Source organism: Anaerospora sp., from assembly GCF_032013335.1.
GTDB lineage: Bacteria > Bacillota > Negativicutes > Sporomusales > DSM-15969 > Anaerospora.
Map to the genome: position 1 here is coordinate 1 of NZ_DALZUO010000019.1, position 57,671 is coordinate 57,671.

Sequence of the window (57,671 nt, forward strand, 5' to 3'; positions counted from 1 at the left end):
AAAGCGCTTCTTAGCCGCACGCTCAAATATAAGCTGCGGTTCTTTTGTTGCCAACCTGTTGCCGGAAGCTGTTTTCCGGCAATAAAAAAGCTTCTAGCAAAATTGCTAGAAGCTTTTTTTATATGGCGGAGAGGGTGGGATTCGAACCCACGGTCCCTTTGACAGGACACTTGATTTCGAGTCAAGCACCATCGACCACTCGGACACCTCTCCATATTCTAATCGACCATCGATAAGGCTCCATCTGCGTTGTACCCGTAAAGGGTAACCCGAAGTTCCTAAGGTACTAAAGCTTTATCTCAGTCAACAATTGTCGTTTTTTTCTTTCGCCGTTCGCGAAAAAAGGCTTTCATGATGGCAGAGCATTCATCACCCCGGACTCCGGCAGTAACCGCCATACGGTGATTGAGTGCTTCATTCTGCACTACATTAAAAAGAGACTCTACAGCTCCCGCCTTATAGTCGGCACTTCCGTAAACCAATCGGTCAACCCGGCTGTTTACAAGGGCACCGGCACACATAGGACACGGCTCTATCGTAACATAAAGTGTTGCTCCGGTCAACCGCCAGCGACTAAGCTTTCGGCAAGTTTCTTGAATAACAATCACTTCAGCATGCGCGGTAGCATCATGACAGGTTTCCCTTAAGTTATGCGCTTTGGCCACAACTTCACCATCTATGACAAGAACGGCTCCAATTGGAATCTCACCCATACAATAAGCCTTTTGGGCTTCTTCCAGAGCTAACCCCATATAGTAGTTATCATCCTTCATCCGTTATCACGCATTCCCTTATTTGCATATCCGCCCACTTGGCCTGCTGTGTGTTACTGTGATATTATAGCGTATCAGCAGAAACTTCGCAACTAAAGTTTTATGGTAATTATTCCTGCAAATCAGGCACAGCCGCCAGCAACCAGAACTGCGGTTAAAATACCAACTTACTGCTAAGCACCAATGACAAAACTACGCATTGATACCGAACCATTTTGAATATCATCGCAGGTAAAGGTCAGCCCTTCACCGTCTTTTTGCAAGGCAATTGCGTATAACATGGGTAAATAGTGCTCCGAAGTCGGGATGGCTAAGCGAGAGGCCGTCAAGCCTTCATACCGGATTAATCCGACATGATCGCCTTGCTGCAATAATTCTTTCATTTGCTGGTCAGCTTCAACCGCCCAGTCATACGGCTCATCATAGGTATGTTCAAATTTGGCAAGCCGCAAGTTATGAACCAAGTTGCCACTGGCCATTATCAAAACACCTTCCTTGCGCAGCGGCGCCAACTCCTTCGCCAGATTATAATGCTCTTGTGGCGATTTTAAAATATCCAGGCTCATCTCAAAGACCGGCACATCCGCAAGCGGATAAAGATACTTCAAAACAGACCACGCCGCGTGGTCAATACCCCATTCCAAATCGCAAGTAATTTTAGCTCCGCCAGCAGCTTCTATCACTGCTTCTGCTTGCTTTGGCGCACCCAGGCAAGGATATTTAATCTGATATAGTTCTTGGGGAAATCCGTAGAAATCATAAATCGTTCGCGGATTAGTCATACAGGTAACTTGCGTACCCTTGGTTAGCCAATGTGCTGAGATAACCATAATAGCAGTTGGTTTAACAAGTTTCCCGCCTAGCTGGCTAACACTGCGGGTAAAGCTATTGTCCTCGATAATATTCATCGGCGATCCATGACTCATGAACAACACTGGCAATTCCTGCATTCCAATCACACTCCTGTGAGTTCTATTATGTAAGAGCCCTCTGCAAACATTCTAACTTGCAGAGGGCATTACCATTTAGTTTGACTTATAAAAAGCACCTACATTTAACTGTTTTGCCACAAATAACCGGTGATCCAAGCTGTATATTCCCGGTCCTGAAATTAATAGGCTAATATATACGATGCCATTCTCCAGTGCTTGTGAAGCGCCGAATAGTCCTGCTCCGGTCCCTAACTTCATCGCAACAGCAACAGCCATAGTCATCGTGACCAATGCGCACGCTATTCGTGTTCCTAATCCGAGAATAATCATCGCACCGCCGAAAAATTCGGCAAAGGCAGCCATGAATCCCCAAAAGGCAGGCGCAAACGTGATACCAAGGAACTTCATTGCACTACCAATTTTAATCCAGCCTTCAACGCCCCCCATAATCTTAGGAGCACCATGATATAGCATCATAAGACCCATGCCTACCCGAAGGAAAAGTAATCCTTCATCCTTATACTTATGCAAATTCGTAAAAATCATACATAATCCCCCTTTACTATATTATTTAGTTTTCCAACCGGCTGCTAGCTTCGTGTCCCAATTTTTTTAAAAGGTTTATTGCTATATCCTGTTCCTCTGAAGAAAGTCCCCCTAAAGCATAGGCAAGATTTTGAGCATGCTCTGGAAAAACCTTAGTAATAAGTGCTTTACCGGACTCGGAAAGAACAGCATAAAATTTTCGTCGATCCTTCTCACAGGGGTTCCTATAAAGCAATCCTTTTCGTTCCAGCTTATCAATTACATACGTAATCGTACCAGTTGTAATCAAAATTCTTTCACCTATGCGCTGTAATGGCTGTGGCCCTTTGTGATACAACAGCTCCAGAACCGCAAACTCAGTCAAATTAAGCCCATGGCGACGGACATCCCGTTCATCGTGAGCTAGTATTGCTCTGTATGCCCTGCTGAGAGTAATATATAATTTCAATTCTTGTTCCATAGCACACTCTTTTCATTATCTTGAATTCAAGATAATTATACAATAAAAAAGTTCAGCTAGTCAATCATATTAACTAGCTGATAACTTTTATTATTTCCAACTCAAAGGCGTTAGATTTTTATAACGGGTAAATCGATACTCCCACTCTCTGGACCTCTGCCAGTTGCCCTCTTCAATACACTGCCAATTCAAAGCCTTATCCAGATTGGGAAGATATCTGTCCGCAGGGTAACAGTTGCGGATCTTCGTAATATAGGCATCCGAGCAATAGGTCATTAGTTGACAGTATACCGATTCACCGCCAATCACGAATATATCTTCTCTGCCGCACTCCTTCAAATAATAAAACAGTTCGGTCAGCGAGGCACATACAACAACCCCCGGCAAACTGCTATATGTCGTGCTGAGCACAATATTGATCCGATCTGCCAAAGGCCGCTTGCCAGGCAGCGATTCAAATGTTGTTTTGCCCATAATCACAACTTTGCCAATTGTTTGTGCTTTGAAATATTCCATATCTGCAGGAATAACTTGCAATAGTTTGCAATTATTGCCGATACCCCAGTTTTCATCAACTGCTGCAATTAGTTTCACGTTACCGAATCTCCCCCGTTTTCTAAAGGGTCATCTGCCTGTGGGTGGCCCGAAAGATTAGCTCTTTCTTTAAGTCATATAGCTTATCACTCAAATCAATTTTCATGATATGGGGATTAACCAATCTGCGGTACTCGTCCCACAACGTCTGAAGCTGTTCCCGGGCATGTCTTTGTATCATCATCAAGTCTGGTTTGTTGTATACACACTCCCCATTCCGGAAGATCGGCACAAGCAGCTCCTGAACCGTAAATGTCCCCCGGCACAGCGTCATCCGCTTCCACGAATGAGTGGGATCCATTAAGGCTAGGTCCACCTCTGTACTAATTGCCTCATCGATAAGAGTAATAATATCGGCCCGGATCTTGCCTGATTTTTTATCATAAATACGAAAGACCTTCTTAATGCCGGGATTGGTAATCTTCTCAACATTATTAGAAAGCTTCATCTTAGGAACAGTCTCCGCCCCGACTTCAGCCGCCAGCTTGTACACGCCGCCCAGAGCAGAACAGCCTTCAGACGTAATCAGCTTCGTGCCTACTCCCCAGGAATTAATTTTAGCTTCCTGCAGTTTTAATTCGGCAATCAGATGCTCATCCAAATCATTGGAAGCTGCAATACTTGCACCGGTAAATCCTGCTTCATCCAGCATTGCTCTCGCCGCTTTGGATAAATAAGCGAGATCACCGCTGTCCAGACGAATTCCATAGCGCTGCAAAACAACGCCCGCCGCCTGCATTTCCTTAAACACCTTAATGGCATTAGGGACACCGCTGCCAATCGTGTCATATGTATCAACAAGCAGAATCGCATTATCGGGATAACGCTTAGCATATTCGCGGAAAGCCGTTAATTCATCATCAAAGCTCATCACCCAGCTATGAGCCATAGTGCCGACAACCGGAATACCAAACAGCTTACCGGCAAGCACATCGGAAGTGGCATTAAAGCCGCCAATTACTGCCGCTCTTGCACCATACAAAGCAGCATCTGTCCCCTGAGCCCGGCGTAACCCGAATTCCATCAAGAAATCATCTTTAGCCGCCCAGCGTACCCGACTGGCTTTAGTGGCAATCAGACTTTCATGATTTAAGAACATCGATAATGCAGTTTCAATAAACAGCGCTTCATTTTTCTTCGCATGTACCCGCAGCAAAGGCTCGCCCGGAAAAACAACAGTTCCCTCCGGAATTGCCCAAATATCTCCGGTAAACCGGAACTCTTTCAGATAGACAAGAAACTCTTCACAAAATAGATGTAAGCTGCGCAGATATTCAATATCTTCACTAGTAAACTTAATATTTTTAACATACTCAATAACATGTTCCAGACCTGCGACTATAGAATAGCCCCCATTGCAGGGGTTTGTACGATAAAAGCGGTCAAAAACAGCCTCTTGTTTATCTTTACCGGCAAGAAGCAAGCCTTGCATCATTGTTAGCTGGTAGAGATCAGTCAGCATTGTATTGTTACGCATAAAGCACCTCCGTTACCTCATCTGAACAACTCGTATAGTCTCATTGTAGTTACATATGGGAAAATTGTAAAGAACCGCCTATCTGTAAGACAAGCGGTTCCTATTATTATCGTTTTACTTCTACTTTAGCCATTTTTTCATAATAGCGGATCAGGCTGCCGTGATCAGCATCTCCCAGACCATCCACTTTCAATGCCTGCATCATTTCCATGACTGCGGAGGTTAGTGGCAGCGGAACTCCTATTTCATGAGAAGTTTCCAAGACATTTTGCAAATCCTTAATATGCAGATTGATGCGAAACCCGGGATCGAATTTGCGGTCCATTACTAATGGCGCTTTCGCATCAAGTACGGTACTGCCAGCCAGGCCACCCCGGATTGCCTGATAGACCAGTTCAGGCTCTACTCCGGCCTTACTGGCCAGCACCATGGCCTCCGACATGGCCGCTATATTAATGGCAACAATGATTTGATTAGCAAGCTTGGTTACATTTCCTGCTCCAACATCACCTGCCAGCACAACCGAACCTGCCATTGCCTTTAATACGGGAGCGCATTTATCAAAAACTGCTTGCTGGCCGCCCACCATAACCGACAATGTACCATCAATCGCTTTCGGCTCACCACCACTTACGGGAGCATCCAAGAAAAGAATTCCTTTCTCGCTCAGCTTATCTCCCACTTCGCGGCTGACCAGAGGTGCAATAGAACTCATATCCACTACAATTGCATCCGGCTTTGCCCCCTCAATAACCCCATTCTCACCGAGAATAACTTCCTTTACATGTGGTGAATTAGGCAGCATAGTAATAATAATATCAGAATGAGCAGCGACCTCCTTCGGAGATGCTGCACGTTTTGCACCGGCAGCAACTACCTCAGCTACCGCGCTTTCATTCCGGTCCAATACAATGAGCGGGTAGCCTGACTTGATTAAATTCTTACTCATTGGTTTCCCCATAATACCAAGACCGATAAATCCGATAGTAATCATAAAAGTTCCTCCTCAATTATACTGGAGATTATTCTTTTATTGCCCCAATGCTTACAAGTATTGCTTTCAGCTTATCCCTATTTTCATCACTTATATGCTCAATCGGTTTAATGGGATGACCCACATTAATGCCCATGAGATTAAGTGCATCCTTGGGAACAACAGGAAAGCTGCCCAGATTATACGCATTACGGAGCAAGGAAAGGCGATATTGGGCCTCCAGTGCACCTGCCAGGTCACCGGCTTTAAATTTATCGTAAATTTCTACCACAATAGAAGGTACTACATTAGCGGTTCCGGCCACACAGCCTGTGCCGCCATATACCAGCGTTGCAAGGATCATAGTATCCCGCCCCGCCATAATACTGAAGCCTTTGTTCCTGGTCCGGCGGATATACTCCGAGGTCAGCGTCATATCGCCACTCGTATCCTTAGCACCAACAATATTCTCCACATCAGACAGCCGCTCTACTAAATTAGCAGACATATTAACTCCCGTACGGTCAGGATTGTTATAAAGAACAATGGGAATATCAGCCGCCTCAGCAACGGTGCGAAAATGGGTATACAGCTCACTTTCGGTAGGCGTAATGAACATAGGCGTCAATACAGTTACAGCTGCTGCCCCATACTCTTTGGCCAGCCGCGTCAGTTTTACACATTCTTTTGTCGTAATCGCACTAGCTCCCACATATACTGGCACCCTGCCCTTTACTTGCTCCATCGTAACGGCAACAGCCTCTACTTTTTCTTCATATTCCAATCCATAAAATTCGCCTGTACTGCCCAATACAAATACGCCATGAACACCACCGGCAATCACATGTTCAATCAAATTGCGTAAAGCTGCCGTATCTAATCTTTCCTTTTCATCAATCGGGGTAATAAGCGGCGGAATAACACCTCTAACTGCTAACAAACCAATCTCCTCCTTTTAATGCTGCATCTAACTCACCAGCCACTTTCAAAAGCATTACCATTTATGTTACCGGTGCGGGGTTAAATAAACATAAAGCATTGTATATTTCCCAATGATCTGCCCAGGTCTTCTTACGACCGCTGGCTACTTCAATGATCAGACGGAAAATCTCCCAGCCAACTTCTTCGATCGTTGCTTCGCCAGTTGCAATTTGCCCGGCATTGACATCAATCAGATCAGGCCACTGTTCTGTCAGAGCGTTGCGGGTCGAGACCTTGATCACCGGTGCCATTGCCAGCCCGTACGGAGTTCCCCGTCCTGTGGTAAACACCTGCACATGCATTCCCGAGGCCAATTGCAAGGTCCCGCAAATAAAGTCACTAGCCGGTGTTGCCGCAAAGATCAAGCCCTTTTGTGACACTTTCTCACCCGGTGCCAAAACACCGCAAATCGGACTACTGCCGGACTTTGCAATGGACCCGAGAGCTTTCTCCACAATATTTGCCAAACCGCCCTTTTTATTGCCAGGCGCCGTATTGGCACTGCGATCTACTTCACCAAGATCCAAATAGTGATCATAGTACTTCATTTCACGAATCAATGCGCGGCCTACCTCTTCATTAACCGCTCTGGGAGTAAGTAAATGGATGGCATCCCGGACTTCCGTCACTTCAGAAAACATGACGGTTGCCCCGGCACGAACAAGTAAATCTGCCGCATAGCCTACTGCCGGATTGGCAGTAACACCGGAGAAGGCATCACTGCCGCCGCACTGCATACCGATTACCAACTCAGAAACAGGACAGGCTACACGCCTGCGTTCATTCAGTTTTATTAAACGTTCCTCCGCCATTACCATAATGGCCTGCACCATTTTACTGAAGCCTTTCTGTTCCTGGAGCAAAAGTATATTACATTTATCCCCGTCCGGTATCACTTGTTCAGGCAGCAGCTTTTCACAGCCTAAGCCTACGATCATGATTTCGCCGCCGAAATTAGGATGGACGGCAAGATTCTGCAAGGTCCGAATGGGTACAATGGCCTGAGGAGCATTGATAGCCACTCCACAGCCGTAATTATGATTTAGCGCCACTACATCCTCAACATTTGGATATTTAGGAAGGATTTCTTCTTTTATTTTCTTTACAGCATAGTCAACAACACCGGCAACACACTGGACACTTGTATTGATACCTAAAATATTCTTTGTCGCCACAGTGCCATTGTCATTGCGGTACCCCTCAAAGGTATAGCCCGTAAGCGGTTCAAGCAATTGGGGTACTTTATTGGCAATAGGCAGCGCATCTAATTCCGGCGCAGCAGGCATGATTACTAAGGATTCGTCAATCCAGCTGCCTCTGACAATAGGGCGAATAGCATGGCCAATAACTTCGCCATAACGGATAATTGACTCTCCTTCCTTTAAATCGGTTAAGGCTACCTTGTGCCCTTGCGGAACATGTTCGACTAGCGTAAGACCGCAAGAAAATATTGTTCCGCCTTTCAGTCCGCCCGCATTGATGATAATAGCAACGTTATCGTCTGTATGTACTTTGATATACAGCGGTAAATCCGAGTTAGTTAGCATAGACATGAGAAACGTCTCCTTTATTGTTATGTCAGGTCTGTAAAAACCACTTTCCCGCCTACAGGCTGGCCGTCTTATTCTGCTCTTCCGGAATAACCAATTCAACCCGCTTAATGTCACCAACGATAAAGAGATAAGACAAGGCTCCCAGTAGCCCCATCGCACCAACAAATAATAACGCTCCATTAAAGGATTGTGTTACATTCAGAATATAGCCAATGGCAATTGGTGTAACAATACTTGCAATATTACCGGCAAAATTAAAGATGCCGCCGCTGAGCCCAACCATTTCTTTCGGCGAAGTATCACCGACAACAACCCAGCCTAATGCGCCAAACCCTTTGGCAAAGAAAGCTAGTGACATGACACCAATAACCACCCATTCAGTAGTTACATAGTTTGCCAGGATAATACTGCCTGATAAAAACAGGCCACAGATAATTGGCGTCTTCCGTGCAAAGGTTAGCGATTTGCCACGCCGCAGCAGCCAATCAGACACATAGCCGCCCAGCAGCCCCCCAGCAAACCCGGCAATAGCTGGAATAGAAGCAATAAGCCCCACTTTTAAAATTGACATACCCTTAGCTTGCACTAGATAAGTAGGGAACCAGGTTAAGAAAAACCACGTAATGGTATTTAGACAGAACTGTCCGAGATAAATACCAATCATCATGCGGTTAGTAATTAACGACCGGACATACGCCCACTTAATATCTGTCTTCTTATCCCCGATGTTAGCTAACCCTCCACCAGACTGAATATATTCCAGCTCCGCTTCATTGACACTGGGGTGATGTTTAGGATCTTTGATTACTTTGAACCAAAGCAAGGCTAAAATAATACCGGCTATCCCCATAGAATAAAAGACATGACGCCAGCCAAAAGCGACTAATATCCATCCCATCAGAGGATTAAAAGCGGCTAGGGCAAAGTATTGAGCAGAGTTGAAAATTGCTGAAGCAAAGCCGCGTTCATGCGTGGGGAACCACATCGTTGTAATCCTGCTGTTTGCCGGAAATGCAGGGGCTTCCCCTACTCCCATTAGAAACCGCAGACCAAACAAAAAGACAAAAGTGCTGATACCCGCAACAAATCCAACCATCCCTTGAAAAAAAGTAAATAGTGACCATAAGAATAAGCCGACGCCGTACACCATTCGGCCCCAAATTTATCTAATAGCCAGCCACCAGGTATTTGCAGCGCTGTATAAGACCAGCCAAAAGCCGAAAATGCATAACCCATTGTAACGGCATCCAGTCCTAAATCCTTGCGCATCGCGGGTGCAGCCATTGACAGTGTGGCACGATCTACATAATTCATGGTGGTAACAATAAACAGCATAAGTAAAATAAAATAGCGGACATTGGTTTTGGGTGAATTCAACTGACTAATCTCCATGGCATTAATCCTCCCTTATTTTTGGTATCTGCCTTGACCAAATGCTGCAGCACTTCCCTCCTTACGAGTGATTAGATTATACGGCTAACCATTGCAACAACTATGCCAATTCACCAGATACCGAAATTACTGAAGAATCCAACAAAAACGCAACAACAATTGTTGTAATATTGCAACGATTGTTGTTGTGTTTTTGTTGCAGCACGAGTAAACTACTATCAAACCCACATGCGTCGGAGGGATTTATGTTCAAAATTGCGTTTATTGCGCCAGACAAACAGCTCTTCTTGCAAGGGAAAAAAATCATCCGCGAGCTAGGTCTGCAAGATAAAGTAAGTCTTCATCTTGCCAGGCTGAAGCGAGGTATTCGCCTTGCTAAAACGTTAGAACAGCAAGGAGTTGAAGTAATTGTCTGCCGCGGAGGAACGGCACGGGTAATCATCGAATCGCGTATCCGCATTCCCGTTGTCGAGATCCCTATTACCGGACAGGATCTTGCGCAAGTTTTTCATGAAGCGAAACGAATTACTGGATTAACCCGCCCCAAAGTAGCCATGATGGCCTTTGATAATATGGTATATGACATAGAAATTCTCTCTACTATTCTAGGTATCGATTTGACGATTTACCACCTGGAAAAAACGGAAGATATTCCAGCCAAAATAGAAGAAGCAGCAACAACCGACGTAGACTTAATTGTTGGTGGCATCAAAACGATTTTGCTCGCAGCTCAAAAAGGTCTGCGAACCCACCTTATCCGTTCCGGTGATTTTTCCGTCCGGACAGCTTTTCTCGAAGCCCAGAAAATTCTACTAGCCCGCAAATTTGAAAAAGAGCAGGCTCAAAAATTCAAAGCCTTGGCGGAGTATTCACTGGAAGGCATTATTAGTATTGATGCAAAAAAAATCGTAACCGTCTTTAATCCCGCTGCCGAAAAGTTATTGAAGCGCCCCTCCCAGGCCATTATTGGTCAGTTCATCACCGACGTTGTACCCAATCTCGATTTTAATGTTTGCTTTTTGCAAAAACAGCATGTTATCGGGCAAACCCACCGCCTCGGCAATCTATGGATTACCCTGAACATTGCACCTATCATTGTCGATGACACAGTGACCGGCGCAATCATTACTTTTCAGGATATCACTCATATTCAGGAATTGGAGGCAAAAATCCGCAACGAAGTCCTAGCCAGAAGATTTGTTGCCAAGTATTACTTAACCGATATAATTGGTGCTTCGCCCCAAATCATTGAAAGCAAGCGCATTGCCCGCGAAATCGCCCAAGTCGAAGCAACTGTGCTGATCTCCGGCGCCTCCGGTACAGGTAAAGAATTATTTGCGCAAAGCATTCACAACGAAAGCCCCCGAAAAAATGGTCCTTTTGTTGCTGTTAATTGTGCCGCACTGCCTGCAAACTTGCTGGAAAGCGAGCTCTTTGGATATGTGGAAGGTGCTTTTACAGGTGCAATAAAGAAAGGAAAGCCTGGTTTATTTGAGATGGCTCACCGAGGGACCATCTTCCTTGACGAAATATCTGAAATGGATAAATTTGCGCAAAGCCGCTTGCTGCGTGTCTTGCAGGAACGACAAGTCATGCGTTTGGGAGACAATAAATACATCCCTGTTGACGTGCGGATAATTGCTGCCACCAATAAGAACTTGCTTGAATTGATACAGGATAATCAATTCCGGCAGGACCTGTATTACCGTCTAAAGGTATTAACCCTAAAACTGCCTCCCTTACGCACAAGAGCAGGCGATATCATTCGTCTCGCCTGCCATTTTTTACACTCTTTCAATAATCGCCATCATAAACACCTTAGCCTTACAGCCGATGCTTACGAATATTTAGACGGACATGATTGGCCGGGAAATGTCCGAGAACTCATGTATTTTATTGAGCGTTTAGTGATCATTGCCAAAGAAGAAACGATTACCGCAAAAACAATACAAAAGTATTGGGAGGATCAGGATTATATTTCTCCTGCAGGCATTACAGATCTCGCACCAGAGAAACACCAAATCTTATCGAGCTTAGCACAAACCAATTCAAATATTACGAAAGCAGCCCAATTGCTGCAAATAGACAGAACAACTTTATACCGCAAATTGAGAAAATATAAAATAGAAGTGCAGAAAACGTATTAGGCACGCACAAAAAAGCACGGTATGATAAGAGCTCTTCTGCTCTTATCATACCGTGCTTTTTGCTATTTTTTACCGCTGCATCTCTAACTGGCTTTTAATCATTGGCTTAATTCCACCACTGGCCAGGATATTCATTACATACTCAGACATAGGCTGCGCCTGGGCAGCTTCACCCGTTGTTTCATTGGTAATTTGGCCTGTTTCAATATTGACGGTTAGCACCTGTCCGCTGGTAACAATTTTATCAATTCCCGGACAAACAAGTAATGGTACACCCAGATTAATGCCGTTGCGGTAAAAGATACGGCCAAATGACTCGGCTAAAACAGCCCCTACACCGACCGCCTTTAAGGTGATGGCCGCATGTTCTCGGCTGGAACCACAGCCGAAGTTTGTCGAAGCAACAATAATATCGCCCTTGTTAAACTTCTTTACAAAATCAGGATCGGCGCCCTCCATCGCATGTTTAGCCACATCTTCCACATCGGTCAACTCAACAAATCGTCCTGGATATATTTGATCTGTATCAATATTGGCGCCAAATACATAGGCTTTCCCTGTTGCTATCTTCTCCATTATTTAACACTCCTTAGTCAATATAGTCAGAAGGATCTACAATTTTTCCTTCTAATGCGGCAGCCGCCACAGCAGCCGGTGACCCTAGAAATATTTCCCCTTTGGTGTGACCCATACGACCGGGAAAATTCCTATTAGTAGAAGTAATGCAGGTTTCGCCGGAAGCCAGCATCCCCTGGTGAGTTCCTAAACAAGCAGCGCAGCCGGGGGTAACGAAGGTTGCCCCCGCCTCTACCAGCGACTGAATGTAGCCTTTTTGCATGGCTTCTAAAAAAACACCCTTTGAAGCAGGGACAACGACAAAGCGAGTACGGGAGTTTATCTTTTTCCCTGCCAGGATTTTTGCAGCAACTGCAAGATCCTCTACCCTGCCACCAGTACAGGAGCCCAAATAAGCCTGGTCTATCTTCCTGCCAATAAAGGCAGTGACATCCTCTACATTATCAACACTAAAAGGAGCTGCTAACTGAGGCTTTAACTGCGACACATCAAAAGTATGCTCGGCTGCATATTGGTACCCCGGATCAGTCGTAAAGATTTCATATTCGCGGGTAACTTTCGCTTTCACAAATTCCATCGTAATTTCATCAGGCTGGATATAGCTGGTTTTTGCGCCCATTTCAGTTGTCATATTGCACATTGCCATTCGTTCAGAAACACTTAAGTGTTTCAGGGTAGAGCCGGTAAATTCTACGGCTTTATAAACAGCATAATCAGCTCCCAGCTCACCGATTACATGCAAAATAATATCCTTGGCATATACCCCTTTCGGTAATTCACCTTCAAAATTGATCCGAATAACTTCAGGGACACGGAACCATAATTTCCCGGTAATTAAAATTGTAGCCAAATCGGTGGCACCTACGCCGGTACCGAAGGCACCAAATGCACCATGAGTTGTAGTATGCGAGTCAGTGACAATCAATAACTCACCAGGATAGGATAAACCCCGGTCTGCGAGCACCTGATGGCAAACTCCTTCGTCAATATCCATCAGCAAGTCGATGCCCTGATCCCAGCAAAATTCACGGAACTTTTTTTGATTATCCGCCTGAACAATGGTAGACGCAGGTGCGTAATGATCCATAAACATAATTACCTTGCTTGGATCATGAACTTTTGTACCGCCCATTTCAAAAAAAGACCGTACTGTTTGCAGGTATAAGTCATTAATACCAGCCATATCAACAGCACAATTTACGATTTCCCCTGTAGTAACAGACTCTTTCCCTGCCTTTTTAGCAAGTAATTTTTCGATTGCATGCATATTTTTATTTCTCCTTTACTTTTGCTTTAACCGCGGGACTGTTAAGCTTCCTTGCGGCATGATAATAATCCGCGGGCTGGGACCCAATTTGGCAAATGCCATTGCCAGCGCTTCTTCAATGTCTTTCGCCGGAGTAAACAGTAAGGACTTTGCAAGCTCCATCTCCAGTGAAGATACCAGGATAAACTCGGCCTTTTTCATCAGTCTGGTTACTGCATATGCTTTGTGAGCGCCAATTTGAAAATTAGCCCTCAAACTTGCCTCCACTTTATCTGCCGTATCATTTTCACGCATGGTTTTTTCATACAGCTCTGAGCCCGATCCCTCACGGCATTCGCCCAGAATAATCACAACACCGCCCTCTCTTACCGCACACCAGGCATTGTCCATCGTTTTTTGCAGCTGGTATATATTAATATCCTTGGGATATCCGCCGCAGGTGGCAATAACCAAATCAGCAGGGCTTTCAATTTGTGCACCGTATACGGTATCAACAAATTTGCAGGCCTCCTTGTGGGCAGTAACAAAATCACCGGCAAATACTTTTAAAAACTCTTTTTTTTCATTGAGGACAGCATTGATAAGAAAGGAAGGGCGGCACATCTGTACTCCTTCGACCTGATCATGATAGATGGGGTTTCCTTCCAGCTTGCCAATGACAGCATCAGGCTCAAACATCATGCTGTGATTTTTGCGGATTGTTTCATAGTAAGCCACTCCAGGCAGCATAGCCTTACGGCCGCCGCCGAAGCCGGCAAAGAAATGATGGACAACACTGCCGGTACATACAATGTGATCTGCCTCAACTACCAGTTTGTTAAAGGATACAGGCGTACCGCGGGAAGTGGTTCCAAAGTATTTATATTGACTCCCATCGCGGCAATCGCTGTTGTACGTTCTCACACGGGAAGCAACTGCCGGGCCAACCTCGTGGATGATTTCCTCTTCCGTCATTGGCCGATGCGTACCTAAAGCAAAAACAATATACATATCCTTGTCGGGGATACCCGCCCGATTAAGCTCATCCAATAGGATGGGCATAAAAATATGGCTGTTGGCAACACGGGTCGGGTCATTTACGATAAACACCACTGTTTCGCCAGGTTTTACGATTTGCCCTAAGGGTTTGGTATCAATAGGATTTCTAATTGCCTCCAAAATGGCCTGTTCAGGATTTTCCAGCGGAATACGTTCTTTAATCTTTAATTCTCCCGCAATTTGAGCAGAATCGAGAGCGAATTTTATTTTCCCTTCGCCATATTTAAGCGAATACTCTACTTTAGACATGATCATTGCTCCTTTCTCATTGGAGTTCCTGATAAAACTACCACAGTCCCAGCACTTTCCACCAGAATGAACCTAGCCCGACCCAAATAAGCATGTTAATAATTGAAATAATAAAGCCTAGTTTCCACCAGGTTGCCTGGTCCACATAGCCCGCCCCAAACAGGATGGGCGCAGGACCGGCCGCATAATGTGTAAGGGACATACACAGGTTGGACATAAAAGCTAACGCCAGCGCTACCAGATAGGCTGGTGCACCAGCCGCAACTGCTACGGAGGCAAACGCGGCATACATAGCGGTAATATGAGCTACCAGGCTGGCAAAGCCATAATGGGCATACATATAAACAACTAGCAAAACAATAAACGCCTGCATCCAGGGAACTCCGGCGATACTAGCGCCAACAGCCTTGGCAAACCAGGGAATAAAGCCCAGCTTAGCTAAATAATCAGCCAAACCGATTAAGGCGCCCATCCAAATCAGGGTATCCCAGGCTCCCTTCTCATCAAGCACATCCTTCCACTCCAGTACTTTGGTAAGCAGCATAACCGACACAGCCAGCATGGCCACAACGGTCGCATCAATACTGGTATACTGAGAAGTACTCCAGAGCAAAAGCGCTCCAACAAATACACTGGCAACAATCTTTTCTCCCAGCGACATAGGTCCCATTTGCTTCAGCTCTTGGGCCGCTATTGCTTTTGCTTCAGGTGTTCTGGTTATTTCAGGAGGATAAAACTTGTATAGGAAGTAAGGAACAATAATGAGCGATAGTATACCCGGCACACTGGCGGCCAAAGCCCACAGGCCCCAGCTGATAGTAATGTTCAGTGTTTTAGCCGCCAGCAGCGCAATTAGTGGATTGCCGGCCATTGCAGTCATAAACATAGCAGATGTGATGGTGTTAACCTGATAAGCCGTTTGCATCAAGTATGCACCGACTTTCCGGGAAGATGGTCCAGGTTCGGATTGGAAAGCAGATGACAGGCTTTTTACAATCGGAAAAAGAATTCCGCCTGCCCTGGCAGTGTTAGAAGGCGTTGCAGGACTGATAATTAAATCACTCAAGGCAATGGTATACCCCAGTTTCAAGGTACTGTCACCCATTGCATGAATGAGCAGATAAGCAATACGCCGCCCCAAACCTGTTTTGATAAAACCTTTTGCAAATAAGAAGGCCGAAACAATCAGCCAAATAGTGCCATTACTAAATCCCGACAACGCCTCTGCCGGCTTTAACACCCCTGCAAACGCGGTAAAAGTAACACTGAGAAAGGCCAGTGCACCAATCGGCAGCGGCTGCAGAATAAAACCCAGGATCGTTGACACAAATATGGCAACAAGGTGCCACGCTTCCGGTTTCAGGCCTGTTGGCACCGGAAAGAACCAAATTGCAGCACCGATCGCAAGAACAATGAGTCCACGCATTACATTACTCAACTAAACTAACCTCCTTTATTAATAAACTCTCGATCTTACTTATAGCAACTTTCATGCCAATTTTGTTTTTTCAGGCAATTAGCGCCTTTCAGCCATTTTGTATTTTGCAGTGACTCACCAATACGTTTCATTCCGTTCTACCAGGTAGCAATATGTGTCATTTTACAAACCACCTGCTCTACTTTTCGTTTTTGGCTATATCATTACTGCTTGTTGCATTCTATTTAACAACAACCTATAATCAAAGAAAACGTTTCATTTTGTTTCAGAGGAGAAAGCGCCATGACTCTGATTACTTTTTTAGCTCCTGATACCAGCATGCTGGACAGGGCCCGCAATTTATTTCAAAGTCAGCAGATAAACATTCAGATTAAAAAAGGCTTACTGAGCGAAGGGGTTGCAGTTGCCCGGTCACTCATTGCCAACGGCACGGAAATTATTATCACTCGCGGCGGTACTGCCTCCGCTATTCGCAATGCCGGACTAGAAGTTATTATTGTTCAAATCCCCATAACTGGCTTTGACATCATCCGTACTGTTGAAAAAGCAAAACTACATGGTCATCGTATCGGCGCGGTATCGTTTCCGTCTATTCTTCAGGGAATTGACTGCCTAAGTCCTATCCTCGGCGTAGAGATCTGCTGTTATCCTATTCACAGCGAGGCTGAAGCAGAAGAACAGGTACTGCAGGCTTTTCACGATGGTGTCGATGTTGTCATCGGTGGATTTATCACCGCGAAAGTGGCGAAAAATAACAACTTCCCTTATGAGTTAATCGACAGTGGCGTTGAGGGTATTTTACAGGCAGCTCATGAAGCAGAGCGAATCGCGCAGGCACGCAATCTGGAAAAAGCCAAAACCAGCCTTTTTCGGGCCGTACTGGATTATGCCTATGAGGGTATCGTATCTGTGGACAGCGAATACCGTATTACCTTCTTTAACCCTATTGCCGAACGCATTACCGGTATTAAGGGCAGCAAAGCGACCGGCAAAAAAATCACCCAGGTCTGGCCGGGGCTTAACTTGGAGCAGGTAATGCGTACAGAAAAGGATGACTTAGGTCAGATTCTTAACATTAATGGTGTCGATGTTCTGTGCAACAAAGTAGCTATCATTGTTAATAACCGCTCTGTAGGTGCCGTTGCGACCTTTCAGGATGTAACCCAAATTCAAAAAATGGAGGCTCGTGTACGTCATCGGTTTTATGCGTCCGGACATGTTGCCCACTTACGATTTACCAATATTATCGGTGTAAGTGATCAACTCCGGCAAACGGTGGAAATTGCCAAAGAATATGCCCTCACTCGTTCGTCTATTTTAATCCTGGGTGAGACTGGCACGGGCAAAGAAGTATTTGCCCAGAGCATCCACAATTACAGCGACCGCCAAAAGGGGCCGTTTGTTGCAATCAACTGTGCCGCACTTCCCAGCCAAATATTAGAAAGTGAACTTTTCGGCTATGTAGGAGGAGCCTTTACTGGCGCCAACCAGAAAGGAAAACCCGGTTTGTTTGAAGTGGCGCACGGCGGCACCATATTTCTTGATGAAATTGGCGAAATGGAATTTGTCACGCAAGGCAAGCTGCTGCGAGTTTTACAGGAAAAAAAGGTTATGCGTTTAGGTAATGACAGTGTCATTCCTGTTGACGTCAGAATTATTGCTGCCTCTAATAAGAGCTTAAAAACGCTGGTAAGCGAAAACAAATTCCGGTCTGATTTATATTACCGGCTGAACGTATTACAGCTTCGGCTTCCGCCGCTGCGCAGCCGTAAAGCTGATATTAAGCCTTTAGCACAGTTTTTTCTAAAAGAGCATAGTGGTATTATGAGACGACCTCTAAAACTCACTCCTTCCGCCATCCAGGCACTGACCAGTTACCCCTGGCCCGGGAATATCCGGGAACTGCAGAACTGCATGGAGCGGATTATTGCTGTTCATAAGCAGGAAGAAATCGACGGTACCGTTATTAATCTGCTGCTCAAGGATCAGGAAGATGTGCCGGTCACGAGCAGTCTTCTTCCTGATGAGGCGACTGAAATCAGCAAAGCCCTGGCACTGACAAAAGGGCGATATGCCGATGCCGCCAAAATCCTCGGCATAAGCCGCTCCACGCTCTGGCGCAAACTGAAACGATTCAACGCAAAACAAAACTGAGGCAGCTTAAGCTGCCTCAGTTTTGTTTTAACCTTATTCGAACTGCCTCTCATCCTTGCAACAGCAAATGTATCCGGTGCTGCTGACTACGTCATCATAATACTGCAGTTTTTTATTAATTTTAGCCAGGTTTTGTTTCATTTCTTCTATTTTTTGTTCCACTTTGCGTTTATGCTCAAACAGAATTTGCTTGCGGTCTTCTATTCTTTCATCACCTGCCGCACAATGTTCAACATAGCGCTTGATTTCAGATACCGACATTCCTGTATCCCGTAAGCAGCAAATCAAGACAAGCCATTCTACGTCTTTATCACCAAAAACGCGATTACCGCGCTCGTCACGCTCAACACAAGGCAGCAGGCACTCTTTTTCATAATACCTGAGCGTATAAGCACTTAAATCCAGCTTTTCTGCAACCTGCTTAATTGTGTATCTCATCAGGCAACCTCCTGCCGGGTAGCTTAGATTTCAATGAGCTCGTATGCTTTAGTCCCAATACCAATTTTCTCGGCATGCTCCACACAGGACAGCCAATTGGTCTCCGGATGAGCCGCATAAAAATGATCCTTTGCAGGCTTCTCTTGTTTCTTGATTTGTTCTGCTAAATAGCTGCCGGAAATAACGGGAGCCTGATTAGCCATATCTGCACAGGCCATATCAAGAGCCACCGGATCAAAAGAAGCAAACATGCCAATATCGGGAATTAACGGCACATCATTCTCAGCATGACAATCGCAATTTGGCGACACATCAATGACTAAGCTAATGTGGAAATGAGGTCTGCCATGTAGCACTGCCCACGTGTATTCAGCAATTTTTTTATTAAGAACATCATTAGATGCATCCCACGCTGCAGCAATTGCATCAAAGTGACAAACGCCGATACATCTTCCGCAGCCGACACATTTTTCATGATCAATAGTTGCCTTTTTATCAGTAATTGTTGGCGCATCATGAGCACAAATCTTCACACATGCCCCACAGCCCACACAGGCTTTAGTCCTTACACGGGGTTTGCCGTCACTGTGCATTTCCATTTTACCTGCCCGCGAGCCACTTCCCATGCCGATATTCTTTAAGGCACCGCCAAAACCGGTCAGTTCATGACCTTTGAAGTGATTCAGGCTGATCAAAATATCTGCATCCATAACAGCCCTGCCAATCTTGGCCTCTTTCACGCATTCCCCGTTAGGTACAGGAATATAAGTCTCATCCGTTCCTTTGAGGCCATCACCAATGATAATCTGACAGCCTGTTGTAAAAGGGTTATAACCGTTTTCATAGGCTGCATCCATATGCTCAAGGGCATCTTTACGGCGGCCTACATACAGCGTATTACAGTCCGTAAGAAATACCTTGCCACCCTGGCTCTTTACCACATCGGCAATAACCTTCGCATAGTTAGGCCTAAGATAAGCTAAATTACCTGGTTCACCAAAATGTATTTTAATCGCCGTATACTTACCTTTAAAATCAATGTTTCCAATACCAGCCTTCTTGACCAGCCTCTCCAATTTCTGCAGCAAATTCATATTGCCGCTTGCACGCATATTGGTAAAATAAACTTTTGATTTTTCCATAAAATCCGCTCCTTACTCGCGTGTTATTGTCCTCTTAGCTCTTCATAAGCTACACCATTCTTATGTTACTCCTTCGAGTATACTCTAAGTCAAGTATTTATTTTCTAATATTTCCCGAAAGTTGCATCCTAATGAAAAAAACAGACTGACATCAGTTATGATGCAGCCTGCTCTACGCTTCGTTCAAATCTAATTTAGTCACGAACTTGCCGGGTTTTCTTTATACCAAGCCACAACAGAAAAACTACATACACGATCAATACGCTTAATGCCACTCCCGGCATGCTTCCTGTAGAACTGCTCATGCGTAAAGCATGACTGGCATGAGTAAGCGGCAGCAATTCAATCATCCAGTGCAAAAAAGCAGGCAATTGGGATGGACTAAAGAAGGTAGCACATAAAAAAGACATAGGCATTAACACATATGTATTAAAGTTGCTCATTTCCTCATGAGAATTCATCATCATGGCAGCCACCAGACCCAATGCAGCAAAAACTGTACAATTTAAAAATAATGCCAGAACAAACCAACCGTTTACCAGGAAATGAGCTCCAAAGGCATAAGACAGAGCAATAATCACCACGGAAGATATCATGCCCCGCGCTACGCCGGCCAGCACTTTTCCTAGGACATAGGCCGCTGGACTAATGGGGGCGAGCAAATACTCCTCCAGCGTCTTGTGATACAGTCTGCTCATATTGACAGGTGTGCCAACAGCATTAAAGCTGATATTCATTGAATTTAGAGCAATAATGCCTGGAACGATGAAATCAAGGTAACTTCCCTGATTAACGGTAATACTGCGGCCCAGGCCCCAGCCAAAAGCAACTAGATACAAAATGGGCGAAACCATTCTAGCTAAGATATAGCGGCCCAGGCGTCTTTGGAGCACTACCCAATCCCGCCAAAAAACTGTCCAGATGTGACTAAGCATCACTCCACCACCTTCCGGCCAGTGAACTCAACAAAGACATCCTCTAAATTAGAGCGCCGAATCGCTGCTGCTGTTGTCAATACCCCAACAAAATCAGCAGCTTTTGTTCTGTCGGTAAAAAACCGGCTGTTTAAGCGGTCACCATCGTGCCACTCCACCACATATTCACCCAGGTTTTGGCAAAGCTTTGCCGGAGAATCAAGGGCAATTAGTTTTCCTTTATACATGATGGCGACCCGCTGGCATAGATTCTCTGCTTCTTCAATGTAATGAGTCGTTAATAGAACGGTCAGGCCTTCACCGGCTAGCCGTCTGACCAGTTCCCATAATCGGCGCCTCACTTGCGGATCAAGTCCCACCGTCGGCTCATCCAGAAAAAGGACCTTAGGCCGGTGCAGTAAGGCCCGCGCAATCATTAACCTGCGCTTCATCCCACCGGAAAATGTCTGTACCATATCCTGACACCGGTCTTTCAGCTCTACGAACTCAAGCAATTCTTCAATTCGCTTATGCCGCTCATCTGTCGGAATGCCATGCAGCCGTCCATGAAGCTCCAGGTTCTCCCATGCCGTCAATTCAATATCCAGATTAATATGCTGCGGAACAACACCGATAATGGTCTTGATCTGCTGTTCATCACCCGGAAACTGCAAACCACCGATTGTAATGCGCCCTTCTGTCGGTTGGGCCAGCATGGTGAGAACCCGGATAGTTGTTGTCTTACCGGCACCATTGGGACCTAATAATCCGAACAATTCTCCTTGGGGTATAGATAAATCCAGTTTATCAACAGCCGTTCTGTCCCCAAATTTTTTAACCAATCCCGCTATTTCAATCATGGCTTTTCCTCACTTTATTGACTGCAGACATTCATTGGCGCTGTCAGGCTCTGAGCCAAACACACGGGACGCCCCTGATTATCCAGCCAAATATCCGCTTCCACGCCAAATACCTCCCTGAGCATCGTGGGAGTTATCGTATCAACAGGCGTGCCACTAGCATACAAACTTCCCTGGCAAAAGACAGCTACCATATCGGAGTAACGGGCTGCATGATTCATATCATGCAGCACCATCACAATACTAATACCCTGCTCTTTATTTAACTGCGTAATTAACTCCATTATTTCCAGCTGATGGCATAAATCAAGATAAGTCGTGGGCTCATCCAGCAGTAATATCCTGGGTTTCTGGGCTAAGGCCATAGCAATCCAGGCTCGCTGCTGCTCGCCACCGGACAATGTGTTTACCCGTCTTCCAGCCAAATCTACCAGCCGTGTTTGCTCTATCGCCCATTCGACAACCAGCCGGTCCTCTTTTTCATTTCCTTTCCACCATTGCTGGTAAGGAAACCGTCCATACTCCACCAAATCTTGAACAGTCAAATCACCTGGCGCCCGTGATGCCTGATGCAAAGTCGCCAGATGACAGGCCATTTCTTTCGTGCCAAAGCTTTGAATATCTCTGCCATCTAATGCAATTGAGCCGCTTTTGAGCTTTATGTTTCGTGACAAAGCTTTAAGAAAAGTACTTTTCCCCGATCCATTCGGGCCTAATATCGATACGATCTGGCCTTGGGTGATGGACAGGCTGAGATCCTTAAGGATCGGCTTATCGCCAAAGCTAACCGAAACATTTTTTGCTTCCAGTATCGCCATTTAGGATTCCCTCCTTAATAGAAATAGAAAAAAGGGAGCTCCTATAAAAGCCATTAAAATACCAACCGGTATTTCCAGTGGCGAAAACAACGTTCTTGCCAGCGTATCGCTAAGCGTTACTACGCCGATTCCCAGCAAGGCCGATGCAGGCAGTAAAAAGCGGTAATCCGCTCCGACAAGTAAGCGAGCCGCATGAGGCACAACGAGACCGACAAAGCCCAATAACCCGACTACACTGACGGCACTGGCCGCAAGCAAGGCTGCCACCGCTGTCATCAGCAGTCTGGTAAATTCAACTTTTAGGCCTAGTCCGCGGGCGACTTCATCCCCCAGGCTTAAAACGTTAAGTCGCTTTGCACCCCAAAAGGCAAACAAACTAGCACTGATGGAATAAGGCAAAATGATGTATACATGGGGCCAACTCCGAGCGGTCAAGCCGCCTACCATCCACATTAAAGCCCCGTGAATGCGGTCACTGTACAGCACCATCAAAGCAGAAATTCCGGAGCCTAAGAACGCCGATACGGCAACCCCCGCCAGCACGATGCGGATAGGGCGGATGCCCCCCTTCCATGCCAGCAGATAAATAAGTGCCGCCGCCGCCATTGCTCCCACAAAAGCGACCGGCGTAAGCAGGAACTCCATAGCAGGAAACAGCACAAGCACAATAATTCCTGCCAGGCCCGCTCCCGATGAAATGCCGATAATATGCGGATCAGCAAGCGGGTTTTTCATAACCGCTTGCAAAATAGCACCCGATAAAGCAAGATTCAAGCCCACCAAAGCGCCTACCAGGATACGCGGCAGGCGAATATTCCAGATAATTTGTTCCTGTACACCAGCCCCGCCTGTCACAATCGCTTGAACAATGGTCGAAGCAGGAACATTTACAGCACCTTTCATGAGGCCAATGACCATTCCGCTAAGTGCAATAAGGGCAAAGACAAACAGAACCAGCATACGCCAAATTATTCTCTCCCGGCTGTCAGCCGATCGATTCACTAGCTTTTTTACGTTACTAATCATGGGCATAGATCTCTGGATATACCAATTTAGCCATATACGCTGCCGCCTCCGGAGTTCTCAGTCCAGGATTTAATAAAAAAAGCTCAGACGGTAGAAATACCAATTTCTTATCACGCACTGCCCGGAGAGTTGCCCAGGCAGGATTGCTTTCTACATCATCGCGCATTGTCTTTTCAATTTTGGCAGCATCACCCATCGTAACGACAAAGATCATATCCGGATCATTTTCTACCAGCTTTTCCAGACTGTATGGCGCATTATCGGCACCATCGTCTATCGGTCTGCTGCCGGCGGCAATATTCTTCAAGCGCAGGAACTTAGCAGTATTGCCGGCGATACTATTTTCCAGCTCTAAGGTAACACTTTTCGCTGTCGCGTGGAGAATTGCAATCTTCGTAGTCTTATCAGGCAGTTTTTTGCTGACATCCTGCAGTTTGCTCTGCATACTTTGTGTTAACGTCTGCGCTTTGTCTTTTGTGCCTGCAATCTCGCCCATTAAAGCAATCTTCTCAAATACATCATCATACGTTTTATATTTTAGAATAACAACGGGAATGTTGCTACTCTCCAAGATAGGAATCAGCTTTTCATGGAGCCCCTGCATCGCAATAACAAGATCAGGCTGCAGGGAAACTACCTTCTCAACATTAACATTGTACACAAATCCTACTTCAGGAACAGCTTGCAGCTTCTCTGCCTCAATACCAACCTTAGCAGTTGAGGTAGGGCGGCCAACTGCCTTCCCGTCTACGGCATATAGCAGTTCGAGAAAGGAAGGTGACAATACTACCACTCTCTCCGGCTTTTTAGCCAAAGAGACCGTGCGTCCCATATCATCTTTTATAGTCAGATAAGCCGGTTGCCCACTTTTCCCCGGCGAGCTCTGATTTGGCTGTCCGCCGCAGCCTGCGACCAAAAAGGTAAGCAGTATCAAGGTTGCTATCATCCTGAAACCCATACTTAATTTCAAGGCTGTAGCACCTCCCTTTGTCTAAACTTTGTTCCTGCGCGTTAAAATCGTAGATAAATAATTAATCTTTTGGTCACCAATATCCTGCAAATTATGTATAACTTGCTCATCTTCAAGTCCGCAGCGGCTAATCATTACCGCATTTTCAGCTAATCCATGATGCTGAAGTTTTTCTATCACTTCGCCGGAGTTTTTATAGACCTTCATGATGACGGCATTATCAGCCATCTCTAGGGCCTTTTCCAATTTGGCTTCATCAATCGTCGCCGGAATAATACTCAAAATATCGTTTCCTTCAACAATTGGATAGCCCAATTTGCTCGCAATTGCACAAAAAGCAGTAACTCCCGGAATCGTTTCAATCGGGTAACCGCAGTTTTCCAGTAATCGGAAAACATAAATATAAGTGCTGTAAAACATGGGATCACCTAGCGTGAGGAATACAACCTTTTTACCGGCAGCGAGCAGCTCGCTAATCGTATTTTTGTTATTTTCCCAGGCTGTGGCAAGCGTCTCATCATGAGAAACCATCGGAAAAACTAATTTTACAATCTCTACGTTCTCTTTTAAAAAGGGCTTCGCAATTTCCAGAGCAACGCTATCTTCCTTTTTCTCTGTTTTAGGCGCAATAATAATATCTGCCTCGCGAATTACATTAATTGCTTTGACTGTTAAAAGTTCGGGATCGCCGGGTCCAACACCTACACCATAAAATATTCCAGACATAATTACCTCCGTTAGCCAAATGTGTTTTATTTTTCTATTTTCAGCGATTCTCCCAAAAGCACATAAACAGTCTCAAGCCCCCTTCGGAGCCTGAGACTGTTGGGAAAGTGCAATATTGGTTTTACTAGAACAGGACGGATTATAATCCGTAAATCGCATCCCGTACATGCTGTACATAAATATCTTGGAACAAAGGATTTTCCCCTAAGCCATGAATGTATGTCTTTACCTTGAAGCCATCTTTAATGAAGGTACTTTTCCAGGAGTCATCTTCATCACCGGCCATATCATTATTCGCATGATCACCGGCAACCAGCATCAAGGGCATTAATGTAATTTCTTTATAGTTGCTTTCTTCCAATGCCTTTTGAACATCTTCCAGGTTTGGATGATCTGTTTCTTCAACAACACCAACCAAAACATTCAAACCTGCAGCTTTAAAGCGGTCTTGCAGAGCTGCATATGCAGGATTATGTTGATGAGGCGATCCATGTCCCATAAAGACAACTACGCGATCAGGCATCTGCAGCACAGGCAATTGATGTCTCAATGCGTCAGTAGCAATAGCAAAGTCATCAGGCTTGCCATTTTCACCGTTGAAGAACAGCACAGGACGTCCTACAACGAGTCTATCAAAAGCTTTGCTGTATTTGGATACAACAGCAATAACTTTTTTGTCATATTCTTCACCAGGAGTTAAATGAGTAGTTTGAATTACTACTTCTTTGAAACCTTCTTTTTGCAGCTTGTCCAAAGCTTGTTCAAGGCTGTCTATTTGGATCTTTTCATTTTCGCCGATCCGTTTTACTACAATTTTGGAAGTAAATGCACGGCGCACTTCGTAGTCAGGAAAGTTCTTCTGGATTTTGTTTTCCACACTCTCAATATTTGCTTTGCGGGAGTCAGGGAAAGTCGTACCAAAACTAACAACTACAATTGCTTTTTTAGTGTCTCCTGCTGCACTTGCAGCTTCTACACGGGAAGCGCCGAATAATCCGGTTACTGCTAGACTTCCGACCATCATTACACCTAAACAGGCTTTCATCCAATTACGCATCTGACCGCACTCCTTTACCACGTATGTTTGTCCAGATTTCACCCATGAACATCCAAATAAACCTGCGTCGAATGCACCCCAATCAACAAGAAAACCTCCCAATTACTGGGAGGTTAGATATGCATAGCAAAAGCTGTTTGCACATTAATCCCCTTCCCATCGCTCGTGGGTGTAAACGGTGATTGTCAAATAGGCAGTTCTCCTGACTCTGGCTCATTGCTTACCCAAACCTTCCCAAGACAAATGTCCCAGTGGTATAACTTGGGTTTGCTCCCCATTACAGTGGCGGGACCGCGCCGGCATCACACCGGTCTTCCCTATTAAGCCCCAAAGGGCACCTACTTCAACGATGTTCAATTAGTTTTCATTATACTCACCGATTTCAGTAATGTCAATAAACTTATTGCAAACTATACCATTGCTTTACAAATTCCGGCATTTTATGGCATACAACAATTTCCTATTTATTTCTTATAGAGTTCTTAAGCTCTTTAGCAAGTTCAATCATTTTAGTGAAGTTTAAGCGTAAATAAAAATCCACAAAGGTTCCACGGGATTTTAAAATAGGAACCCGCTCTAATTCTAGAGGATCACTATTATGATTTACTCTACCAAAATCGACAGTAAATGCTGCCTTGTATCCAGCTGCCGTAACAGCGTCTTTTACTTGTTGATTGTAAGAGCCTCCGGGATACGCCAGATAATGCACCGGATCACCCAGCCGCCACTCAATGCCTTCCTTGGATTTTACAAGCTGATGCTTCGCTTCTTCCGGCGAAACTTCAGCAAGCGGCACATGACTAAGCGTATGTGAGCCAAACTGAAAACCAGACTGCCGCATTTCCTTCACCTGATCCCAGTTCATATACCACGAGTCGTGTCCAACAACATCCGTAATTAAAAATATAATTGCAGTAAAACCGTATTTTTTCATGATGGGGTAAGCATTTGTATAATTATCGGCATAACCATCATCAAAGGTGATCAACACAGGCTTTGGCGGCAGGCTCCCCTTCTGGTAAAGGTAGGCAAACAATTGGTCTGCCGTTATTGCCGTATATCCTTTATCAGCTAAATATGCCATCTGCCTGTCAAAATTTTTAACGCTCAGCGCTAACGGATTATTAGCGTTATCTTCAACCTGATGATAATTCAATACTGGAATACCCGCTGATACATCATCGGGGGCATTGTAAAAATAACTGCCTGCTATAAGAAAACCTGCGATACACAGCAATAGAAAATAAAGTATCTTCTTTTTCAAGTCGTCACCTCATGTGATAATTATCCCGGTCACTGCCTGTAGAATAAGATCGGGCAACCAAAATAGGAATGTTTCTTTGATAAATAATACGCCATTTAACAATAAACAGCAATAGAACTTCAGCGTTATTTCGTCGGACAACCTATTTAATAAGGGGATCAGCTACTGCATAGCTGATCCCCTGGAGCTAATTCGTTATTTAATTTTTGTTTGCTGAGCCATCTGCCTGCTCTTCTGATTGATTTTTTCGATAATTTGCTCCATGTAAGTTGTACTTCCTGACATAATATCCTGCAGTGATTTACTTTTAAACTGCAACAGATCTAATCTGGTGTTGTAGCCGATTGCCTCAGTCATCATAAGATATTCATCTGAGATGTCGGTAGGAATACCGAGCTTCACAATTTCTTGTTTTAACCGACCTGTTTCTTTTAAAAGCTCAGCCCCACTCATTTCTTGCAAAGAGTAACCTAACTCCTCCCATAGTTCGACAGGCTTATAGATTGAGTACTCATATTTCATAAAATTAACAACAAAGTTTTCTTCAGCCTTAAATCCATACTTAGCTGCGTTTTCCATCCACTCGGTCTCAGGAAACATACCGGGAGGGTTAACAATGACCGTATCAGGATTAGATTCTTGAATAATGCGCATATCTTCCCGGAATACTTCTTCCAGTGTAACCCCTTCTACCACCGGGCAGGGATAAATCAAAGATAAGCCTACACGGCAGTTATTCTTAGCCGCAGAGGATGCCAGCTTAATGCAATTAATGGTATCCACAATATCCTTACTCCGGACGCCCTTATTCATCACCTTTTCGTTAATAAGGTCATGCCCTGTTTCTCCCCCCATAAATACCGCTCTCAACCCTGCTTTAATCATTATGTAATATGCGTCGTATAATGCGGGTGTCACTTTTGCAGCTCTGGAAAACATAGAAAAATTAATATTCAAGTTTCGTTTCAGTATTTCCTCAGCAATTTTTTTACCATGTTCAACGGGAGTTTCGGAGCTGCTAAAACGAAAGAAGGAAATACCTTGCCGGGCCATTTCTTCAATTTCGTCGACAATTTCTTCGATAGGGCGCGATTGATACGTACTATTTTGTCTGGTATGAGAGCAAAAGTTGCATTTGTTCCAAGAGCAGCCAAAGCCGTCAACTAGTGTATGGAAAAAGATTTTACCCTGCAAATCTTCGTTTCGGTATTTGGGGGTCGCAAATACATTCTTAGTTAGGCAACACACTGTGCTATAGGTCCCCGTTTTTATTAACTTAGATACACTAATTTCTGTGTGAAAAGCTTTTAAAAATTCACCTTTATCCTTACTTTTTTGACGCAGCATCAACATTTTTTCCAATGCTTCTTCTCCTGGGCCCATGATTGCAATATCAAAGAACTCATCCAATAAAATATGTTCTCCATAAACTTTCACCTGCGGGCCACCAGCGATAATAATTGTATCGGGGCACGCTTCTTTGACCTTGGTGGCTAGCAGTTTACTCCATACAAATGCATCACCATACCATACCTTGATTCCTAGAAAATTAGCCTTACTCTTTTTGATCTCCTGGATAATATCATTAATTCGTTTGTTCATAAATTCCCGGCGGTAGTAGAGTGATAGCGACTGTAATGGCCATGTAAGCAGCATAACCATTACCCATAAAGATTTTATCTTCTTATTGTAGATTTTCATTTGCAAACCAACCATAAACTGCAGTAATTTCAAGCACCACTGTGGTACTCCTTTCGTCATAGCAGTAACACGTTGATCGTCAACTACCTCAACCGTATGACCTCTATCCGCTAAATAAGTTCTGAGAACTGCTAGGCCATTCTCCAATGCAGCATCTGAAGCAATTCTCTGACGCGGGGCATAGCTATTCACAAGTAATAACTCGGTTTTCTTCATGTAAAATCTCCTCCTAATAGCATTTTCTTTTTCTACATTTTCAAATTCTGCAGTATTGTGTTAGCAATATCCGGATAAGCCACGCTGAATTTCCGGAAATATTGCCGTGATATTACCATTATTTCAGCTGGTGTAGCCGCTTCGAAATCCATCTGCTGAATAGCTGGGCCTGATAACCCAATAGCTCCAAAGCTCTGTCCAGGCAAAATCAAAATTTTATCCTGAAGCAGATGTTTGGAGGCCACTATCCTACCAGACAGTAAAATGTTTAGTTCTTCACTAATTAAGCCTCGAGTAATGATCCGGTCTTTATCGTGGCATTGAACAATAACTCCACAACGAAACAAAAATATACTTGCTTCAGTTTCGGATAACCCCCGCAGCACTGGAATAACGCTTTCCGGCGAACCGCTGGCACGAAAGTAATTAGTTACAATGTCCCAAAGCTCTCCTTCTGTTACTAGTTGGCTGTTTATCATACTTGCTGCTTCGGGAAACTCATTAAAAAACCAATCAGTTGCAGCGCTGTTTAAACCTTCACGTTTACGAGCTTTTCTAAAAAAGGGAGATCGCACCGCTTTTAAGTGGCTAATATCATCTACCAGTAGAATAAAGGGGTGAAGCAAACCATAACCGGGATCTTCAAAGCTCCTTCCAAACCGTCGGCAGCCGATTTGCTCGTAAAGACGCAGCAAATAAAAATTGCAACCACCAAAATTAAAACGTACATGGTGATTGCAATAAAGCTCATACCCTTTCGCGGAGAGTAAATGTAACGCCGCTGAATTTCGATACTGTTTAGAAACCATTAACTTTGAACTGAAGGCCACTAGTGGATTACCACTCGTATTACAAAATTGCCGGAATCTATTCATTAGAAGGACATTAGCCAAATCCGAAGGAAATTCATCAATTGATCCAATATTTACTCTCATCGTTCCGATATATTCGGGTCCAACTTTTGCATAAAGGAGAATCGCCCACTTATCAATTTCATCTACTAGCTGTTTACTGCGATGATCTGCTAAATTGGGTTGCCGCTTCATTTCCTCAACATATATCTCGTATCGCAGGCGAAAAATTTTTTCTTTCTCAGCATCAGTTGCAGCAATTCCAATTTGTATGCTGGATTCTTGATCGGACGATAAACCTATTATCTTTTCGGGTAAATTTGTTATCATACAATACCTCTCCTTTAAAAATTTAATAAAAAACAGTCTAAAAAAAAATTATATTATGTTCATAATAACTCCCTCCCCTCTATTAGAATGGATACGGGAAATTTTGCTCAAATCCTACACCTTTTTGTAGAAAAATGTATCAATGTGACAGATAAAAGAAAAAGATATTTGTACCTCTTTCGACTAACTTTATTAATCGAAAAATAAAAAGCTCTCATTCCTTATCCTTTAAGGAATGAGAGCTTTTAAAGCAGCTTCTTCTAAGCTATACGAAGCTTTGAAATATTAAAGCGAACAAAAAATGTAGTTCCCGTTTCTGTTGTTTCAACCTCAATTATAGCACTGTGCCTTGCGGCAATGCGATAACATACAGGTAATCCTAAACCTGTTCCAGTTTCTTTAGTCGTCAAAAATGGGGTTCCTAAATTCTCTAATATATGAAGAGGTATTCCACTTCCCTGATCCGCCACTGATAAAACTACCTGTTCGTTATCTACATAGGTACTAATATGAAGATTGCCGCCTGACGGCATTGCTTCCAAACCATTACGAACAAGATTTAATAATAATTGGCGAATTTCATTTTCATCTAAAAATATTTGAGGAATGTTAGCAAGCGATAGTGTTACACTCGCCTTTGTTGCAATTGCATCCGCTTCCAATAAAGGCAATAAGGATGTGATACTGTTGTTTAAATCATGATGCTTCAATTCTAACATTTTATTTTTAGCTAAAGAAAGATATTCACGAATGATGGCATTCGTTCTGTCAAGTTCGCCAATCATTAGCTCAAAACGATCCTTATAACCTAAAAACTCTTGTTTATTTCCCATGATTTGCAAATAGCCACGCACAGTTGTCAACGGATTACGAATTTCATGTGCAACATTTGCTGCCATTTCACCTATCATATTCATACGATCTAAACGAGACATACTCTGCTCTAGATTTTTCCGGGCTGTGACATCCCGAATAATTCCTTCCAATGATACAAGCTTACCAGCTTGATCATAGACAGGCACAATGTTTTGTTCTATCCAACTTATCGTTTGATCTTTACGAATAATGCGTAACGTAAGCGGTAAAGTACCCAATTCAGGAAGATTTTCAATAAAATTATCAAATAGCAGCTTATCTTCAGGATGAATCAAATCGGTTAAGAGATTGGCGTCTTTATAGTAATCTTCTGGAACATATCCCGTAACAACAGCAACAGCTGGACTTATATATTCAACTTTAGCTTTCGGTTCAACTTTGTATAAGTATATTATATCAACTGCATTTTCTGCTAGTAATCGATATTGAGATTCTTTTTGAGCAAGATTTAACCTGGCTTTCTCTAAATATAATAACAGGCTAGCTATAGCCACACAAAGCCTCAAGAGCCCTTCAATGATGTATCCATATGGGGCAAACCAAGCGACATCAATTAAAAAGGGCATATCCAAAGTATGAATACCCCAAGCAATATAGGAATATCCTAATATCCTCTTACTAATGGTCTCTGCATTTAAATAGCTCATAAAAGCGATGCCTGCCCAAATACAAACCAGACCGCAGTACCAAGCAACAGGAAGAAGTTTATAGAAAAAGGGGAAATCTGCAATTACGGAAACAACACTTATTATAAAAACCCCTACACCACTAACAATCCACATTTTATTTAGCGGTTTATTAATGAAAAGGTGTGCAGCCCAAATAAATAACGATGCACTTGCCAACAAAAGAATAGTAAAAAAGATAAATCCCCAGGCAGATTGCATCCAATTAATAATTCCTGAATCAAAAATAACAAGCCTAATTAAAAGAATGAACCAACTAATTGTCCAAACACTCATAAACCGATCCCGATATATCATATAAAGATATAAATACACTATCGTCATCGAAAATGTGCCGGCAATCGCAGCAATTGCAAAAGTAGTAAAAAAGTCCAATTACTATCCCTCCCAACAAATATTAGGAGAATCATATTACATAAATTTCCTTTAACTCTAGTAAAATCCTCTTTTTAGATAACATTATTTGATAATTATTGTAAATCCTTACATAAAAACCAATATTAAACATAGAATCCGTAGACATAAATGTCTACGGATTTTATGTTTAGGGTACAAAACGGGCTGCCGGATAAAGCTCCGTTTGTTCATTCCCAAGATAGTCTTCTATTATTTCTAACAGCCGGTCAGGTTTCATGTTCGATAGTACATTGCCTGCAATACGCACATTAGGGCCCTTGCGGCAGCTTTGCAGACAAGTCACTTCGCACAGCTCAATCTGCTGTCGGATATTATCCGGTAGTTCTTCTATTGCTGCAAATAAGTCCTGCGATCCCAGCAGCAGGCAAGCTGTTCCAGAACAAATTTCTACAAGTAACTTTTCCATCAAAAACCGCCTCCATCAGGGAACCTTATGGCACATGTTAACCTTAGGTAAAACCTTGGTGATAAAGAAATTTCTTACCGTTGCAGGAGACACTCCCTGGACACTGCCATTATCAATCTTTACAGATACGGCCTCCGTACAACAGCCCAAGCAAAAGATCGCATCAATTTCAACTTCTTCCGTTACGCCGTACTCTTCACTCATTTGTTGTAAGGAGTTGATGACATTATAGGAACCCTTCAGGTGACAGGCACTACCGATGCATACCTTGATTGTCATCATGTTTCTCACTCCCTTTTTGATAATCGACGTGCAAAAGCTTATGAATCTTTCCTTTAAGAAGCCCTCCGTAGAGCGCCATAATGACCGGATTCTCTTCGGAACGTTTAATGTTACTCATGCGATCTGCTTCATACAGACCGGCACTTCTGCGCTTTTTCCCTTCACTATCCGTAACTGGCTGACCGGCTCCGCAGATACAGCCGCCGGGGCAGGCCATTACCTCAATAAAGTCGTATTGTTTTTCCCCGCTCTGTATTTTTTTCACTAATTCATCCGCATTTTTAAGACCACTGACGATTGCAATGTTGACGTTGCGGCCATTGAACGGTATAACGGCTTCTTTTACGCCCTCTAAACCACGGACGCCTGTAAAGGCAATCGATTTGAGAGCAGCGACTGATTTATCATCAGAAATTCTCCGTATTACCGCTTCTGTAACTCCTCCGGTAACTCCGAAGATTACGCCTGCTCCGCTTGTGGAACCAAAAGGCATATCCACACCTTCCGGCTCTACTTCAGAGAAGACAATACCCGCCTCTTTGATCATCTGAACTAATTCCTGCGTAGTAATTACATAATCCACATAGGGAGTACCGTCGTTTTTAAACTCATCCCGGGCGGCTTCGATTTTTTTAGCTGTACAAGGCATAACAGCAACCACTACTACCCGCTTATTAGAGTGTCGATAATGCTCCTTGAGTACCGATGCAAACATCTGCATGGGGGAACGGCAAGTAGAGATGTTTGCTACCAGCTCCGGTTTATGAAGCTCCGCATACCGGACCCATGCCGGGCAGCAGGAAGTAAATAACGGCAGTTTTTCCCCTTTTTCCAGTCGTCCTAAGAACTCACCGGTTTCTTCCAGGACGGTAAGGTCGGCGCCGGTAGTGGTATCAAAAACCTCGTCAAAACCAATCCGCCGCAAAGCAGCCACCAGCCGCCCCATCATATTTTCACCTTCACGGAGGCCCAGTTCTTTACCAATCCCTACTCTGACTGCAGGCGCAATCTGTACGAGCACCTTTGTATCCTTATTGCTGATATCCTGCCACAGCCGTACTGTATCATTGCGGACAACAATTGCTCCGGTAGGACATACAGCCGCACATTGACCACAGCCGACACAATTCGTATTGGCGATTGGCTCATCAAAGGCTGTACTGACACACATATTAGAACCACGGAAGGCAAAGTCAATTGCGCCGATATTTTGTACTTCATCGCACATACGGACACAGTCGCCGCAAAGTATACACTTGCTTTTATCACGGACAATAGATAATGACGAAGTGTCCATCCCTGCTTCATCGAAAGTATTACTAAACCGCACCTGCTTAATACCAAAACGCTGGGCAAGCTCCTGGAGCTTGCACTTGCCATTTTTCTCACATGTTGTGCAATCGCGGCAGTGATTGGAGAGCAGCAGCTCAAGAATCATTTTTCTATATTTACGCAAGCGTGGTGTATTTGTGCGTATTTCCATTCCGGCCTTAGGGGGTGTTGAGCAGGCAGCATGAATATCTCCCCATTGGTCCTCTACCACACACATCCGGCAGGCCCCGTAAACAGACAGCTCCGAGTAATAGCAGAATGTAGGAAGCTCAATCCCTGCTTTCCGGATTACTGTTAAAAGGTTTTTCTCGTCTGCTATTTCTACAGGCATATTATCAATCATCATTAACTCGGTGCCCATTCTGTCAGTCCTCCTTTATCGCTTTAAAAGCGCATGATTCGATACAGGCGCCGCATTTTATACATGTACCGGAGTTGATCAGATAAGGCTCTTTGATTTTGCCTGAAATGGCATTTACCGGACATAGCCTTGCACACTTCGAACAGCCACGGCATAATTCTGGGTCAATATATATGCGTTTTAATTTTTGGCAAACCTTGGAGGGACACTTTTTATCCACTGCGTGCGCTTCATATTCATCACGGAAATATTTGATTGTACTCACTACAGGGAACGCCGCAGACTTGCCAAGACCGCACAAGGCAGTAGAGGTAATTGTGTCGGCAAGCTCCAGCAGCATATCAATGTCCTCTAGCTTACCTTGGCCGGAAACAATACCCTCCAGTATTTCACGCATCCGTTTGGTTCCTTCTCGGCAGGGAACGCATTTGCCGCAAGATTCGTTTTGCGTAAAATTCATGAAAAATCGTGCAACCTCAACCATACAGGTGTGTTCATCCATTACGACGAGTCCGCCTGACCCTATCATCGCTCCGGCTTTTTTCAAAGAATCGAAATCCAGCGGCAGCTCAAGATGCTCCTCAGTCAGGCATCCACCGGAAGGCCCCCCGATTTGAACAGCTTTAAACCCTGCGCCATCCCGCATACCACCGCCAATGTCGAATATGACTTCCTTCAGAGTAGTTCCCATCGGCACTTCAATAAGACCGGTATTTTCGATATTGCCGGTCAACGCGAAGGCTTTGGTTCCCGGACTTTTTTCCGGACCGATTGCTTTATACCATTGGGCTCCGTGTTGAATAATCAGCGGCACATTGGCAAAGGTCTCTACATTATTGAGTACGGTCGGTTTAGCAAAAAGTCCTTGTTCAACCGTCCGCGGCGGTTTTACCCGCGGCATACCGCGTTTCCCCTCGATGGAGGCCGTGAGCGCACTGCCCTCGCCGCAGACAAAGGCACCTGCCCCTTTACTGATTTTAATATCAAAGTCATATCCGGTCCCGAGAATTGCCTTGCCCAGCAAGCCATATTTCCGTGCTTCTTCTATCGCCATCTCCAGGCGGCTTATTGCCAAAGGATACTCGGCCCGGACATAAATATAGCCTTCCGAGGCTCCGCATGCCAGTCCGGCAATCATCATGCCTTCCAGCATGCGATGAGGATCGCCCTCCATGATGCTTCTGTCCATAAAAGCACCGGGATCGCCTTCATCTCCATTACAGACAATATATTTCACTGGCGATTTCTGCCGCCGCACCTGGGTCCATTTACGTCCGGTAGGATAACCGGCACCACCGCGCCCGCGCAAATTAGCCTGATCAATCTCTTTGATAATATCATCCTGGCTCAAATCAAAAAGTGCTTTTTCAAAAGCCTTATAGCCGCCAATTGCTAAGTACTCATTAATGGAGGTGGCATCAATATGTCCACAATGATCCAGTACAAGGCGGGTTTGTTTTTTATAAAAGGGAATCTCTTCTTGTGTTGAGTAAATTTGACCGTTCTTTTTATAGACGAGTCTTTCGATCGGCCTTTCATCAGCAATCGATTCAGCCACAATCTGTTCACAGTCCTCAGGCTTCACCTTGATATACAACCAGCCCTGCGGTTCTATCCGGATCAGCGGTCCCATTTCACAGAACCCGTGACAGCCGCTTTTCTTAATGCCTACCGATTCACCGTGCGGCTCTTTTTCAAGCCTTACCGCACAAGTGATTCCCTGCTCCCCGATCAATCGGATAAGCTCATCATATATCTCTAAGGCACCACCAGCCACACAGCCTGTTCCGGCACAGACGAGTATTTTTTTGGTTTGCGACTGCAATGCATTTCTATAGACTTCACCTGCATGATTTAACTCTTCCCGGTTAGCAAGCATATTACATTTCCTCCCTGAGCTTGGCAAGCAGCTCTCTTGCCTTATCTGGCGTCATTGCAGGGTACACCTTGTCATTTACGGTAAGCACCGGTGCAAGTCCGCATGCACCAAGACAGGATACCGTCTCCACTGTAAACAGCAAATCGTCCGTTGTCGCTTTGCTTTCTGACAGGTTAAGCTCATGTCTTAACTTTTCCAGAATAGGAATGGATTTTCGTACGTGGCAGGCGGTTCCATCGCATATTTTTATCACATACTTACCCTTTGGCTCGAGAGAGAAATTCTCATAAAAAGTTGCAACGCTATAGATTTTAGCAGTACTTAACCCTAGTTTTGCAGAAAGATAACCGAAAGCAGGTTTTGGCAGATACCTATATTTTGCTTGTGTATCCTGAAGTATTGCGATGATACTGCTTGGCTCGTACCTATATTTTTCAAGAATTTCATCGATTTCTGCAAAATTAATCATTTCCTCCATTGCATGACCTCCTTCGACCAAAGTTTGTGAATTATTTATCATACTTTCAGTTTACACGATAGCTTCACTGCTGGCAATCGTATTTGTTAAAAAATTCCCATTATTATTATTTTTCTAACTTTACATAATTTTAAGTTAAACAATAAAGAAAGTGATAGTTGCATAGATCATGCAACTATCACTTTCTTTAGCTTATATGATTCAACTAGCAATACTTACTTGCACTTTCATAGGCACTGAGTGCCTGCAGCGTTTCATAACTAACAGCTTGAGTCGAACTACTTCCTCCTGCTGCCGCCTCAGTTGAAGAGGTTTCACAGGAACCACAGCCGATGCACGTACTGTTGCTTTTCGGACAGGTGCTGGAAGCAGTTCCACCGCCCCCGGAAGCAGCGCTTGCCTCAAAAGAGTCGCCGCCCGAAGCCGTCGATGCTGCTGAAGTACTCTGATTTCCCGTGTAAGCGGTATTGGTGTAATAGCTTGCCCGGTTTGCACTAATTGCTGAAACTGCCATCCATTCTCACCATCCTATTTAAAATTACTTTGATTTATAGCTTTATTCCGTGCTTCATATATTTCAATTTCAAGGAAAAATCGTTCTACAATAATTTCATTAATCATTTGATGAACCTGCTGCGCCGTATAATCAGTACCCTTTTCAATCGACAGCAGCAGTGCCTGCGTTTCCTCCTGAGATAAGTCACGGGGAACAGGCAAATCAAATATCGGCTCAAAGGACTTGCTGGCATAATGCTCGATAAATTTGAGCATGCGCGTCACTACCGTCTCTATGAGGTCAGGGTTAGTCGACAGCTCAGCCAGCCAGCGGCGCATAATTTTCTCCAGCTCCGTTAAATTCTGATCAAGTTTTTTAGGAAATGGAATGATGGACGCTGACAAAGCATAACCTCCCCTGCCAATTGCATTTACTATTGACTTTGATTATAACCGTCTATTATTAAAATAAAATTTAGTAAACAAAAAGGAAGCAAGAGAGATCCTCTTGCTTCCTTTTTATTTACTTAGCTACTTTTTCGATTGCCTCTAGTTCTGCTTTATATTCGGTACCGTATTTCTGAATGACCGGTTTTACTGCTTCTTTCCAGGCTTTTACGTCCGGCACTTCTGTCACGTTAACACCATTTTGGATTAACTTGGCCAGAGCATCTTTCTCGTATTTATTCCAAGTATCTTTTTGATATTGCACAGAGTCTAGAGCCGCTTGCTTAATCAGTTTGCGATCGTCTTCGGATAATTTATCCCAGGTAATTTTGCTTGCCATCAATACTTCCGGTACCCTTTGGTGACCGTCAAGAATATAATGCTTAACTGCCTGGAAATGATTTGCGGTCAAATAGCTGGGGGGATTGTTTTCTGCTCCGTCAATAACGCCGGTCTGGAGCGCACTGAACACTTCGCCATAAGGCATTGGAGTGGCGCTGGCGCCAAGAGCATTCATCAGCTCGATATTAATTGCATTCTGGATAACCCGGATCTTCATACCCTTCAGATCTTCAGGAGCTTTAACAGGGTTCTTTGTATAAAAACTGCGGGACCCGGAGCTGTAATAGGCCAGTCCCATCATTTTTGATTTATCCAAATTAGTAAGCATTTGTTTGCCCATATCGCTCTCCAGGAAGCGCCATTCATGATCATCATTATCAAAAATAAAGGGCAGTGAGAATACGCCGAACTGTTTATTGAACTCTGCTAATGTGCCGGTGCTGATCCGGGTGAACTCAATTGAGCCCATTTGAATCTGCTGCAGAACGGACTTTTCATCTCCGAGCTGGGCCGAATCAAAAACCTTAATTTGAATGCGTCCTTGCGAACGTTCATTCACCAATTCGGCGAACTTCTTATCGCCAAGCGTAGTAGGGTAATCGGAGGGATGTGCTTCTGCCAGACGGAAAGTCACCTTCGGTTTCTGAGCCTCACTTGCCGTAGAAGTCTCTTTCTTGCCGCACCCGGCCACCATCAGACCGGCGCTCAGTGTTAGAACCAAGCCTGCTACCAACCACTTTTTCCCTTTCATACCTTCTTCTCCTCCAACATTTTATTTATTTGCTTCCAAGCTGCTATCTCTGTTTAGCATCATTGTATTTGTCACCTGTCATTACTTAAACAGAGATGGAAGCCATAGCACAGTCTGGGGGATATACGTAATTAACAGTAACACAACAATCATTGCATAGAAAAAGGGCATCATTGCTTTTGTTCCCTGTGCAATCGACACCCTGCCGATAGCACAGCCGATAAACAATACCGTTCCCACCGGTGGTGTCAGTAATCCCATGCCCGCATTAAAGATCAGCACTAATCCGAAATGAATGGGATCCATCCCCATCGCGGTGCAAACCGGCAGTAGTACCGGTGTCAGAATCAGAATCATCGGTGCCATATCCATTGGCCCGCCAAGAATCAGCAGCAACACATTAATCATGAATAAAATTACATACTTGTTGTCGGAAACACTCAAAAACCATTCGGTAATCAGGTCTGGTATGCTGAGATATGCCATTACGTAACCGAATGCAGCAGATGCTGCAATTAAGAAATACACCATGAGTACAGTGCGCAGGGTACGCTTCAGCACGTTCCACATTCTGTCCAATGGAACTTCGCGATACACACCAAAGGCTAAAACAAAAGAATATAAGACCGCCAGCGCTCCTGATTCAGTTGCAGTAAATATGCCGGAAATAATCCCGCCTAGAATAATAAAAGCCGGTGATAACGACAGCAGCCCGTGAAATACGATTCCCGGAACCTCCCGTCTGTCGATCGGCTCACTTGCCGGGTAACCTCGCTTGATTGCCATTAAATATGCCACAGTCATTAGCGATCCTAGCAGCATAAAGCCTGGAACAACGCCTCCCAGGAAGAGGCTTTTAATGGATAAGCCGCCTGCAACAATCGAATACAAGACCAGATTATGACTGGGAGGAACCACAACCCCCTGAATAGCAGAAGATATGGTAAGACCAACTGCATAATCAGCATCATAGCCTTTTTTCTTCATGGCAGGAATCATGACTGAGCCAACTGACGCCGCATCAGCACCGGCAGAGCCGGAAATATTGCCAAAGAACATGCACGCAATACAATTAACCAGGGCTAGTCCGCCACGAATGCGCCCTACCAGCAGGGTTGCCAAATTAACCAGCCGCTGTGCAAGACCACCTTCCCCCATGATTTGTCCAGTGAGGATGAAAAAAGGAATGGCCAGTAATGAAAAGGTACTAACCCCGTTAATCATTTGCTGACCTACTGTCGGCAGAGGCACCTCCAAGTACATCATAGTCAAAACAGATGAGGCAAATAGTGCCTGCGCTACCGGAAGCCGTAAAAGTACAAAGATCAGAAATGTGATTGCCAACAGCCAAACTGCAATGTCACTTGCCTCCATTATTGTCCTACCCCCGTATCTCCGCCAATTTCAATATCTGCTCCTTTATGGCGCTTAGTATCAATGCCTGCGAGATGCAGCAGGGAATAAGCACAGACCATAATTCCGCTTACCGGCATAACCAGATACACAATGCTGTTGGGAAGTTTTGTCGCCGGCAGCGTGGATTCAAACATGAGCACGGTAAACTCCCAGCCATAAACAACAAAGTACAAGCCATACAGCAGCCCCATTACATCAATCCACTTGTCAATCCATTTATTGATCACTGGCGGCAAACGATCCGTCAGAGCTTCTACTCCCATGTGAACCCCTTCCCGAAAGCCAATAGCAATTCCCATGAATGAGAACCACACCAGGGACAACAGGATTGCCTCCTCTGACCAGAAGAACACAAAGTTAAATAGTTTCCGGGTGGCCACCTGTACAATCATGATGATAATAACGCCTAGCAATGCGATAATGGCAAAATTCTCAAAGAAACTATCCAGCACCAGTGCTGCTCTTCTCAAGTATCCCATAGCTCCCGTCTACCTCTCCTTCCCGCAGTTTTCTCTGGCGATGGAATCCCACAATCCGCTTAAGTACACAGCTCCCAGAGACCGGTCATATAAGCCGTAACCTGGACGTCCTTCTTCCCCCCAGATCATCCTGCCATGATCCGGTCGCAAAGCACCTTCAAAGCCAGTGTCATGAAGGGCCTTCATAATGGCGTACATGTCCAACGAAGAATCATCCGACTTATGAGCCGTTTCTTCAAAAATTCCCGGTTCATGAATCTTGATGTTTCTTACATGGGCAAAATGAATTCTCCCGAGCTTGCCAAAGTGCCTGAATATCTCTGGCATATCATTTGCTTCATTCGCTCCCAGCGAGCCGCTGCATAGTGTCAACCCATTAGCAGGACTGTCGACTAAACCAATAATACGCTCCAGATTCGCTTTGGAAATAACTATACGCGGCAGGCCAAACACCGACCAAGGCGGATCATCAGGATGGATGGCAAGCTTAATGCCACACTCTTCAGCCGTAGGAATAACACCTTGAAGAAAATAGCCGAGATTAGCAAACAGCTGCTCCTCATCAACAGCTTTATAGAGTTCAAACAGTTTTTTCAGTTCCGCCAGTCTTTCCTTTTCCCAGCCCGGCAGTTCAAAGCCGTTTGCACCGGTTTCCATTTTCTCGGCCAAATATTCCGGACTGTAGCCCTTAAGAAGCTGCTCATTATAGGCCAGAGCAGTTGATCCATCGGGCAGCACTTTAGAAAGCTCGGTACGAGTCCAGTCAAATACAGGCATAAAGTTATAACAGACTACGGTAATTCCCGCCTTGGCTAAATTACGGAGCGTTGTACAATAGTTTGCTATGTAACGGTCCCGCGATGGTAAGCCAAGTTTTATATCTTCATGAACGTTCACACTTTCAACTGTCTGAAAAAGCAAACCGGCCTTTTCAATCTGTTCCTTTAACTCCAGGATATCGGGAAGCGGCCACACCTCACCAACCGGTATATGATATAGGGCGCTGACAATATTTTTCATTCCCGGTATCTGCTTAATGTAGCTGAGTGGTATCTTATCGAGCTTTTCCCCATACCACCGAAAAGACATTAGCATCAAACATTCCCCCTTACAATCTACCGCCTCCATACTACCATACTAGTATACCATTGTAAATAGAATATAAAGAATATTTAATATACTACCAAGCGCTGCTTTTATCCGCTTCTTTGTATCCCTGCTTTAATAGAAAAAGGTACCATACGAGACTACTCATACGGCACCTTATTTATGGCTCTTAAAATTAAGTTATTCATTACTCGGTTTTTTAGCTATACCAAGGCAACTACTTTTAAATAATTGCCGGGATTAATGGAAATATCGTGAACCAGCTCAGGAATTTCCTCAAAGGCGATGGTTTTTGTGATAACAGCAGCTACATCCACCTTATTTTCTGCTATGAGCTGAATGCTTTCCGGAAAGCTCCGGTAGCTGTTGCGTGAACCGACAATGTCCAGCTCTTTCTTAGTGAATAAGGCTGTAGGCAGAGAAATCTCATTCTTGGGCCAGCCTACCAGCGAAATACGCCCTGAATAAGCCGCATAATCGATACTGCTGCGAATAGCAGCAGCATTTCCTGATGCTTCTATAACCACCTCAGCCATAGTGCCCTGCGTAATTGCCTTAATTTCACTAACAGCATCCTGTTTAACAGGATTGATCGTATATTTCACACCAAGCTTGCGGGCAAATTCCAGCCGTTCTTCAACAGGGTCCACTACAACCGGTATTGCCTCAAGAGCCAGTGCATATTGTGCCGCGAGCAAGCCAATAGGCCCCGCCCCGGTAATAACAACATGCTCACCCTTTTTTACCCGAGAGCGTTTAACGGCGTGCATGGATATGGTAAGCGGCTCAACCATCGCGAGCAGATTCCAGGGAATATCAGCAGGAACCTTATGCACCAAATGGCGGGGATGACTAAAGTACTCCGACATGGCCCCATTGATGTGCACTCCCAATACCGTTAAATTTTCGCAGCAATTCGTATGTCCATTCTTGCAAGGATAGCAATTACCGCAATAAACGTAGGGCTCCAATACAACGCGGTCACCAATCTTCAGTTCCGTTTCATCTTCCGGTACCTCTAAAACCTCTCCAGCCACCTCATGCCCAATAATCCGGGGGTAAGACACTAGCGGATTCGTCCCTAAATATGCCCCAATATCGGAACCACATATACCGAAGCTGCGCACCTTAATCAACACATTCTGCTCTTTTCGCTCAGGCTGTGTAACGGCGGCAACTGCAATCTTGCCGGGAGCTTCTAAATAAATAGCATTCATATTCAAACCAATTCCTCTCCTTCCGTTATAAAGTTACGCCATTTTTGAAAATAGCAATTTCTCGAAAGCCCATTATCTCAGCTTTTGTTTGCTGACCGGAGGCCACCGCTAAAACGAATTGGAAAAATTCTTCCCTTACCGTTTCCACAGACTTTCCTGCAAGCATCTGACCTGCATCAAAATCCATCCAATTAGCCTTATGCCGGAACAAATCGCCATTCGTTGCTACTTTTATGGTCGGCACTGCTGTCCCCAGCGGTGTGCCTCGCCCTGTAGTGAAAAGCACAATCTGACAACCTGCTGCCGCTAAGGCGGTAGTCGCCACTGCATCATTACCAGGACCATTCAGCAAATTTAAGCCTTTAGCGCTTACCGACTGTCCATAATGCAAAACATCACAGACTATGCTGCGCCCGCCTTTTTGTGTACAGCCCAATGATTTTTCTTCCAGCGTTGAAATTCCACCCTGCTTGTTGCCGGGTGACGGGTTTTCATAAACCGGTTGATCATAAGACTTGAAGTAGGCTTTAAAATCATTGATTAAGGCTACGATTTTATCAAAAACGGCTTTATCTTTCGCACGATTCATTAGAATCGTTTCGGCGCCAAACATTTCCGGCACCTCTGTCAGGATACTGCTGCCACCGCAGGCCACAAGCTGATCAGAAAAAGCACCAACAAGCGGGTTGCCGGTAATTCCGGAAAACCCGTCGGACCCACCGCATTTCAAACCTACTACTAAGTCTGCAGCGGCACATTCGGACCGTTCATATTTGCTCGCATAAGCAACTAGTTCTTTGAGGATTTCCTGTCCGGAGACAACCTCATCTTCAACCTCCTGAGCGACAAGAAATTTTACACGCTTAGCATCAACCTCACCAAGCACTTTTTTAAATTCAGCGATATTGTTATTTTCACAGCCGAGTCCCAGTACCAAGACCGCTCCGGCATTAGGATGATTTACCAGTGCCGCCAGAATGCGCTGCGTGGTTTCATGATCGTCTCCCAGCTGAGAACAACCGTACGGATGAGTATATTCAAAAACTCCATCAACTGAACCCACTCCGGCAAACTCATCGTTGGCCCATTTTGCAAGCAGCTGAGCCGTACGGTTAACACAGCTGACAGTGGGAATAATCCAGATTTCATTACGCACGCCTACACGTCCATTTCCACGCTTATAGCCTTGAAAGGTCATATGGTTACAGGCAGCGGGAACCTGCAGCAGGTTAGGCTGGTACTCATATTCCAGTACATCGCCAAGATTGGTTTTACAGTTGTGCGTGTGCACCCAGTTTCCTGCTTTTACATCCTCTACAGCATGACCGATTGGGAAGCCGTATTTGATAACAGCTTCACCTTGTTGTATAGCTCTGATCGCAATTTTATGGCCCTTATCGATATCTTCAAGAGCAACCAGCGTTATTCCAGCGGATATAATCGCTTCCCCTGCTTTTATATCTTCTAACATAACGGCAACATTGTCAGCCTCGTGAATTTGTATCAACGCCATTACAGCTTACCCCCGACCAGCTTCTGAACGGTAGAGTGCATGCCATCATTGATGATTTGATAAAGATAGTCTGCTGTTTTTTCCGTTAAGCCGCTAACCGCATTAAGGTTTTGGCCCCATATCGCTTCATTGGCAAGTACCGCTTGCGTAAATACTGCCACACTTTCTTTTGTGCCCTCGCATGTGCTCCATTTTTCTGCAAAGAACTGTAGTACCGGCACATCATCTTTCATGATAAATTCTCCGGCGGTTCTCCTAGCCAGCATATTGGAGCCTTCCACTACACCATCCTTGTATACCGCCAGCAGTGCAGCCAGGGAAAAAGTCAGTTTTTCCGGTAATTGGCCGGTATGCTTCTGATATTCAACAATCGACGGCAGTACCCGTGCGGTAAACTTGGAAGATGAGTTCAGCAAAATGCTAAGTAAGTAGTGTTTAATAAAAGGATTCCGGAAGCGTTCAATGACAGCATCTGCAAAATCCACTAGCATTTGTTTTTCCAAGTCAATGGAAGGAATGATTTCTTCATTGACAATGTCTCTGACATATTTGCCTAGCACCGCATGATCCATCATCTCTTTGACTGCATCAATTCCATACAGGAACGCCGCCGGTACAGACGCAGTATGAGCGCCATTTAAGATTCTTACCTTACGAGTCCGGTAAGGCGTCATATCCTTAGTCCAAATCACATTTAAACCTGCTTTGGCAAACGGCAGCCGTTCTTCGAGTTCGGCAGGTCCTTCAATAACCCACAGATGAAAGAGCTCGCCTGCATTGATCAATTTATCCTGATAGCCAAGCTTAGCCTCAATGCTTTGCACTTCATCCCGGGGATAACCGGTTACCACCCGGTCAACAAGGGAATTTAAAAAGTGATTATGGCTGATAATCCAGTTTTTAAAGGCATCGGATAACTGCCATTCATCAGCAAGCTGCAAAATAGCTGCTTTTAATTTATCTCCATTGCGGTCAATGAGCTCACAGGGTATGATAACCATGCCTTTGGCCGGATCGCCTTTAAAATGTTCAAAACGATGGTGAAGATAAACAGCCAGCTTACCGGGGAAGGATTGAGGGGGCTGCATATCGGGTCTGTCATTCTTATCAAACGTTATGCCTGCTTCGGTCGTATTGGAAACAATAAACTCAATATCCGGGTTTTCTGCACAGGCAAGATACGCCTGCCAGTTTCTATAAGGATTAATCCCTCTGCTGACAGCACTGATAACTTCCTGTTGTTCAACTGGCTTGCCGTCCTGCAACCCTCTAAGCAGCAGCGTATACAAGCCATCTTGTTCATTTAAGACATCAACCAGTCCCTCAGGAATTGGCTGAACGGCAACAACACGGCCATTAAATTCACCTTGTTTGTTTAGCTGATGAATCATCCAGTCAACAAAAGCCCGCAAAAAATTACCCTCACCGAACTGAAGCACTCTTTCCGGGAGGTTTTCAAGACCTTTTGTCACTACAAGGCCCTCAGAAAAACGGAAATCACTGTTTAAAAGGTTCTTATCCAAACGCGACATAATAAATCCCCTCTCTTATCACTCTATTTCAGGCAATAGCACCTCTTATATCGATTCTGAAATGTTGCAAGATCTGTGCCAGCACTTGGATGGCCCAAACAAAGGCCTTGTGCTCAGCATTTCAAAAAAATTGTTCCGAATCAAAACATCATTGTTTCAATTCGGAACAGTGCTATGGTGATTCATCGATTTTTTTCTTTTTTCTCCACAGGGTAGTCCGGCCAATCCCCAAACGCTTTGCCGCCCGGGTATAGTTAAAGTTCTCCTCCTGCAAAACCTGCCTAATTCGCTCCCGTTCCAATTCTTCCAACCCAGTTTCGTCCTCTGCCGAAACTGAGTAATCCAAAGGCTCTTCAGAAATAAGTACGCGCTTAATATCAGCCACGCCAATCGCTTCCGTATCAGTCAGTAATAGTGCCCGTTCGAGAATAATGGCTAATTCCCGGATGTTGCCCTGCCAATATAAACGCTGCAAATAGACCAGAGCGTCCTTCTTCAGCTTTTTAACCTGCGGCGAGCCATCACTTAAGCTGCGCAGAAAATGCTCCGCCAGCAGGGGAATGTCCTCTGTCCGTTCTCTAAGCGGCGGCAGGTGAAGATGTAAAATGACAAGCCGGTAAAATAAATCGGCACGGAATTGTTTCTTGCCAACCAAATCAGTCAAATTTTGATTTGTTGCAGCGATAATCCGCACATCTATTGGAATAACCCGATGTCCGCCAAGCCGCATAACCTCTTTTTCCTGCAGCACCCTCAGCAGGCGCGCCTGCAGCGTCAGCGGGAGCTCACCCACCTCATCAAGAAACAGCGTACCACCATGGGCCAATTCAAAAAGACCGAGCTTTCCGCCCTTTTTCGCCCCGGTAAAAGCGCCTTCCTCATAGCCTAACAATTCACTTTCCAGCAAGCTCTCCGGTAACGCCGCACAGTTAATCGCCACAAAAGGACCTTGATTACGGGAGCTTAGTTTATGAATACTTTGAGCAAACATCTCCTTGCCGGTTCCCGATTCACCAGTAATCAACACTGTCGACCTTGAGGAGGCAAAGCGGCGGGTTTGCTGTTTAATTGCTTCGAGAACAGAGGAACTACCAATAATATCATCCAGACCCGCCTTAGCCACCAAACCCTTGGCATACAGCTTTTGCCGTATTGTTTGCTCAAAATGCTGCAGCTGCGTAACATCCTGAAAATTAGCTATAGCTCCAACAACGCTCCCGTCCAGCTTAATGGGGATTCGTTTGGTAGCAATAACTTTTCTGCCAATATGCTGAATTTCACCGATTTCCGGCATCCCATTCGCCAAAGTCAACGAAAGGCGCGTATTAGGAATCACTTCATTGATTCTTCTGCCAATTACCTCTGCCTGTGACAGATGAAAAACCTCACCGGCTGCAGGATTGAAAAATGTAATCAAGCCCGCTTTATCTACCGCTACAATTCCATCCGTCGTAGAATTAATAATCGTCTGCAGCAGCGCCGACCGCTCCTGCTCTCTGCGCCGCACCTCTACTACCAGCTCCGCTTCTTTAATCGCCTTATAAATTGCTTCTTTGCCGGACTCAATCGTATAACCGCCAAGCCCCATCTGTCGGGCACACGTGACGGCATTTACGTCTCCGATCACTACCTGAACCCCCTGGCTGGCCGCATACGCAATCTTATCAGCCGTTTCTGCCTCGTTTTCCAGCATAATAATGCGAATGGAGAGCCCTAACAGCTCTATCAGTGTTTCACATTCATAGATAACGTTACGAAAACCGGCAACGCCAATAAGCTCCGGACTAACTCCCACCTGTTTGATTGCCCGCAAAATATCAATGGCCGTAACCGGAATCTGCACCACCGGCACCGCTACACTTTCTGCAATCGCCAATGCCGTGCCGCCGCGGCTGATAATCACTTCAGCAGCATCTCTGTTCACTGCCTCCCGGGCTTGTTTCACCCCTTCCCGCGAATCGCCATGACTGATTTGAATCTTACTTTTCCACTCATCAGCCCGCTCAGTGACCAATGCTTCTGCAATACGCGCCATATGGGGAAAAGGGGCAATAAAACTAATCTTATAGTCCATATAGTTCTCCTATACCATTTGGGTTTCACAGACACCAAATTTGTACTTACACAATTCTTTCACCATTGCAGTTTCCCCTTCCGGTCAGTTGTTACCGGATTTGCCGGAGAACTTTTTCTGAGCCCACCTATCAAGCTGCTGAATATGTTTTTTACCAATCGTCAGACCGTATAAAATTAAACCCACAATAACTAAGGTAAACAAGTCCACCTCTTTTGTCCGCCAAAAGTTCAGCAACCCCAGCAGTACTTGTGGGATAACCCCTGTAACCACCAGCATAATCGATGCCGCACGAAACCAAAACCGGGACTGCATGTTATACCGGGCATATAACATAAATGCCGTAGCCGACCAGGCAAGACATTCCAACGCCAGCAGAATAACCCATTTGTTTTCCATTAGTAATAAATCCATTATATAACAACTCCTGCTTGTTTATTGTTACTTTGGTGAACAGTATATATTTTGCTAAACAGAAATAAAAAAACCTGGGCAGCACATTATCATATGCACTCCCAGGCTTTTATCCTTCCGTGTACACAGCCTTCAATCAACTGTGCGCCTTCTCTTGGACCAGTCCGGCTAAGCCGCGGAACCCTAGAAGGCTTTCTATTTATTTTGCTGACACTTCATCGTAATCACTAATAATTTGTTGAACAATGCCATACTCTTTTGCTTCTTCGGCATCCAGCCAATAGTTGCGCAGCGTATCTTTTTCCACCTTTTCCAGTGTCTGTCCGGTACGTTCGCTGATTAACCGATTGATTCTGCGGCGAATTTTAATCATTTCCTCTGCTTCAATCTGAATATCAGTGGCCTGTCCGCGAACACCACCTAAGGGCTGATGAATCATGTAGCGCGTGTTAGGAAGTGAATAGCGATCCTGTTTTTCAGCGGCAAGATAAATCGTAATACCAGCGCTGGCAACCCAGCCGGTACCGATTACAATCACCTTCGGTTTAACGAACCGGATCATATCATGTATTGTATCGCCCGCTTCCACATGACCGCCCTGGCTGTTGATAAATACTTTAATCGGCTCATCGCCAAGTTCTTGCAGTATCAAAAGCTGCGCAGCCACCCGTGCCGCTACATCCTGCGTAATTTCACCGGAAATAATAATGGTACGGCTTTTCAGTAATCTTTCCTGTAGTTTTTCTGAATACGTCTGTTTTTCCTGTTCTTCCATCTCTATCACTCCTATTCTATCTTACAATTTGCAAAACCCTTATAGCTAATGGTTCTTATTCAGTTGTTATTCTTTAGCAGGTGCAAAAAACCTTCTCCTTGCGCCAAAAGGTCATTACTTTATCGCAATTGCTGTATAACAATAGGCGCTTAATCGTATTCTAACAAAGACTACACGCCAAAAGGATGACCTGACATGCAAATTACGCTAAACAGAGAAACATTGTATCAATTAGGGCTGTTTCTAATCGCGCTTTTCGGGTTACTCGCAATCACAGCCAGGCCAGTTCTTCGCTATTGTATTAAGCAAATAGCAAATGACGCTGTTCATAAAATCCTCACAGAGAAATATGCGGATAACTTAGCCGAATTTTTGCCGTCACTAAAACGCATCTCCGTATTACATGCAATTGAAATGAGCCTCAGGGCAGAAGAGGGCAAGGTGATTACCCGTCCGTTGGGAACCCCTAAGCATTTCCTCGGATTTGAAAATCTCATGTTTCAGCCTCATCAGATGACGAAATTCCCGCTTCCCGTGAGTACGCAGCTTGATATGACGGTGGTGATTGCCCCTAAAGCTGAAAAACCCTTAACGATTCAAATACCACTAATGATCGGAGCTATGGCATATGGGCTAGCCCTAAGCGAAGAAGCCAAAATTGCTTTAGCCAAAGCAGCAAATATTCTGCAGACGACAACCTGCTCCGGCGAAGGCCCCGTACTGCCGGAAGAAGAAGCCATTGCCGAGAAATATGTACTGCAAATCAGCCGCTGGTCCTGGGGAGAACGAACAGATGAGCAAATCGCCGGTGCTTCTATGCTGGAAGTACAGATGGGACAGGGTGCTGATATGGGAGCAGCCCGTTTTGAGGCTGCGGAAATGGCCGGCAGAGCCCAGCAGCTCGGCCAGATCGCCCCAGGTGAATCGCCTGCTTCCTTTCCCGCCTCACCCGGTGTACAAACTCCCGAAGACTGGCCGGACTTTATGAGCAAGCTGAGAAAACGGGCTAAAGGCATCCCTATTGCCTTAAAAATTATGGCTACAGACCACTTGGAGGATGATCTGGCTGTTGCACTGGACCTTGGTTTTGATGCCGTTATCATTGACGGCGCTCAAGGAGGCGCCCACGCAACAGCTCCTATTAAGCAGGACGATTTTGGCATACCAAGTCTCTATGCCTTAATTCGTGCAAAACGCTACCTACAAAACCGCGATATCACCTTAATTGTGGCGGGCGGCTATTTCACTCCCGGCCAATGCCTGAAGGCACTGGCCCTTGGTGCCGATGCCATCTATCTTGCCACCATTCCGCTTTTTTCCTTAGCTCACAATCAGGGCGAAAAAGTTCTTCCCTGGGAACCGCTTACTACATTACTCTACTACCCGTCCCCCTCTAAAACGAAGCTTTCAATCGATACAGCTGCCACTTATGTTGCTAATTCCCTGACATCTATGTCGCTAGAAATGGAAGAAGCAATGCTTGCCCTTGGTAAAGCATCTTTAAAGGAACTCAGCCCTGACGACCTGGCTGCTCTTGATCCGTATACGGCAGAGGTAACAGGCGTAAAATTAGCCTTCACCCCAAAAAGCAGAAACAAAAAAGTAAAGCCGTTGCACACTATAAAGTAAAACCGTCTTAAGACAAATGAATGCGCAGCATATCGGCATGGGGAATACCATCTTCCAGGTAAACCGCCGAAACCGGTACAAAGCCAAAAGCGCCGTAAAAGTCTATTAAATATTCCTGCGCCTGAATTTTGATTGTACCTTCCTTTAATTCTTCCTCTACAAAGCAAATCGCTTTTGTAAGTAGCTCCTCAGCAATTCCCTTACCACGGCATTGCCTTTGGACGAGCACTCTGCCCAAAGCAGCTTGTCCCGCGGCCGTCCGGTAGATTCTCAAATAAGCAACCACTTCACCGTCCTGCTCTTTAAACAAATGGTAGGCGGTTTGATCTTTACCGTCAATTTCAGCATACAAACACTGCTGTTCCAGAACGAATACATTAAACCGCACCTGTAAAATCGCATATAACTCATCAATAGTAAGATCGGAAAACTTTTTTATTTGCCAAGACATCATGAATTCCTCCAGCGTTAAATTAGACTATTACAGTAAGAACCGTCGACAAAAGTAAGTTAACAAAAGGAGATCGCCACGCTGCGCTCGCGATGACATCCCACTTTATTGTCATTGCGAGGAGTAAAACGACGCGGCAATCTCCTTCCATGTACGTTTGTCTACACATGAGGGCTGCAACTATTTGCAGCCCTTTTGTTATACTTTCCGTTATTTAGCCAGAATCTCCATCAGACCCGCTCTGTCGATAATATATATTTTTTTGCCTGCAAGCCGAATAAGTCCTTCCCGTTCCATCATTCCTAATTCACGGTAAAGAGACGGCCTTGACACATCAAGGCTTTCTGCCCAGAACTTTTTGGAAGAAGGCAGCTCCACCCCCTTGCCTGGTTGAGGCTCACTTAACTCATAGAGTAAGGAAAACCCTATTTTCTGCCGGATAGAATCACAAGCCAAAAGCTCGGTCTTAATTGTAAGCTCGAGAATCTTATTCGCAAACAACTGCAAAAAATTACTTAAAAGAGCCGTATCGCGGGCAATCGCCGTAAGCATTGCTGCCTTGGGAATGAATAAAATTTGGCTGATGCTCTGACTAATCACATTACACGGATACGTATCTGCCCGGGAAAAAACTGCCGCTTCGCCGAACATCTCTCCGGGATACCGCAAAAATACAGGCGTCGCTTTGCCATTTGCCAGATTTTTTTCAATAGCAACACTGCCTTGCAGCAAAATACCAATGCGGTCTGCCGGCTGATCACTGCGAAATATTAGTTCCCCTTTTTTAAAATCGCCCACAACAATTTGCAGACCTGCTACGATCGTTTCAATTTCAACACTGGTTTTTCCACTAAACAATGCATTCTTTTGTAAAACTTCAATCATCGGCTAACCGCCTTTACAAAAGTTTAAAAGTGTCTTATGAGATACAGAAAAATACACGTATTATCCTTATTATAGAAGATAGTGATTATTAAAATCAATGAGGTGGAAATCTTATGTTTAGAATCGGTTTGGATATTGGCTGTTCTGCCTTAAAATATGCAATAGTAGATAAGTCCGGTGCAATCATTGCATCGGGGCTCAAAATTCATCGGGGAAGTCTGGACGACGCCCTGCTAGCTGCACTGGACGAAATGGAAGACACGGTACAGTCCGGCACCTTCCTGCTCGGCATCACTGGCGAGTTGGCCGAACGCTATCCGGCATTTTCCGCTTTTCACATCAACGAAGCTTCTGCCATCACCAAAGCAGTGCAAAAAACATATCCAGCCGCCCGCTCTATTATGGAAATTGGCGCGCAGCGAGCAAAATATATCAGCGGCTTCGCTTCGCAAACAACAAGCAGCTTTACTTTTGCCATGAACGGAAGCTGCGCTTCAGGTACTGGCGCTTTTATCGAAGAACAGCTGCAGCGCCTGTCAATTTCCTTTGAGCAATTTGATCAAATGGCAGGGAAGGCTAAATCAATTCCCGGCATAGCCGGACGGTGCAGTGTATTTTCCAAAACCGACATGATTCACCAGCAGCAATCCGGTGTACCGCTCGAAGATATTCTGCTGGGACTCGTGTATGCTCTTGTCCGCAATTACAAATCCAACGTAGTACAAAAGCACCCTGTTCAAAAGCCTGTATTGCTCGCTGGCGGCGTGACAGGCTCGGCACATGTCGTAAAAGCCCTGCAAGCTTTGTTCGATCTACAGGATGAAGATATTATCAGACCAATGCACCTCAGGCATATTACGGCTATCGGCGCAGCGCTGTCAGCCAGCGAAGAAAAGCTGCCCGCAAATCTCGCATGGCTCAAAGAAAACCTCGGTCAAGACCGGGATAAGGCAGTAACGACAGGCAAAACCTTGCTCGCCGACTGGGGCAGCAACGACAGCGTCGACAAACACAATGTTAGTCCGGTTATTACGCCTGAAGGTTATCTTGGCATTGATATTGGCTCAACCAGCACTAACCTTGTAGTAATCGATAGCGACTCAAGAGTAGTATACAGCACCTATTTGCGCACTGCAGGCAAACCGCTGGAAGCCGTGGAACAGGGGCTGGCCGATCTTAAAGAGAAGCTGGGTCACGATTTTTCAATCAAGGGCATTGGCACCACCGGCTCAGGCAGAGTATTCATTGGCAAAAAACTTACTGCTGATTTGGTGATTGATGAAATTACAGCGCAAGCCCGCGGAGCAGTGCATAGTGTAGGCGATGTAGACACAATTCTTGAAATCGGCGGGCAGGATTCAAAATATATTCAGGTTAAAAACGGTCTTGTGACTGATTTTGAAATGAACAAGATCTGTGCTGCGGGTACTGGTGCATTTATTGAAGAACAAATTAAAAAACTGGATATTCCTCTAGCTGATTTTGAAGCAATTGCCTTAAAAAGCAGCAATCCTTCCGATTTGGGTGACAGATGCACCGTATTTATTGAAGGTAATATTACCAAAGCACTGGCTATCGGTGAAACGAAGGAAGATATCGCCGCCGGACTGGCCTTTTCAATTGTCAGTAATTATCTGAACAGAGTAGTTGGCAGCAAACCTATCGGGGAAAAGATTTTACTCCAAGGTGGAATTGCCTTTAACCAGGCCATCATCAATGCATTCCGGGCTACCCTGCAAAAAGAAGTAACCGTTCCCGCTTTCTTTAGTGTTACCGGTGCATTGGGAACAGCCCTGCTGACAAAAGAAAAAATCCACCAGGCTCCCGTACAAGACAGCCCTGATGCCTTCGATATTGATCAGCTTAGTCAGGCGGCCTTCCTGCGCGGATACAATCCGGTAACAGATCCGTCTAAAAAGACCATTGGCATTCCCCGGGTCCTGTTTCTCAATAAAATGTTCCCCCTGTTTCATGAAGTGTTTACCACGCTGGGCTTTAATGTGCTGCTGTCGAAACCTACTGATGAAGAAATAATTGCGCTAAGTCAGCAATACAGTCTTGACGAAACTTGCTTCCCTATTAAGCTGGTAAATGGTCATGTTGCTTCCCTTATTGAGCAGAAAGTAGACTACATTTTCCTGCCAAGTCTTTATACGATGAAGAATCCCGGTTCTCATTCTTGCAATTATGCCTGCGTTTACATGCAAAGCGTAGCAAAACTGGCAGACCAGGCTATAGACTTCAAAAGTAAGGGTATTACTTTACTGGCACCGGCTTTATCCTTTAATTTCGGTAAGCTGTATATGCTGAAAGAATTGCTTCAGCTGGGAAAAAGTCTTAACAAATCCAAACCGCAGATGATGTTCGCCCTGATGAAAGGGATCAAACGCTTTACCGCCTATGGTAAAGAATTGGAGGAAATCGGACGTGACTATCTCGCCCGGCTGGCGCCAACAGAAAAAGCATTTATCCTCATCAGCCGCACCTACAACATTGCTGATCCCCGGTTGAACATGCAAATAGCAGCCAAGCTGCGTGAGAAAGGACATAAAGTAATCGAGCTGGCTCACATACCTGCCCATGATTTGGACATATCTGAGGATTATCCTAATATGTACTGGCCTTTCGGGCAGCATGCTCTTGCTGGCATTAGAATTACCAACAAGCACCCCCTGCTTTTTCCTATCTATATCACCAATCACGGCTGCGGGCCGGATACCGTAATCAGCCACTTTTTTAAAGAAGAAGCAGCCTCAAAGCCCTTCTTGCATCTCGAAGTAGATGAACATTTTTCTTCTGTCGGTGTAATGACCAGACTGGAAGCTTTCGTCAACAGTGTAGAAAACTATTGCCGCCATAACCAGCAGCCGCTTGATCAACCTTCCGTCAAAAAAGCCCTGCCCCCTTCGCAGAAAATGCTTATTCCTTATCTATATCCCTACAGCACCTTATTAAGCGCTTTTTTTACCAGACAAGGAATCCCTGCCTTAGAAATGATCCCCACCGGCCAGGAATCAATCGCTTTAGGCAAAAAATTATCAGTGACAAAAGAATATCTCCCCATGATTGCCCTCGCCGGTGATGCCTTGTATAACAGTTCTAAGCAGAGCGACACTGCTTACTCCTTATTTATTCCCAGCTCTGAAGGAAGCGAAGTGTCCGGGCAATACAGCACATTCGTCGAAAAACAATTACAGAAACAGGGTTATCCGGCCAGAATTGTTGACCCCCTGGTTGAAAACAGTCTGGGCGACAGCGCATACGGCTACGAGGCAGCGCTTTTAGTAACAGCAGGAGATCTGATCATGGCTGCAGACCAGGAAGACCGTGCCTTTTATCTTCAGGAATTTTTACAACGAATCACTAACGGCAGCCTCACAGAACAAGCCTTGTTAGATACTGCCGCAGCAATTGCTGCCAAAAACAATCAAAACGCTTCTCGCAAACGGCTCTCCATCCTTGGTGATTTTGCCGTTATATATAATCCATTTTTAAACGGCTCCCAGCTTGCTGCACTGGAAAAGAACCATAAACTGATTTACCAGCCGTTAGCCGAAAGCTTACTGTTTCTGACCCTTGATAAACTTGAAGGAGAAAAAAAGAACGCTCTTGCCCGAAAAAACGCCAGAAAGTTAGCAGCATTATTAAAAAATCTTGCTCTGCTTCTAGCCAAAGACAGTCCTTTTGAAACGGATATTTCCAGTCTCCTGCATACTGCCGACGATGCCCTGGGACTCTATGCCGGCGGCGCAGGACGCTACCGTATGAGTAAACTCTTTTATGCCAAAGAGAGAGCGGCCGGTATTATTAATGTAAGCCCCATGTATGAAAATACGGCTACCATCTTAAAAATACTGTCCAAAGCGCACGAAGAAAAAATTGCTCTCCCGGTGTTAGAACTGCAATTCGATCACAACAACCATACTCATAACAAAATCCTGCTTGACACCTTTATCGGGTATTTATGACAAGAAAACTGCCTGGCAGGTGAATCCGGACTTGCATCAGGCGAATTATGACCATATAATAGGTCGTAATAACAACGTTTAGGAAAGGGAGAATTGAGTTTTATGGCAACTGCACCTGTACCTCCCTATAAACCGACACCGCCTACTCCACCTGTAGTCCCCGGCACCACAACTACCGGCAGCCCAAACTCACAGCCAGTTCAGCAGACACAGACAGCACCTGCTGCTCCGGCGAAGTCCCCTGCTGCTGAAAGCTTGCAAAAGTTTGAAGATATGGGCAAAGCCTTTCAGGGGCAGACAGCGCAGCCGCCGGCTGCCGCCAATAGCGCTCCCCCTGCAGGAACTTCTTCTACCCAAACAGGTCAAACGGTACAAAAACTGCCCGCAGCAGCTGCCACAGTAGAAACAGAACAGGCAGCAGCGCAAACACTCATTCCTGCAAAAAGCCAGCTTCCTGATAAAAATACCAATATCAGCTCGTTGTATGGCTGGTGCTTTGCAGCCGTTGTCATTGTCGCCCTCGTACTGGTCGGGCTGCGGTTTTTTAAAACGAATCGATCACCGGCACCGCTTACAACTGCCGCTAAACCCCCAAA

General features: G+C 44.9%; 50 protein-coding genes, 1 tRNA gene, 1 pseudogene and 2 riboswitches (1 of these 54 running past the window's edge). Of the genes and pseudogenes, 5 read left to right on the forward strand and 47 right to left on the reverse strand.

The genetic code is table 11. The features are described from left to right. Positions 1-123 precede the first annotated feature (123 nt). The 11 genes and pseudogenes from RTR76_RS14410 to RTR76_RS14460 all read right to left on the reverse strand — a co-directional run bounded on the left by RTR76_RS14410 (position 124) and on the right by RTR76_RS14460 (position 9,681). Positions 124-213 (reverse strand) — tRNA-Ser (locus RTR76_RS14410). An 86-nt stretch (positions 214-299) separates the two neighbouring features. Then, complete coding sequence (tadA, locus tag RTR76_RS14415) at positions 300-773, reverse strand: tRNA adenosine(34) deaminase TadA (protein WP_312521857.1); 474 nt, start codon at positions 771-773, stop codon at positions 300-302. 173 nt (positions 774-946) lie between these two features. Further along, positions 947-1,723, reverse strand: coding sequence for a 4,5-DOPA dioxygenase extradiol (gene ygiD / locus RTR76_RS14420; protein WP_312521859.1), 777 nt, complete (start codon positions 1,721-1,723; stop codon positions 947-949). Positions 1,724-1,798: 75 nt separating this feature from the next. Continuing rightward, positions 1,799-2,251 carry a DoxX family protein gene (locus RTR76_RS14425; protein ID WP_312521861.1) on the reverse strand — a complete coding sequence of 151 codons (453 nt, stop codon included), beginning with the start codon at positions 2,249-2,251 and terminating at the stop codon, positions 1,799-1,801. A gap of 25 nt (positions 2,252-2,276) precedes the next feature. Beyond that, positions 2,277-2,711: a MarR family transcriptional regulator gene (locus RTR76_RS14430; protein WP_312521863.1), complete on the reverse strand. Its 435-nt coding sequence runs from the start codon at positions 2,709-2,711 to the stop codon at positions 2,277-2,279. A 90-nt stretch (positions 2,712-2,801) separates the two neighbouring features. After that, the gene (locus RTR76_RS14435) at positions 2,802-3,305 is read right to left on the reverse strand and encodes a dihydrofolate reductase (RefSeq protein WP_312521865.1); all 504 of its coding nucleotides are present in this window, start codon (positions 3,303-3,305) and stop codon (positions 2,802-2,804) included. 22 nt (positions 3,306-3,327) lie between these two features. Continuing rightward, positions 3,328-4,782 carry a nicotinate phosphoribosyltransferase gene (locus RTR76_RS14440; protein WP_312521866.1) on the reverse strand — a complete coding sequence of 485 codons (1,455 nt, stop codon included), beginning with the start codon at positions 4,780-4,782 and terminating at the stop codon, positions 3,328-3,330. A 106-nt stretch (positions 4,783-4,888) separates the two neighbouring features. Then, positions 4,889-5,773 (reverse strand): 2-hydroxy-3-oxopropionate reductase, encoded by an 885-nt coding sequence (garR, locus tag RTR76_RS14445; protein ID WP_312521954.1) that lies wholly within the window; start codon positions 5,771-5,773, stop codon positions 4,889-4,891. A 31-nt stretch (positions 5,774-5,804) separates the two neighbouring features. Continuing rightward, positions 5,805-6,695 (reverse strand): 4-hydroxy-tetrahydrodipicolinate synthase, encoded by an 891-nt coding sequence (dapA, locus tag RTR76_RS14450; RefSeq protein WP_312521868.1) that lies wholly within the window; start codon positions 6,693-6,695, stop codon positions 5,805-5,807. A 61-nt stretch (positions 6,696-6,756) separates the two neighbouring features. After that, entirely contained in the window at positions 6,757-8,289 is a 1,533-nt protein-coding gene (garD, locus tag RTR76_RS14455; protein ID WP_312521870.1) for a galactarate dehydratase, read from the reverse strand. A 52-nt stretch (positions 8,290-8,341) separates the two neighbouring features. Continuing rightward, positions 8,342-9,681, reverse strand: a pseudogene (locus RTR76_RS14460) (MFS transporter). A 245-nt stretch (positions 9,682-9,926) separates the two neighbouring features. Between RTR76_RS14460 and RTR76_RS14465 the strand changes: the two are divergent. Then, positions 9,927-11,828, forward strand: coding sequence for a sigma 54-interacting transcriptional regulator (locus RTR76_RS14465; protein WP_312521872.1), 1,902 nt, complete (start codon positions 9,927-9,929; stop codon positions 11,826-11,828). Positions 11,829-11,897: 69 nt separating this feature from the next. On the opposite strand, the gene RTR76_RS14470 is transcribed toward RTR76_RS14465, so the two are convergent. Genes RTR76_RS14470 through RTR76_RS14485 form a run of 4 tightly spaced genes read right to left on the reverse strand, consistent with a single transcriptional unit; the run spans position 11,898 to position 16,384 of the window. After that, complete coding sequence (locus tag RTR76_RS14470) at positions 11,898-12,404, reverse strand: 3-isopropylmalate dehydratase small subunit (protein WP_312521874.1); 507 nt, start codon at positions 12,402-12,404, stop codon at positions 11,898-11,900. 13 nt (positions 12,405-12,417) lie between these two features. Further along, entirely contained in the window at positions 12,418-13,671 is a 1,254-nt protein-coding gene (locus RTR76_RS14475) for a 3-isopropylmalate dehydratase large subunit (RefSeq protein ID WP_312521876.1), read from the reverse strand. 15 nt (positions 13,672-13,686) lie between these two features. After that, a complete protein-coding gene (gene larA, locus RTR76_RS14480) occupies positions 13,687-14,958 on the reverse strand; it encodes a nickel-dependent lactate racemase (RefSeq protein WP_312521878.1) in 1,272 nt (423 codons plus the stop codon). A gap of 37 nt (positions 14,959-14,995) precedes the next feature. Further along, complete coding sequence (locus RTR76_RS14485; RefSeq protein ID WP_312521955.1) at positions 14,996-16,384, reverse strand: anion permease; 1,389 nt, start codon at positions 16,382-16,384, stop codon at positions 14,996-14,998. A gap of 294 nt (positions 16,385-16,678) precedes the next feature. Between RTR76_RS14485 and RTR76_RS14490 the strand changes: the two genes are divergently transcribed. Continuing rightward, a complete protein-coding gene (locus RTR76_RS14490; RefSeq protein ID WP_312521879.1) occupies positions 16,679-18,550 on the forward strand; it encodes a sigma 54-interacting transcriptional regulator in 1,872 nt (623 codons plus the stop codon). Positions 18,551-18,583: 33 nt separating this feature from the next. On the opposite strand, the gene RTR76_RS14495 is transcribed toward RTR76_RS14490, so the two are convergent. From RTR76_RS14495 to RTR76_RS14640, 30 genes are all read right to left on the reverse strand, one after another. Beyond that, on the reverse strand, positions 18,584-18,988 hold the full coding sequence (locus RTR76_RS14495; RefSeq protein ID WP_312521881.1) for a MerR family transcriptional regulator: 405 nt from the start codon (positions 18,986-18,988) through the stop codon (positions 18,584-18,586). Positions 18,989-19,011: 23 nt separating this feature from the next. Next, positions 19,012-20,130 carry a DUF362 domain-containing protein gene (locus RTR76_RS14500; RefSeq protein ID WP_312521883.1) on the reverse strand — a complete coding sequence of 373 codons (1,119 nt, stop codon included), beginning with the start codon at positions 20,128-20,130 and terminating at the stop codon, positions 19,012-19,014. Between the two features lie 194 nt (positions 20,131-20,324). After that, the gene (locus RTR76_RS14505) at positions 20,325-21,065 is read right to left on the reverse strand and encodes an ABC transporter permease (protein WP_312521885.1); all 741 of its coding nucleotides are present in this window, start codon (positions 21,063-21,065) and stop codon (positions 20,325-20,327) included. Next, positions 21,065-21,904 carry an ABC transporter ATP-binding protein gene (locus RTR76_RS14510; protein ID WP_312521887.1) on the reverse strand — a complete coding sequence of 280 codons (840 nt, stop codon included), beginning with the start codon at positions 21,902-21,904 and terminating at the stop codon, positions 21,065-21,067. Before RTR76_RS14510 ends, RTR76_RS14505 begins: the two co-directional genes overlap by 1 nt. A 14-nt stretch (positions 21,905-21,918) precedes the next feature. Further along, a complete protein-coding gene (locus tag RTR76_RS14515) occupies positions 21,919-22,722 on the reverse strand; it encodes an ABC transporter ATP-binding protein (protein WP_312521889.1) in 804 nt (267 codons plus the stop codon). Beyond that, the gene (locus RTR76_RS14520) at positions 22,723-23,682 is read right to left on the reverse strand and encodes a FecCD family ABC transporter permease (RefSeq protein ID WP_396145217.1); all 960 of its coding nucleotides are present in this window, start codon (positions 23,680-23,682) and stop codon (positions 22,723-22,725) included. 58 nt (positions 23,683-23,740) lie between these two features. Continuing rightward, complete coding sequence (locus RTR76_RS14525) at positions 23,741-24,718, reverse strand: ABC transporter substrate-binding protein (protein WP_312521892.1); 978 nt, start codon at positions 24,716-24,718, stop codon at positions 23,741-23,743. A 21-nt stretch (positions 24,719-24,739) separates the two neighbouring features. Then, on the reverse strand, positions 24,740-25,444 hold the full coding sequence (gene cobI, locus RTR76_RS14530) for a precorrin-2 C(20)-methyltransferase (RefSeq protein ID WP_312521894.1): 705 nt from the start codon (positions 25,442-25,444) through the stop codon (positions 24,740-24,742). A gap of 139 nt (positions 25,445-25,583) precedes the next feature. Then, entirely contained in the window at positions 25,584-26,501 is a 918-nt protein-coding gene (locus RTR76_RS14535) for a sirohydrochlorin cobaltochelatase (RefSeq protein WP_312521896.1), read from the reverse strand. A 174-nt stretch (positions 26,502-26,675) separates the two neighbouring features. Further along, positions 26,676-26,858, reverse strand: a riboswitch (cobalamin riboswitch). A 103-nt stretch (positions 26,859-26,961) separates the two neighbouring features. Then, positions 26,962-27,765 carry a polysaccharide deacetylase family protein gene (locus RTR76_RS14540; RefSeq protein WP_312521897.1) on the reverse strand — a complete coding sequence of 268 codons (804 nt, stop codon included), beginning with the start codon at positions 27,763-27,765 and terminating at the stop codon, positions 26,962-26,964. A 195-nt stretch (positions 27,766-27,960) separates the two neighbouring features. After that, a complete protein-coding gene (locus RTR76_RS14545; RefSeq protein ID WP_312521900.1) occupies positions 27,961-29,682 on the reverse strand; it encodes a B12-binding domain-containing radical SAM protein in 1,722 nt (573 codons plus the stop codon). A 32-nt stretch (positions 29,683-29,714) separates the two neighbouring features. Continuing rightward, on the reverse strand, positions 29,715-30,863 hold the full coding sequence (locus tag RTR76_RS14550; protein ID WP_286767237.1) for a Crp/Fnr family transcriptional regulator: 1,149 nt from the start codon (positions 30,861-30,863) through the stop codon (positions 29,715-29,717). Positions 30,864-31,123: 260 nt separating this feature from the next. Then, positions 31,124-32,800, reverse strand: coding sequence for an ATP-binding protein (locus tag RTR76_RS14555; protein ID WP_312521902.1), 1,677 nt, complete (start codon positions 32,798-32,800; stop codon positions 31,124-31,126). Between the two features lie 169 nt (positions 32,801-32,969). Further along, positions 32,970-33,248, reverse strand: coding sequence for an NAD(P)H-dependent oxidoreductase subunit E (locus RTR76_RS14560; protein WP_312521904.1), 279 nt, complete (start codon positions 33,246-33,248; stop codon positions 32,970-32,972). A gap of 15 nt (positions 33,249-33,263) precedes the next feature. Beyond that, on the reverse strand, positions 33,264-33,530 hold the full coding sequence (locus RTR76_RS14565) for an NAD(P)H-dependent oxidoreductase subunit E (protein ID WP_312521906.1): 267 nt from the start codon (positions 33,528-33,530) through the stop codon (positions 33,264-33,266). Beyond that, positions 33,502-35,223, reverse strand: coding sequence for a [FeFe] hydrogenase, group A (locus RTR76_RS14570; RefSeq protein WP_312521908.1), 1,722 nt, complete (start codon positions 35,221-35,223; stop codon positions 33,502-33,504). Before RTR76_RS14570 ends, RTR76_RS14565 begins: the two co-directional genes overlap by 29 nt. 4 nt (positions 35,224-35,227) lie before the next feature. Beyond that, positions 35,228-37,102 carry an NADH-quinone oxidoreductase subunit NuoF gene (nuoF, locus tag RTR76_RS14575; protein ID WP_312521910.1) on the reverse strand — a complete coding sequence of 625 codons (1,875 nt, stop codon included), beginning with the start codon at positions 37,100-37,102 and terminating at the stop codon, positions 35,228-35,230. 1 nt (position 37,103) lies between these two features. Beyond that, positions 37,104-37,580 carry an NAD(P)H-dependent oxidoreductase subunit E gene (locus RTR76_RS14580; protein ID WP_312521912.1) on the reverse strand — a complete coding sequence of 159 codons (477 nt, stop codon included), beginning with the start codon at positions 37,578-37,580 and terminating at the stop codon, positions 37,104-37,106. Positions 37,581-37,785: 205 nt separating this feature from the next. Continuing rightward, positions 37,786-38,094 (reverse strand): hypothetical protein, encoded by a 309-nt coding sequence (locus RTR76_RS14585; RefSeq protein ID WP_312521914.1) that lies wholly within the window; start codon positions 38,092-38,094, stop codon positions 37,786-37,788. 14 nt (positions 38,095-38,108) lie between these two features. Continuing rightward, positions 38,109-38,480: a hypothetical protein gene (locus RTR76_RS14590; RefSeq protein ID WP_312521916.1), complete on the reverse strand. Its 372-nt coding sequence runs from the start codon at positions 38,478-38,480 to the stop codon at positions 38,109-38,111. Positions 38,481-38,598: 118 nt separating this feature from the next. Continuing rightward, the gene (locus tag RTR76_RS14595; RefSeq protein WP_312521917.1) at positions 38,599-39,615 is read right to left on the reverse strand and encodes a TRAP transporter substrate-binding protein; all 1,017 of its coding nucleotides are present in this window, start codon (positions 39,613-39,615) and stop codon (positions 38,599-38,601) included. Positions 39,616-39,696: 81 nt separating this feature from the next. Next, positions 39,697-40,989 carry a TRAP transporter large permease gene (locus tag RTR76_RS14600; RefSeq protein WP_312521918.1) on the reverse strand — a complete coding sequence of 431 codons (1,293 nt, stop codon included), beginning with the start codon at positions 40,987-40,989 and terminating at the stop codon, positions 39,697-39,699. Beyond that, a complete protein-coding gene (locus RTR76_RS14605; RefSeq protein WP_312521919.1) occupies positions 40,989-41,510 on the reverse strand; it encodes a TRAP transporter small permease in 522 nt (173 codons plus the stop codon). Before RTR76_RS14605 ends, RTR76_RS14600 begins: the two co-directional genes overlap by 1 nt. Positions 41,511-41,519: 9 nt before the next feature. Further along, positions 41,520-42,605, reverse strand: coding sequence for a mannonate dehydratase (gene uxuA / locus RTR76_RS14610; protein WP_312521920.1), 1,086 nt, complete (start codon positions 42,603-42,605; stop codon positions 41,520-41,522). Between the two features lie 215 nt (positions 42,606-42,820). After that, on the reverse strand, positions 42,821-43,834 hold the full coding sequence (locus RTR76_RS14615; RefSeq protein WP_312521958.1) for a zinc-binding alcohol dehydrogenase family protein: 1,014 nt from the start codon (positions 43,832-43,834) through the stop codon (positions 42,821-42,823). Positions 43,835-43,859: 25 nt separating this feature from the next. Beyond that, the gene (locus RTR76_RS14620; RefSeq protein WP_312521921.1) at positions 43,860-45,347 is read right to left on the reverse strand and encodes an altronate dehydratase family protein; all 1,488 of its coding nucleotides are present in this window, start codon (positions 45,345-45,347) and stop codon (positions 43,860-43,862) included. Then, positions 45,347-46,879, reverse strand: a complete 1,533-nt coding sequence (locus tag RTR76_RS14625) for a tagaturonate reductase (protein WP_312521922.1) — start codon at positions 46,877-46,879, stop codon at positions 45,347-45,349. The genes RTR76_RS14620 and RTR76_RS14625 overlap by 1 nt, the downstream gene beginning before the upstream one ends. Positions 46,880-47,051: 172 nt before the next feature. Beyond that, positions 47,052-48,953 carry a sigma 54-interacting transcriptional regulator gene (locus tag RTR76_RS14630; RefSeq protein ID WP_312521923.1) on the reverse strand — a complete coding sequence of 634 codons (1,902 nt, stop codon included), beginning with the start codon at positions 48,951-48,953 and terminating at the stop codon, positions 47,052-47,054. 84 nt (positions 48,954-49,037) lie between these two features. After that, entirely contained in the window at positions 49,038-49,367 is a 330-nt protein-coding gene (locus RTR76_RS14635) for a hypothetical protein (RefSeq protein ID WP_312521924.1), read from the reverse strand. A 96-nt stretch (positions 49,368-49,463) separates the two neighbouring features. Further along, a riboswitch (guanidine-I (ykkC/yxkD leader) is annotated at positions 49,464-49,565 on the reverse strand. A 1-nt stretch (position 49,566) separates the two neighbouring features. After that, positions 49,567-50,142: an ATP-dependent Clp protease proteolytic subunit gene (locus tag RTR76_RS14640; protein ID WP_312521925.1), complete on the reverse strand. Its 576-nt coding sequence runs from the start codon at positions 50,140-50,142 to the stop codon at positions 49,567-49,569. Between the two features lie 195 nt (positions 50,143-50,337). Between RTR76_RS14640 and RTR76_RS14645 the strand changes: the two genes are divergently transcribed. Then, on the forward strand, positions 50,338-51,771 hold the full coding sequence (locus RTR76_RS14645; RefSeq protein WP_312521926.1) for an FMN-binding glutamate synthase family protein: 1,434 nt from the start codon (positions 50,338-50,340) through the stop codon (positions 51,769-51,771). Positions 51,772-51,778: 7 nt separating this feature from the next. On the opposite strand, the gene RTR76_RS14650 is transcribed toward RTR76_RS14645, so the two are convergent. Beyond that, complete coding sequence (locus RTR76_RS14650; protein WP_312521927.1) at positions 51,779-52,225, reverse strand: GNAT family N-acetyltransferase; 447 nt, start codon at positions 52,223-52,225, stop codon at positions 51,779-51,781. A 207-nt stretch (positions 52,226-52,432) separates the two neighbouring features. After that, positions 52,433-53,107 carry a Crp/Fnr family transcriptional regulator gene (locus tag RTR76_RS14655; protein ID WP_312521928.1) on the reverse strand — a complete coding sequence of 225 codons (675 nt, stop codon included), beginning with the start codon at positions 53,105-53,107 and terminating at the stop codon, positions 52,433-52,435. 113 nt (positions 53,108-53,220) lie between these two features. On the opposite strand from RTR76_RS14655, the gene RTR76_RS14660 reads away from it, so the two are divergent. Together RTR76_RS14660 and RTR76_RS14665 are read left to right on the forward strand one after the other, a co-directional pair. After that, positions 53,221-57,075 (forward strand): acyl-CoA dehydratase activase, encoded by a 3,855-nt coding sequence (locus tag RTR76_RS14660; protein ID WP_312521929.1) that lies wholly within the window; start codon positions 53,221-53,223, stop codon positions 57,073-57,075. 102 nt (positions 57,076-57,177) lie between these two features. After that, a protein-coding gene (locus tag RTR76_RS14665; protein WP_312521930.1) for a hypothetical protein crosses the window boundary here: on the forward strand, positions 57,178-57,671 show its 5' portion. Its footprint extends 91 nt past the window's final position; 494 of the gene's 585 nt are visible here — the first part of the coding sequence; it begins with the start codon at positions 57,178-57,180; the stop codon falls past the right edge of the window.

Excerpts from the sequence above, each read along its gene's own strand:
- cobI (WP_312521894.1), bottom strand. The coding sequence starts at position 25,444 with ATGTCTGGAATATTTTATGGTGTAGGTGTTGGACCCGGCGATCCCGAA.
- RTR76_RS14605 (WP_312521919.1), bottom strand. The coding sequence starts at position 41,510 with ATGGGATACTTGAGAAGAGCAGCACTGGTGCTGGATAGTTTCTTTGAG.
- RTR76_RS14425 (WP_312521861.1), bottom strand. The coding sequence starts at position 2,251 with ATGATTTTTACGAATTTGCATAAGTATAAGGATGAAGGATTACTTTTC.
- RTR76_RS14600 (WP_312521918.1), bottom strand. The coding sequence starts at position 40,989 with ATGGAGGCAAGTGACATTGCAGTTTGGCTGTTGGCAATCACATTTCTG.
- RTR76_RS14625 (WP_312521922.1), bottom strand. The coding sequence starts at position 46,879 with ATGTCGCGTTTGGATAAGAACCTTTTAAACAGTGATTTCCGTTTTTCT.
- RTR76_RS14465 (WP_312521872.1), top strand. The coding sequence starts at position 9,927 with ATGTTCAAAATTGCGTTTATTGCGCCAGACAAACAGCTCTTCTTGCAA.
- RTR76_RS14515 (WP_312521889.1), bottom strand. The coding sequence starts at position 22,722 with ATGGCGATACTGGAAGCAAAAAATGTTTCGGTTAGCTTTGGCGATAAG.
- RTR76_RS14495 (WP_312521881.1), bottom strand. The coding sequence starts at position 18,988 with ATGAGATACACAATTAAGCAGGTTGCAGAAAAGCTGGATTTAAGTGCT.
- RTR76_RS14520 (WP_396145217.1), bottom strand. The coding sequence starts at position 23,682 with ATGCTGGTTCTGTTTGTCTTTGCCCTTATTGCACTTAGCGGAATGGTC.
- RTR76_RS14585 (WP_312521914.1), bottom strand. The coding sequence starts at position 38,094 with ATGGCAGTTTCAGCAATTAGTGCAAACCGGGCAAGCTATTACACCAAT.
- RTR76_RS14615 (WP_312521958.1), bottom strand. The coding sequence starts at position 43,834 with ATGAATGCTATTTATTTAGAAGCTCCCGGCAAGATTGCAGTTGCCGCC.
- ygiD (WP_312521859.1), bottom strand. The coding sequence starts at position 1,723 with ATGCAGGAATTGCCAGTGTTGTTCATGAGTCATGGATCGCCGATGAAT.
- RTR76_RS14650 (WP_312521927.1), bottom strand. The coding sequence starts at position 52,225 with ATGATGTCTTGGCAAATAAAAAAGTTTTCCGATCTTACTATTGATGAG.
- RTR76_RS14500 (WP_312521883.1), bottom strand. The coding sequence starts at position 20,130 with ATGGAAAAATCAAAAGTTTATTTTACCAATATGCGTGCAAGCGGCAAT.
- RTR76_RS14560 (WP_312521904.1), bottom strand. The coding sequence starts at position 33,248 with ATGGAAAAGTTACTTGTAGAAATTTGTTCTGGAACAGCTTGCCTGCTG.
- RTR76_RS14635 (WP_312521924.1), bottom strand. The coding sequence starts at position 49,367 with ATGGATTTATTACTAATGGAAAACAAATGGGTTATTCTGCTGGCGTTG.
- RTR76_RS14565 (WP_312521906.1), bottom strand. The coding sequence starts at position 33,530 with ATGATGACAATCAAGGTATGCATCGGTAGTGCCTGTCACCTGAAGGGT.
- RTR76_RS14510 (WP_312521887.1), bottom strand. The coding sequence starts at position 21,904 with ATGATTGAAATAGCGGGATTGGTTAAAAAATTTGGGGACAGAACGGCT.
- RTR76_RS14620 (WP_312521921.1), bottom strand. The coding sequence starts at position 45,347 with ATGGCGTTGATACAAATTCACGAGGCTGACAATGTTGCCGTTATGTTA.
- RTR76_RS14490 (WP_312521879.1), top strand. The coding sequence starts at position 16,679 with ATGACTCTGATTACTTTTTTAGCTCCTGATACCAGCATGCTGGACAGG.
- RTR76_RS14570 (WP_312521908.1), bottom strand. The coding sequence starts at position 35,223 with ATGGGCACCGAGTTAATGATGATTGATAATATGCCTGTAGAAATAGCA.
- RTR76_RS14595 (WP_312521917.1), bottom strand. The coding sequence starts at position 39,615 with ATGAAAGGGAAAAAGTGGTTGGTAGCAGGCTTGGTTCTAACACTGAGC.
- garD (WP_312521870.1), bottom strand. The coding sequence starts at position 8,289 with ATGTCTATGCTAACTAACTCGGATTTACCGCTGTATATCAAAGTACAT.
- RTR76_RS14660 (WP_312521929.1), top strand. The coding sequence starts at position 53,221 with ATGTTTAGAATCGGTTTGGATATTGGCTGTTCTGCCTTAAAATATGCA.
- RTR76_RS14640 (WP_312521925.1), bottom strand. The coding sequence starts at position 50,142 with ATGGAAGAACAGGAAAAACAGACGTATTCAGAAAAACTACAGGAAAGA.
- RTR76_RS14645 (WP_312521926.1), top strand. The coding sequence starts at position 50,338 with ATGCAAATTACGCTAAACAGAGAAACATTGTATCAATTAGGGCTGTTT.
- RTR76_RS14535 (WP_312521896.1), bottom strand. The coding sequence starts at position 26,501 with ATGCGTAATTGGATGAAAGCCTGTTTAGGTGTAATGATGGTCGGAAGT.
- RTR76_RS14430 (WP_312521863.1), bottom strand. The coding sequence starts at position 2,711 with ATGGAACAAGAATTGAAATTATATATTACTCTCAGCAGGGCATACAGA.
- RTR76_RS14545 (WP_312521900.1), bottom strand. The coding sequence starts at position 29,682 with ATGAAGAAAACCGAGTTATTACTTGTGAATAGCTATGCCCCGCGTCAG.
- RTR76_RS14440 (WP_312521866.1), bottom strand. The coding sequence starts at position 4,782 with ATGCGTAACAATACAATGCTGACTGATCTCTACCAGCTAACAATGATG.
- RTR76_RS14580 (WP_312521912.1), bottom strand. The coding sequence starts at position 37,580 with ATGGAGGAAATGATTAATTTTGCAGAAATCGATGAAATTCTTGAAAAA.
- RTR76_RS14475 (WP_312521876.1), bottom strand. The coding sequence starts at position 13,671 with ATGCATGCAATCGAAAAATTACTTGCTAAAAAGGCAGGGAAAGAGTCT.
- RTR76_RS14485 (WP_312521955.1), bottom strand. The coding sequence starts at position 16,384 with ATGCGTGGACTCATTGTTCTTGCGATCGGTGCTGCAATTTGGTTCTTT.
- RTR76_RS14630 (WP_312521923.1), bottom strand. The coding sequence starts at position 48,953 with ATGGACTATAAGATTAGTTTTATTGCCCCTTTTCCCCATATGGCGCGT.
- RTR76_RS14550 (WP_286767237.1), bottom strand. The coding sequence starts at position 30,863 with ATGATAACAAATTTACCCGAAAAGATAATAGGTTTATCGTCCGATCAA.
- uxuA (WP_312521920.1), bottom strand. The coding sequence starts at position 42,605 with ATGCTAATGTCTTTTCGGTGGTATGGGGAAAAGCTCGATAAGATACCA.
- nuoF (WP_312521910.1), bottom strand. The coding sequence starts at position 37,102 with ATGCTTGCTAACCGGGAAGAGTTAAATCATGCAGGTGAAGTCTATAGA.
- tadA (WP_312521857.1), bottom strand. The coding sequence starts at position 773 with ATGAAGGATGATAACTACTATATGGGGTTAGCTCTGGAAGAAGCCCAA.
- larA (WP_312521878.1), bottom strand. The coding sequence starts at position 14,958 with ATGTCTAAAGTAGAGTATTCGCTTAAATATGGCGAAGGGAAAATAAAA.
- RTR76_RS14470 (WP_312521874.1), bottom strand. The coding sequence starts at position 12,404 with ATGGAGAAGATAGCAACAGGGAAAGCCTATGTATTTGGCGCCAATATT.
- RTR76_RS14655 (WP_312521928.1), bottom strand. The coding sequence starts at position 53,107 with ATGATTGAAGTTTTACAAAAGAATGCATTGTTTAGTGGAAAAACCAGT.
- RTR76_RS14505 (WP_312521885.1), bottom strand. The coding sequence starts at position 21,065 with ATGCTTAGTCACATCTGGACAGTTTTTTGGCGGGATTGGGTAGTGCTC.